Source organism: Nitrospirillum amazonense (assembly GCF_007828035.1).
Taxonomy (GTDB): Bacteria; Pseudomonadota; Alphaproteobacteria; order Azospirillales; family Azospirillaceae; genus Nitrospirillum; species Nitrospirillum amazonense.
In genome coordinates, this window is the sequence record NZ_VITV01000018.1 from 1 (window position 1) to 54,967 (window position 54,967).

General features: G+C 68.4%; 56 protein-coding genes and 3 tRNA genes (1 of these 59 cut by a window edge). 29 read left to right on the forward strand and 30 right to left on the reverse strand.

The window, feature by feature from the left end; genetic code table 11:
• From FBZ87_RS27555 to FBZ87_RS27565, 3 genes are all read right to left on the reverse strand, one after another.
• The coding region (locus tag FBZ87_RS27555) for a GTP-binding protein (protein ID WP_246134455.1) at positions 1-188 on the reverse strand (188 nt) is incomplete at its 3' end.
• 65 nt (positions 189-253) lie between these two features.
• Positions 254-327: transfer RNA gene (locus FBZ87_RS27560), tRNA-Gly, on the reverse strand.
• 97 nt (positions 328-424) lie between these two features.
• Positions 425-510 (reverse strand) — tRNA-Tyr (locus FBZ87_RS27565).
• 170 nt (positions 511-680) lie between these two features.
• Here FBZ87_RS27565 and rlmB point away from each other — a divergent pair.
• Together rlmB and FBZ87_RS27575 are read left to right on the forward strand one after the other, a co-directional pair.
• The gene (rlmB, locus tag FBZ87_RS27570; protein WP_145613789.1) at positions 681-1,610 is read left to right on the forward strand and encodes a 23S rRNA (guanosine(2251)-2'-O)-methyltransferase RlmB; all 930 of its coding nucleotides are present in this window, start codon (positions 681-683) and stop codon (positions 1,608-1,610) included.
• Between the two features lie 45 nt (positions 1,611-1,655).
• Positions 1,656-1,731 (forward strand) — tRNA-Thr (locus tag FBZ87_RS27575).
• A gap of 80 nt (positions 1,732-1,811) precedes the next feature.
• Here the strand turns inward: FBZ87_RS27575 and FBZ87_RS27580 are convergent.
• Both FBZ87_RS27580 and phoU read right to left on the reverse strand, forming a co-directional pair.
• Complete coding sequence (locus FBZ87_RS27580) at positions 1,812-2,573, reverse strand: hypothetical protein (protein ID WP_145613790.1); 762 nt, start codon at positions 2,571-2,573, stop codon at positions 1,812-1,814.
• 185 nt (positions 2,574-2,758) lie between these two features.
• Positions 2,759-3,472, reverse strand: coding sequence for a phosphate signaling complex protein PhoU (gene phoU / locus FBZ87_RS27585; protein WP_145613791.1), 714 nt, complete (start codon positions 3,470-3,472; stop codon positions 2,759-2,761).
• 281 nt (positions 3,473-3,753) lie between these two features.
• Between phoU and FBZ87_RS27590 the strand changes: the two genes are divergently transcribed.
• From FBZ87_RS27590 to FBZ87_RS27610, 5 genes are all read left to right on the forward strand, one after another.
• Positions 3,754-5,055, forward strand: coding sequence for a pentapeptide repeat-containing protein (locus tag FBZ87_RS27590; protein ID WP_145613792.1), 1,302 nt, complete (start codon positions 3,754-3,756; stop codon positions 5,053-5,055).
• 230 nt (positions 5,056-5,285) lie between these two features.
• Positions 5,286-6,164 (forward strand): N-carbamoylputrescine amidase, encoded by an 879-nt coding sequence (gene aguB, locus FBZ87_RS27595; RefSeq protein ID WP_145613793.1) that lies wholly within the window; start codon positions 5,286-5,288, stop codon positions 6,162-6,164.
• A gap of 168 nt (positions 6,165-6,332) precedes the next feature.
• Entirely contained in the window at positions 6,333-6,797 is a 465-nt protein-coding gene (locus FBZ87_RS27600; protein ID WP_040848567.1) for a helix-turn-helix domain-containing protein, read from the forward strand.
• A 98-nt stretch (positions 6,798-6,895) separates the two neighbouring features.
• Positions 6,896-8,056, forward strand: a complete 1,161-nt coding sequence (locus FBZ87_RS27605; RefSeq protein ID WP_145613794.1) for a succinylglutamate desuccinylase/aspartoacylase family protein — start codon at positions 6,896-6,898, stop codon at positions 8,054-8,056.
• A gap of 145 nt (positions 8,057-8,201) precedes the next feature.
• Positions 8,202-9,365, forward strand: coding sequence for a bactofilin family protein (locus FBZ87_RS27610; protein WP_186455030.1), 1,164 nt, complete (start codon positions 8,202-8,204; stop codon positions 9,363-9,365).
• Here FBZ87_RS27610 and FBZ87_RS27615 read toward each other — a convergent pair.
• Positions 9,359-9,832, reverse strand: a complete 474-nt coding sequence (locus FBZ87_RS27615) for an Rrf2 family transcriptional regulator (protein WP_145613796.1) — start codon at positions 9,830-9,832, stop codon at positions 9,359-9,361. The two genes, FBZ87_RS27610 and FBZ87_RS27615, sit on opposite strands and share 7 nt — an antisense overlap.
• Positions 9,833-9,971: 139 nt before the next feature.
• On the opposite strand from FBZ87_RS27615, the gene FBZ87_RS27620 reads away from it, so the two are divergent.
• Positions 9,972-10,859, forward strand: a complete 888-nt coding sequence (locus FBZ87_RS27620; RefSeq protein ID WP_145613797.1) for an NAD(P)/FAD-dependent oxidoreductase — start codon at positions 9,972-9,974, stop codon at positions 10,857-10,859.
• 70 nt (positions 10,860-10,929) lie between these two features.
• Here the strand turns inward: FBZ87_RS27620 and FBZ87_RS27625 are convergent, their stop codons facing one another.
• The gene (locus tag FBZ87_RS27625) at positions 10,930-11,889 is read right to left on the reverse strand and encodes a pseudouridine-5'-phosphate glycosidase (protein WP_145613798.1); all 960 of its coding nucleotides are present in this window, start codon (positions 11,887-11,889) and stop codon (positions 10,930-10,932) included.
• Positions 11,890-12,110: 221 nt separating this feature from the next.
• Positions 12,111-12,884 carry a 5'-methylthioadenosine/adenosylhomocysteine nucleosidase gene (locus FBZ87_RS27630; protein ID WP_186455031.1) on the reverse strand — a complete coding sequence of 258 codons (774 nt, stop codon included), beginning with the start codon at positions 12,882-12,884 and terminating at the stop codon, positions 12,111-12,113.
• 83 nt (positions 12,885-12,967) lie between these two features.
• On the opposite strand from FBZ87_RS27630, the gene FBZ87_RS27635 reads away from it, so the two are divergent.
• Positions 12,968-15,445, forward strand: a complete 2,478-nt coding sequence (locus FBZ87_RS27635) for a ligase-associated DNA damage response DEXH box helicase (RefSeq protein ID WP_145613800.1) — start codon at positions 12,968-12,970, stop codon at positions 15,443-15,445.
• A 65-nt stretch (positions 15,446-15,510) separates the two neighbouring features.
• On the opposite strand, the gene FBZ87_RS27640 is transcribed toward FBZ87_RS27635, so the two are convergent.
• On the reverse strand, positions 15,511-15,861 hold the full coding sequence (locus FBZ87_RS27640; RefSeq protein ID WP_425465746.1) for a carboxymuconolactone decarboxylase family protein: 351 nt from the start codon (positions 15,859-15,861) through the stop codon (positions 15,511-15,513).
• A 159-nt stretch (positions 15,862-16,020) separates the two neighbouring features.
• Here FBZ87_RS27640 and FBZ87_RS27645 point away from each other — a divergent pair, with 159 nt between their 5' ends.
• From FBZ87_RS27645 to FBZ87_RS27665, 5 genes are all read left to right on the forward strand, one after another.
• On the forward strand, positions 16,021-16,965 hold the full coding sequence (locus FBZ87_RS27645; protein WP_145613801.1) for an AraC family transcriptional regulator: 945 nt from the start codon (positions 16,021-16,023) through the stop codon (positions 16,963-16,965).
• Positions 16,966-16,986: 21 nt separating this feature from the next.
• The gene (gene pdeM, locus FBZ87_RS27650; RefSeq protein WP_145613802.1) at positions 16,987-17,721 is read left to right on the forward strand and encodes a ligase-associated DNA damage response endonuclease PdeM; all 735 of its coding nucleotides are present in this window, start codon (positions 16,987-16,989) and stop codon (positions 17,719-17,721) included.
• Positions 17,722-18,144: 423 nt separating this feature from the next.
• Positions 18,145-19,599 (forward strand): cryptochrome/photolyase family protein, encoded by a 1,455-nt coding sequence (locus FBZ87_RS27655; RefSeq protein WP_145613803.1) that lies wholly within the window; start codon positions 18,145-18,147, stop codon positions 19,597-19,599.
• Between the two features lie 79 nt (positions 19,600-19,678).
• Positions 19,679-21,016, forward strand: a complete 1,338-nt coding sequence (locus tag FBZ87_RS27660) for an NAD(P)/FAD-dependent oxidoreductase (RefSeq protein ID WP_145613804.1) — start codon at positions 19,679-19,681, stop codon at positions 21,014-21,016.
• Positions 21,017-21,129: 113 nt separating this feature from the next.
• On the forward strand, positions 21,130-21,618 hold the full coding sequence (locus tag FBZ87_RS27665) for a P-loop nucleotide/nucleoside kinase family protein (RefSeq protein WP_145613805.1): 489 nt from the start codon (positions 21,130-21,132) through the stop codon (positions 21,616-21,618).
• Positions 21,619-21,620: 2 nt separating this feature from the next.
• Here FBZ87_RS27665 and FBZ87_RS27670 read toward each other — a convergent pair whose 3' ends face one another.
• Both FBZ87_RS27670 and FBZ87_RS27675 read right to left on the reverse strand, forming a co-directional pair.
• Positions 21,621-22,388 (reverse strand): alpha/beta fold hydrolase, encoded by a 768-nt coding sequence (locus FBZ87_RS27670; protein ID WP_145613806.1) that lies wholly within the window; start codon positions 22,386-22,388, stop codon positions 21,621-21,623.
• Positions 22,389-22,459: 71 nt separating this feature from the next.
• The gene (locus FBZ87_RS27675; protein WP_145613807.1) at positions 22,460-22,972 is read right to left on the reverse strand and encodes a GNAT family N-acetyltransferase; all 513 of its coding nucleotides are present in this window, start codon (positions 22,970-22,972) and stop codon (positions 22,460-22,462) included.
• 319 nt (positions 22,973-23,291) lie between these two features.
• On the opposite strand from FBZ87_RS27675, the gene FBZ87_RS27680 reads away from it, so the two are divergent.
• The 3 genes from FBZ87_RS27680 (at position 23,292) to FBZ87_RS27690 (ending at position 24,796) form a co-directional block, all read left to right on the forward strand.
• Complete coding sequence (locus FBZ87_RS27680) at positions 23,292-24,098, forward strand: N-formylglutamate amidohydrolase (protein WP_246134635.1); 807 nt, start codon at positions 23,292-23,294, stop codon at positions 24,096-24,098.
• Between the two features lie 30 nt (positions 24,099-24,128).
• A complete protein-coding gene (locus FBZ87_RS27685) occupies positions 24,129-24,437 on the forward strand; it encodes a DUF1244 domain-containing protein (protein WP_145613809.1) in 309 nt (102 codons plus the stop codon).
• Between the two features lie 95 nt (positions 24,438-24,532).
• On the forward strand, positions 24,533-24,796 hold the full coding sequence (locus tag FBZ87_RS27690; RefSeq protein ID WP_145613810.1) for a DUF2312 domain-containing protein: 264 nt from the start codon (positions 24,533-24,535) through the stop codon (positions 24,794-24,796).
• 73 nt (positions 24,797-24,869) lie between these two features.
• Here the strand turns inward: FBZ87_RS27690 and FBZ87_RS27695 are convergent, their stop codons facing one another.
• Genes FBZ87_RS27695 through FBZ87_RS27705 form a run of 3 tightly spaced genes read right to left on the reverse strand, consistent with a single transcriptional unit; the run spans position 24,870 to position 26,345 of the window.
• Complete coding sequence (locus FBZ87_RS27695; protein ID WP_145613811.1) at positions 24,870-25,217, reverse strand: type II toxin-antitoxin system PemK/MazF family toxin; 348 nt, start codon at positions 25,215-25,217, stop codon at positions 24,870-24,872.
• Entirely contained in the window at positions 25,214-25,456 is a 243-nt protein-coding gene (locus FBZ87_RS27700) for an AbrB/MazE/SpoVT family DNA-binding domain-containing protein (protein ID WP_145613812.1), read from the reverse strand. Before FBZ87_RS27700 ends, FBZ87_RS27695 begins: the two co-directional genes overlap by 4 nt.
• A 55-nt stretch (positions 25,457-25,511) precedes the next feature.
• On the reverse strand, positions 25,512-26,345 hold the full coding sequence (locus FBZ87_RS27705) for a DODA-type extradiol aromatic ring-opening family dioxygenase (RefSeq protein WP_145613813.1): 834 nt from the start codon (positions 26,343-26,345) through the stop codon (positions 25,512-25,514).
• Positions 26,346-26,470: 125 nt separating this feature from the next.
• Between FBZ87_RS27705 and FBZ87_RS27710 the strand changes: the two genes are divergently transcribed.
• The 4 genes from FBZ87_RS27710 to FBZ87_RS27725 all read left to right on the forward strand — a co-directional run bounded on the left by FBZ87_RS27710 (position 26,471) and on the right by FBZ87_RS27725 (position 31,044).
• On the forward strand, positions 26,471-27,445 hold the full coding sequence (locus tag FBZ87_RS27710; RefSeq protein WP_186455032.1) for a LysR family transcriptional regulator: 975 nt from the start codon (positions 26,471-26,473) through the stop codon (positions 27,443-27,445).
• A gap of 77 nt (positions 27,446-27,522) precedes the next feature.
• The gene (locus tag FBZ87_RS27715) at positions 27,523-28,557 is read left to right on the forward strand and encodes an aromatic ring-hydroxylating oxygenase subunit alpha (RefSeq protein ID WP_211107255.1); all 1,035 of its coding nucleotides are present in this window, start codon (positions 27,523-27,525) and stop codon (positions 28,555-28,557) included.
• Between the two features lie 53 nt (positions 28,558-28,610).
• A complete protein-coding gene (locus tag FBZ87_RS27720; protein WP_145613815.1) occupies positions 28,611-30,416 on the forward strand; it encodes a M3 family oligoendopeptidase in 1,806 nt (601 codons plus the stop codon).
• A gap of 79 nt (positions 30,417-30,495) precedes the next feature.
• On the forward strand, positions 30,496-31,044 hold the full coding sequence (locus tag FBZ87_RS27725) for a hypothetical protein (protein ID WP_145613816.1): 549 nt from the start codon (positions 30,496-30,498) through the stop codon (positions 31,042-31,044).
• 11 nt (positions 31,045-31,055) lie between these two features.
• On the opposite strand, the gene FBZ87_RS27730 is transcribed toward FBZ87_RS27725, so the two are convergent.
• The 9 genes from FBZ87_RS27730 to FBZ87_RS27770 form a co-directional block, all read right to left on the reverse strand.
• Positions 31,056-31,469 carry a DUF7079 family protein gene (locus FBZ87_RS27730; protein WP_145613817.1) on the reverse strand — a complete coding sequence of 138 codons (414 nt, stop codon included), beginning with the start codon at positions 31,467-31,469 and terminating at the stop codon, positions 31,056-31,058.
• 124 nt (positions 31,470-31,593) lie between these two features.
• On the reverse strand, positions 31,594-32,085 hold the full coding sequence (locus FBZ87_RS27735) for a F0F1 ATP synthase subunit B family protein (RefSeq protein ID WP_145613818.1): 492 nt from the start codon (positions 32,083-32,085) through the stop codon (positions 31,594-31,596).
• Positions 32,085-32,738 carry a F0F1 ATP synthase subunit B family protein gene (locus tag FBZ87_RS27740; RefSeq protein ID WP_246134636.1) on the reverse strand — a complete coding sequence of 218 codons (654 nt, stop codon included), beginning with the start codon at positions 32,736-32,738 and terminating at the stop codon, positions 32,085-32,087. The genes FBZ87_RS27735 and FBZ87_RS27740 overlap by 1 nt, the downstream gene beginning before the upstream one ends.
• A gap of 270 nt (positions 32,739-33,008) precedes the next feature.
• The gene (locus FBZ87_RS27745) at positions 33,009-33,233 is read right to left on the reverse strand and encodes an ATP synthase subunit C family protein (protein ID WP_044562095.1); all 225 of its coding nucleotides are present in this window, start codon (positions 33,231-33,233) and stop codon (positions 33,009-33,011) included.
• A 69-nt stretch (positions 33,234-33,302) separates the two neighbouring features.
• Positions 33,303-34,052, reverse strand: a complete 750-nt coding sequence (locus tag FBZ87_RS27750; protein WP_246134637.1) for a F0F1 ATP synthase subunit A — start codon at positions 34,050-34,052, stop codon at positions 33,303-33,305.
• Positions 34,042-34,446 carry an AtpZ/AtpI family protein gene (locus FBZ87_RS27755; protein ID WP_145613820.1) on the reverse strand — a complete coding sequence of 135 codons (405 nt, stop codon included), beginning with the start codon at positions 34,444-34,446 and terminating at the stop codon, positions 34,042-34,044. Before FBZ87_RS27755 ends, FBZ87_RS27750 begins: the two co-directional genes overlap by 11 nt.
• 180 nt (positions 34,447-34,626) lie before the next feature.
• Entirely contained in the window at positions 34,627-35,139 is a 513-nt protein-coding gene (locus FBZ87_RS27760) for a copper chaperone PCu(A)C (protein ID WP_145613821.1), read from the reverse strand.
• A gap of 89 nt (positions 35,140-35,228) precedes the next feature.
• Positions 35,229-35,900, reverse strand: coding sequence for an SCO family protein (locus FBZ87_RS27765; RefSeq protein WP_246134638.1), 672 nt, complete (start codon positions 35,898-35,900; stop codon positions 35,229-35,231).
• A gap of 127 nt (positions 35,901-36,027) precedes the next feature.
• A complete protein-coding gene (locus FBZ87_RS27770; RefSeq protein WP_145613822.1) occupies positions 36,028-36,804 on the reverse strand; it encodes a PhoH family protein in 777 nt (258 codons plus the stop codon).
• Positions 36,805-37,783: 979 nt separating this feature from the next.
• Between FBZ87_RS27770 and minC the strand changes: the two genes are divergently transcribed.
• The 3 genes from minC to minE are packed head-to-tail and all read left to right on the forward strand — an operon-like array spanning position 37,784 to position 39,719.
• Positions 37,784-38,548, forward strand: a complete 765-nt coding sequence (gene minC / locus FBZ87_RS27775) for a septum site-determining protein MinC (RefSeq protein WP_145613823.1) — start codon at positions 37,784-37,786, stop codon at positions 38,546-38,548.
• Positions 38,549-38,595: 47 nt separating this feature from the next.
• Positions 38,596-39,411, forward strand: a complete 816-nt coding sequence (gene minD, locus FBZ87_RS27780) for a septum site-determining protein MinD (protein WP_088870968.1) — start codon at positions 38,596-38,598, stop codon at positions 39,409-39,411.
• Positions 39,408-39,719 (forward strand): cell division topological specificity factor MinE, encoded by a 312-nt coding sequence (minE, locus tag FBZ87_RS27785; protein ID WP_088870967.1) that lies wholly within the window; start codon positions 39,408-39,410, stop codon positions 39,717-39,719. The genes minD and minE overlap by 4 nt, the downstream gene beginning before the upstream one ends.
• A gap of 126 nt (positions 39,720-39,845) precedes the next feature.
• On the opposite strand, the gene FBZ87_RS27790 is transcribed toward minE, so the two are convergent.
• Positions 39,846-40,727 (reverse strand): hypothetical protein, encoded by an 882-nt coding sequence (locus FBZ87_RS27790; protein WP_145613824.1) that lies wholly within the window; start codon positions 40,725-40,727, stop codon positions 39,846-39,848.
• Positions 40,728-40,869: 142 nt separating this feature from the next.
• On the opposite strand from FBZ87_RS27790, the gene FBZ87_RS27795 reads away from it, so the two are divergent.
• Positions 40,870-41,796 carry a lysozyme inhibitor LprI family protein gene (locus FBZ87_RS27795; protein ID WP_186455033.1) on the forward strand — a complete coding sequence of 309 codons (927 nt, stop codon included), beginning with the start codon at positions 40,870-40,872 and terminating at the stop codon, positions 41,794-41,796.
• A gap of 3 nt (positions 41,797-41,799) precedes the next feature.
• Here FBZ87_RS27795 and panB read toward each other — a convergent pair whose 3' ends face one another.
• On the reverse strand, positions 41,800-42,630 hold the full coding sequence (gene panB / locus FBZ87_RS27800; RefSeq protein WP_145613826.1) for a 3-methyl-2-oxobutanoate hydroxymethyltransferase: 831 nt from the start codon (positions 42,628-42,630) through the stop codon (positions 41,800-41,802).
• A gap of 202 nt (positions 42,631-42,832) precedes the next feature.
• On the opposite strand from panB, the gene FBZ87_RS27805 reads away from it, so the two are divergent.
• A complete protein-coding gene (locus tag FBZ87_RS27805) occupies positions 42,833-44,146 on the forward strand; it encodes an Nramp family divalent metal transporter (protein ID WP_246134639.1) in 1,314 nt (437 codons plus the stop codon).
• A gap of 15 nt (positions 44,147-44,161) precedes the next feature.
• Here the strand turns inward: FBZ87_RS27805 and FBZ87_RS27810 are convergent, their stop codons facing one another.
• From FBZ87_RS27810 to FBZ87_RS27825, 4 genes are all read right to left on the reverse strand, one after another.
• Positions 44,162-46,462 (reverse strand): tetratricopeptide repeat protein, encoded by a 2,301-nt coding sequence (locus tag FBZ87_RS27810; RefSeq protein WP_145613828.1) that lies wholly within the window; start codon positions 46,460-46,462, stop codon positions 44,162-44,164.
• Between the two features lie 118 nt (positions 46,463-46,580).
• The gene (locus tag FBZ87_RS27815; protein WP_145613829.1) at positions 46,581-47,546 is read right to left on the reverse strand and encodes a ribonucleotide-diphosphate reductase subunit beta; all 966 of its coding nucleotides are present in this window, start codon (positions 47,544-47,546) and stop codon (positions 46,581-46,583) included.
• A gap of 39 nt (positions 47,547-47,585) precedes the next feature.
• Positions 47,586-48,239: an EF-hand domain-containing protein gene (locus tag FBZ87_RS27820; protein WP_088870962.1), complete on the reverse strand. Its 654-nt coding sequence runs from the start codon at positions 48,237-48,239 to the stop codon at positions 47,586-47,588.
• A gap of 75 nt (positions 48,240-48,314) precedes the next feature.
• Positions 48,315-50,156, reverse strand: a complete 1,842-nt coding sequence (locus tag FBZ87_RS27825) for a ribonucleoside-diphosphate reductase subunit alpha (RefSeq protein WP_145613830.1) — start codon at positions 50,154-50,156, stop codon at positions 48,315-48,317.
• Between the two features lie 262 nt (positions 50,157-50,418).
• Between FBZ87_RS27825 and FBZ87_RS27830 the strand changes: the two genes are divergently transcribed.
• The gene (locus FBZ87_RS27830) at positions 50,419-51,804 is read left to right on the forward strand and encodes a CRTAC1 family protein (protein ID WP_145613831.1); all 1,386 of its coding nucleotides are present in this window, start codon (positions 50,419-50,421) and stop codon (positions 51,802-51,804) included.
• Between the two features lie 21 nt (positions 51,805-51,825).
• Here FBZ87_RS27830 and FBZ87_RS27835 read toward each other — a convergent pair whose 3' ends face one another.
• Complete coding sequence (locus FBZ87_RS27835; protein WP_145613832.1) at positions 51,826-52,641, reverse strand: hypothetical protein; 816 nt, start codon at positions 52,639-52,641, stop codon at positions 51,826-51,828.
• Positions 52,642-52,773: 132 nt separating this feature from the next.
• Between FBZ87_RS27835 and dgcA the strand changes: the two genes are divergently transcribed.
• Entirely contained in the window at positions 52,774-53,775 is a 1,002-nt protein-coding gene (dgcA, locus tag FBZ87_RS27840; RefSeq protein WP_246134640.1) for an N-acetyl-D-Glu racemase DgcA, read from the forward strand.
• 220 nt (positions 53,776-53,995) lie between these two features.
• Positions 53,996-54,967: the 5' portion of an ATP-binding response regulator gene (locus FBZ87_RS27845; RefSeq protein WP_145613833.1), read on the forward strand. Its footprint extends 858 nt past the window's final position; 972 of the gene's 1,830 nt are visible here — the first part of the coding sequence; its start codon is at positions 53,996-53,998; its stop codon lies beyond the right edge, outside the window.

Here is a 54,967-nt window from a genome sequence, read left to right on the forward strand (position 1 = left end):
ATCGTGATGCCGCGCGCCTTCTCTTCCGGCGCCTTGTCGATCTGGTCGTACGCGGTGAACGTCGCGCCACCGGTCTCAGCCAGCACCTTCGTGATTGCAGCCGTCAGCGACGTCTTGCCATGGTCAACGTGACCGATCGTGCCGATGTTGCAGTGCGGCTTGGTGCGTTCGAATTTCGCCTTGGCCATGGTCTTATCCGCCTTTGCCTGACAGTCTGAAGTTAAGCTTTAGGATTTCGCGTGGAGCTTCGTACTGGAGCGGGTGAGGGGAATCGAACCCCCGTCGTAAGCTTGGAAGGCTTCTGCTCTACCATTGAGCTACACCCGCCTAAGTCTCTGCCGCTCCATACCCCGGAACTGCTTCGCGCACGCGGGGAGCCAGTAAACCCACCCCTCATCACTGGGGGGCGGTTTTACCGGCAAAGTGGTGGAAGGGGTAGGATTCGAACCTACGTACGCTAACGCGGGCAGATTTACAGTCTGCTGCCTTTAACCACTCGGCCACCCTTCCGTCGCCGCGTGTCCGACCGGGGTCGAAAACGGTGGACAGGTGGGTAGGCGTTTCGACCCCCTCCTGTCAACGGGGAAATGTTGGTCGAACGAAAAGACTTGGCGGCAACCGTGCCATGCCTTGCGGAAAGCAGTGGCAACCCTGCACCGCTTGGCGCTAAGGATGGCACCATGAAGCGATCTGGATTTTCCAATCAGGGTGGTTCCCGCGCCGGCGGCAACGGCCCCTCCTCCCCCAATTCCCCCCGCCCGCCCCGCGATGGCGGTCGTCCGGGTGCGTCCACGCCGCGCGTCCAGGGTGAGCGCCCGCGCGCGCAGGATGGGCGTCTGGACGGCGCCAAGAAGACCACAGCCCCCAAAGCCACGCCCAAGCCCGGCATGCTCTACGGCCAGCACCCCGTCGTGGCGGCCTGGACCAATCCCGAGCGGCGCTGCAAGGCCCTGCTGGCCACGCCGGCGGGGCTGGAGCTGATAGCCGAGGCCTTCGCCCAGGCCAAGGCCGCCGGCCTCGCACGGCCCGAGCCCACGGTGGTGGAGCGCGAGGCGCTGGACCGCCTGCTGCCGGCCGGCGCCGTGCACCAGGGCCTGGTGCTGGACGCCAGCCCCCTGCCCGAGCTTGACATCGCCGACGTCGCCCGCGCCTGCGGGGAGACGGATATGGTGGTGGTGCTGGACCAGGTGACCGATCCGCACAACGTGGGCGCCATCCTGCGCTCCGCCGCCGCCTTCGGCGCCAAGGCCGTCATCGTCCAGGACCGGCACGCGCCGGAAGTGACGGGCGTGCTGGCCAAGACGGCCTCGGGCGCCCTGGAAGTGGTCCCCCTGGTGCGGGTCACCAACCTGTCCCGGGCCCTGACCGAATTGCAGGACGGCGGATTCTTCTGCGTCGGCCTGGCCGAATCGGGGCCGAAGCCCCTGCACGCACTGGATTTTCCGGGCCGCGTGGCCGTCGTCATGGGTTCGGAGGGCGATGGACTGCGCCGCTTGACCATGGAACGCTGCGACGCGCTGGCCCATCTACCGACCCGGCCCCCCATCGGCAGCCTGAATGTGTCGAACGCGGCCGCCGTGGCGCTTTACGAGGTCGCACGGCGACGCTAAGGTCTGCCCGCGTTCGACACCCCGGGCTGCCCCGGGGTCCTGGGAGCCGGCTTAGCTCAGTTGGTAGAGCAACCGCCTTGTAAGCGGTAGGTCGCGAGTTCAAGTCTCGCAGCCGGCACCAGTTTCAGGCTTCCCACTCCCAGATGCCGGATGGCCGCCTGCGTGGTCTTGGCCGATCCCCGGTTTCCGGTCCGCTACGCTTCACCTGATCACATACGGCTTGTGCCCCAGATCCAGCCCGACATTGCCCTCGGGCACGTCGTTGAAGCTGCGGTAATGGGTGCCGGGGCCACCGACATATTCGGCCAGCGCGTCGTCGTTCACGTAGTAGACCGCCTGGGAGCGGTAGATGTAGTAGCCGTCCCGACTGATGGAGACGGTCAGCATCAGCTCGGTCGAGGTCTCCTCCACCGTGGCGCGGGCGGTGTCCAGCGCCACGCCGCCGGCTGCCGCCGTGATCCCCCAGGGCATGGCGTCCAGCATAAGCTTGCCCACGGCGACACCGGCACCGAGGGCCGTCAGTGGGCCGGGCACGGTGTGGTTGGCGTTGGTGAACTTGGGATGGGCGATGGCGTTGGCGTCGATGGCCACCGCCACCACGTCGGGCTTGGGCTCCATGGCCACGGCGTGGCCGTTCTGGACGAAGGCCGTGGTCAGCGCCTGCTGGAAGGCGTCGGCGAAGGTGGTGTCGCTGTGCCGCGTCAGGTAGATCTGCACCGGCGGTTTTTGCCCCGTCTGCTCCTGCAGATAGGCGGAAACTGCCGAGGCCACGTCCTTGGCCACGATCACCCAATGGGCCGCCGTCTCCATCTTGTACTGCGGCGGCGTCAGAAAGGCGGCCGCCATGGGCCGCTCCGAACAGCCGGACACCAAGCCGCCCGCCAGCAGCAGGCCACCGAGCGCCGCCACAGGCAGGGCGCGCAGGTGGGGGGAAAGGCGGGACCGAAGCGCGGCGCGGGGCATGGGGCTATTCATCTCTGGCGTCTCGATTCTTGGGGGAGGAGCCGCCACCGGGCGGTCCCCCACCAGTCACAAGAGCAAACCACGTGCCAGGTTTATGCTTGGTTGCCCGCGCCCCGCCCCGGCCGTCACACCCGCGGCGTGACGATGGCCCTAAGTCACGCCGGCGGCGTGACGGCAGTCTCGGGTCACGCCGGGGGCGTGACGATGGTCAGCGCGGTATCATCACCCTTGGCGCGTTCCGCGTCGGGGGCCTGGCCAAGGACCTGGAAGCATAGCGTTTCGGCGATGTTGGTCGCGTGGTCGCCGATACGCTCCAGGTTCTTCGCGGCGAACATCAGATGGGTGCAGGCGGTGATGCGCTGCGGCGCTTCCATCATATAGGTCAGCAGTTCGCGGAACAGGGCGGTATAGGCCAGATCCACCTCGTTGTCCGCCTCGCGCACGGCCAGCGCCGCCGCCGCGTCGGCATCGGCGTAGGCCGTCACCACCCGGGTCAGCATGTCGTTGGCCGCATCGCCGATGCGGCGCAGCGAGCGGGTCAGCTCCACCTCCGGCATCTGGTTCAGGGCGAGCGAGCGCTTGGCCACGTTGGCCGCGAAGTCACCGATGCGTTCCAGGTTGTTGGCAATCTTCAACGCCGCCACCACCTCGCGCAGGTCACGGCCCACCGGGGCCCGCAGCGCCAGCAGCTTCAGCGTCTGGTTCTCGATCTGCTGCTCCAGGGCATCGACCTGGGCGTCATCGGCCATGACGGCCGCGGCCAGATCGCCGTCACGTTCCAGAGTCGCCTTCAAGGCCCGGCTCAGCTGTGTGGAAGCCAACCGCCCCATGTCCGTGATGGTGCGGTGCAGCTGGGCCAGTTCCTCGTCATAGGACGCCACGATATGGCCGGTCGACATTGGTTCTTGTTCCCTGAAAACGATAAACAGCGAAAACGACAAATGGCGGCATCCCGGCAGGGCCGATCCGGATCTTATAGGCCCCTGGCCTCCGATTCTGCCTTGGCCCCGCCATCCCTTTACCCGCCACGCGGATGCAGATTTACGACCTAGCTTGTCCAATGTGCCGCCAGCGTCAATGTTTTCTTAGCAAAGGGGTAGGATGTTTAGTTGTAACCAGCCCGAAAGAAATACAGACTGCCCGCAAATTTGTGATCGCTGCTGAGGGGCCCAATCGGGGCATGACACCGCACGAACTGATCGCCGTATTGGAAAAGCACGATCGCTGGCTGAAGCGGAAGACCGGCGGCGCGCGCGCCATGCTGCCCCTGGTCGATCTGCAGGGCGCCAGCTTCGTCGGCATGAACCTGCAATCGGCCAAGCTGTCGGGCGCCAACCTCACCGGCTGCGACTTCACCACCGCCAACCTCAGCATGGCCGACCTGTTCGCCGCCAAGCTGACCCGCGCCATCCTGATCAACGCCAACCTCTACCGCGCCGACCTGCGCGGCGCCCACATGCGCGGCGCCCGCCTGAAGGGCGCCATCCTGCGCGAGGCCGACTTGCGCGGCGGCGCGCTGCTGGACCGCCGGGGGCCCGGCCAGGTCAGCATGCAGCAGTCCGACCTGCGTGGCGCGGACATGGACGACGCCCTGCTGTCCAGCGCCAACCTGGCGGGCGCCGACCTCAGCGAGACCAGCATGGTGGGTGCCGACTGCTCAGGCGCGCAGCTGTCGGGCTGTAACCTGGCCAAGTCGGTGCTGAAGTCGGCCAACTTCACCAACTGCGACATGCGCGGCGTGAACCTGTCGGGCAGCAACCTGACGGGCGCCGTGCTGCGGGACTGCCGCCTGACCGGCGCCACCCTGGCCGGCGCGATCCTGATGAACGCCGACCTGACGGGGGCCAACCTGGACGGCGTGGACCTGACCGGCGTGGACACCACCGGCGCCAACCTGGCGCGCGGGTCGGAAAACTTCTCGGAGAAGATCCAGAAGGCGCTGGGCCACCATCGCACCTGGATTCTCAGCAACGGCGCCAAAGGCATCCGGGCGGAACTGGCGGCCGAAGACCTGAGCCACATCGACCTGAAGGGCGTGAACCTCAGCGGCGCCGACCTGAAGGGCGCCAAGATGGTGGGCGCCAAGCTGCGCGATTCCATGTTCATCATGTCGGACCTCGCCGGGGCCGACTTGCGCGGCGCCGACCTGACGGGCGCCACCCTGGATGGTGTCAGCCTGCGTGGCACCGACCTGACGGGCGCCAAACTGGACGGGGCCGAGATCGGCTCCGTCGACATCAAAGGGCCGGACGGCCGCCCCATCGGCCGGCTGTGGCCCGCCAACCTGGCCGACGCGCTGTTGCTGAAGGCCAGCCTGCAGCGCGCCAATCTGCGCAGCGCCAACCTGTCGGGCGCCGACCTGCGCGGCGCGGATCTGTCCGGCGCCAACCTGATCGACGCCAACCTGCGCGGCGCGCAGCTGGAGGGCGCCATCCTGGACGGCGCCGCCATGCCCGCCCAGATCGACGACGACGACGAATAAGCGCCGCCATCGGAGCGTTGCCCTACCACTGTAGTACAGGTGGGATGACGCCGCGGTCATCGCCGCGACGGGCTGCCACCTGCCGGTCCTGCGACCCCAGCGCGAATCGGCCATGCCCTGGAACCGATGCCTACCCGTACCATTTAAGGCGCGACGGCGCGCTAGTGCCTGTCATGAAGACGGTTATGATGGGCCCGGTTTCAGGATCGGCGGCTGAGGGAGGGAGTGCGATGCGACAGGTGACGGTGGCGGCCACCCAAACGTGGTGCGACTGGAACAAGGGGGGCAACATCGACCGGGTGGAGGCGCTGGTGCGCCGCGCCGCAGCCGAAGGCGCCCAGATCATCCTGCCGCAGGAACTGTTCGAGACGCCCTACTTCTGCATCAACCAGAAGGCCGCGCACTTCGCCCACGCCGCCCCGGCGGAGGGCCATCCCGTGCTGAGCCGCTTCACCGCCCTGGCCCGCGAGCTGCAGGTGGTCCTGCCCACCAGCTTTTTCGAGCGGGCGGGCAACGCCTATTTCAACTCCCTGGCCATGATCGACGCCGACGGCAGCATCCTGGGCATCTACCGCAAGAGCCATATCCCCGACGGCCCCGGCTATCAGGAGAAGTTCTACTTCAGCCCCGGCGACACCGGCTTCCAGGTCTACAGGACCCGCTACGCCACCATCGGCACGGCCATCTGCTGGGACCAGTGGTTCCCGGAGGCCGCGCGCATCATGGCCCTTCAGGGGGCGGAGATCCTGTTCTACCCCACCGCCATCGGGTCGGAGCCGCAAGACCCCACCCTGGACAGCCGCGACCACTGGCAGCGGGTGATGCAGGGGCACGCCGGCGCCAACCTGGTGCCGCTGGTGGCCAGCAACCGCGTGGGCACCGAGCCGGACGACGACCGGTCCATCACCTTCTACGGCTCCTCCTTCATCGCCGGCCCCAAGGGCGAGAAGGTGGCGGAAGCGAATCGCGAGGAGGAGACGGTGCTGACCGCGACCTTCGACTTGGACGAAATCGCGAAGGTCCGTTCCTCCTGGGGGGTGTTCCGCGACCGCCGGCCGGAGCTGTATGCGCCGCTGTTGACCCTGGATGGACGCACACGCAGGGGTTGACGGCAAATCGTTGCCAATTCAGTAGGCAAATGGCGCGTTAACCAACAATAACCATTACAAATGTGTCATGCATTGGCCTTAACTGCCGCATCCTCAGATAAATCCTTTTGCCAAGGGCGATTCTGCGATAAATGAGGGACGGCAGTTGTTAAATCGAGGTCAATACAAATGGGTGCTCAAAAGAGCTCTGTGACCGGTACCCTTGCGTCCGCGTACTCACTTTCCAAGCGTGGCGAGGGTCCCAATCCTATCGATATCCATGTCGGCAATCGCTTGCGCTTGCGCCGTACTTTGCTGGGCCTGAGCCAGGAAATCCTGGGTGAGGCCGTGGGCATCACGTTCCAGCAGCTGCAAAAGTACGAGCGGGGCATGAACCGCATCAGCGCCAGCCGGCTGTTCAACCTTTCCCAGGTGCTGGGCGTGCCCGTCGGGTACTTCTTCGAAGACCTGCCGGCGACCGAGCAGGCCACGCGCATCGCGCTGGGCAGCGAGGAAGGCGAGACCATGGCCCGGCGTGAGACGCTGGAGCTGGTGCGCGCCTACTACCGCGTGCCGGACGGTGCCGTGCGCCGCCGCGCCTTCGATCTGCTGAAGGCCCTGGGCGGTGACGTTCGGGAAGCCGAAGACGCCTAAAGCCTGAAAGCGTCACGTTTTTTCAGGTATAGTGCCGACCGCCGGATGGTCCCCATCCGGCGGTTGCCTTTTTGGGCCCCTCACCCGCGGATGCCAGAATGCCGCTGACCACCGAAGAGATCATCCTGGACCATGGTTTCCCGGGCACCCACCGGGCCGTGACCGTCCATCGCTTCGGCCCGGCAGACACCGACGCGGCCCCCCGCCCCAAGGCGTACATTCAGGCGGCCCTGCACGCCGACGAGATCCCCGGGCTGCTGGTGGCGCAGCACCTGCTGGCTCGGCTGAAGGCCGCCGACGCGGAAGGCCGCGTGCGGGGCGACATCATCCTGGTGCCCTACGCCAACCCCATCGGCCTGTCGCAAGCCGTGCTGGGCACGGCCATCGGCCGCTTCGCGCTGAGCAGCGGCGTCAACTTCAACCGCGATTTCCCCGATCTGGCCGCCCCGGTTGCCGACCAGGTGCTGGGCCGTCTGGGGTCTGACGCCGCCGCCAACGTGGCCCTGGTCCGCCGTGCCGCCCTGGCCGCCATCGCCGCCTGGGAAACGGCGACCGAGGCCGACAGCCTGCGCAAGACCTTGATGGGCCTGGCCATCGACGCCGACCTGGTGCTGGACCTGCATTGCGACAGCGAAGCCCTGGTCCACGCCTACACCGGCACCGAATCCTGGCCCGACGCCGCCGACGTGATGGCGGAGTTGGGCTGCCGCGCCGTTTTTCTGGCGCTGGAGTCGGGCGGCAATCCGTTCGACGAGGCCTGTTCCGGCCTGTGGTGGCGCCTGCGCAACCGCCTGACCGCCGGCCTGTCCGGCACGGTGCCCCCCCTGCCCGCCGCCTGCCTGGCCGCCACCATCGAGCTGCGCGGCCGCCGTGACGTGGATGACGCCCTGGCCGCCGCCGACGCGGCCGCGCTGGTGCGCGTGCTGACCCGGCGCGGCCTGCTGGCGGGTGACATAGGGGCCCCGCCCGCCCCCGCCTGCCAGGCGACGCCGCTGGCCGGGGTGGACCGCGTGCGGGCCCCCGTGGCCGGGGTGGTGCTCTACACTGTGGCGCTGGGCGACACCGTCACCGTGGGCCAGACGGTGGCGGAGGTGGTGGACCCCGTCACCGGCGCCCGCCACGCCGCCCGCGCCCGCACCCCGGGAATCGTCTGGGCAAGGGCGGAACAGCGCTACACCGCCGCCGGCGCCATCATCACCAGCATCGCCGGCGACCGCCCCCTGGCGGAAGAGGGCAGCGGGCTGTTGACCGCGCGATGACCTCGTCTGCGGTCCCCTTCCTGATAATGGCCCCCTTCCCCTTCACGCGGGCGGCCCTTGCCCCTGAACGCGCTTCCAAGGGAAACTGTTGCCGGGAGAAGACCCGCCGCGGGCGCGGCGGCCGATGAGTCAACGCGGGGATATCATGGTGCGGGGATTTCGGGCGGCGCTGGCCGCTTTCATGTTGGCTGGGCTGACGGCGGTACTGCCGGCGCCGGCCGACGCCGCCTGGTACACAGGGCGCAATGTCACGGTCGACCAAGCGGCCGATGATACGGTCATCGCCTTGGGGCGCAACGTCCAGCTGGATAGCACGGTGGCCGGCAGCGCCATCCTGATCAGCTCCACCGCCACGGTCAGCGGCACGGTGGCCGACAGCCTGATCGTGATGTCGGGCAGCACCACCCTGACGGGCCAGGTGGGCGGCGACGTCGTGCTGGTGGCCGGCAACATCGACATGCAGAAGGGTTCCGTCGTGTCCGGCGACGCCACCCTGCTGGGGGGCGAGGTCACGCTGAACGGCACGGTGGCCGGCGATGTGGCCGTCAAGGGCGGTGAGCTGACCGTGGCCGGCACCATCATGGGCGACGTCGATGCCACCTCCGGCAAGCTGATCCTGCAGCCCGGCGCCCACATCATGGGCGACGTCACCTTCAGCGGCGGCCACGCGCTGGAGCTGCCGGCCGGCGCCCATATCGAAGGCAAGGTGCAGTACAAGGGCGACGGTATGGAACGCCACCGCCACCGGGACCGGGATGAAGACGCCGACGCGGATGGCGGCAACGACACCCGCGGCCACCACCACAGCGGCTGGCACATCTGGATGCCCTGGTTCGGCGGCATCGGCATGATCAGCTTCGCCGTCGGCATGCTGCTGGTGGGCGCCGTGCTTTACATCCTGTTCCCCGGCGCCGTCACCAACGTGGCCGCCGGGATCGCAGGCGATCCCGGCCCGGCGGCGGTGAAGGGCCTGGTGCTGCTGGTCCTGGTGCCGCTGTTCAGCCTGTTCTGCCTGATCACCATCATCGGCATCCCCGTGGCCCTGGTGCTGGGCTTCGCCTATGTCCTGGCCCTGATGGTGGCGATGCCGCTGGCCGGCTTCGCCTTGGCCGACATGGTGACCCAACGGCGCGGCCCGCCGGTCAGCCCGGGGGACCGCATCCGCCGCTATGCCCTGGTGGTGTTGATCCTGGCCGTGCTGCAGCTGATCCCCTTCGTGGGCGGGCTGGTGAAGTTCGGCCTGCTGATGATGGGCCTGGGTGGCCTGGTCAGCCACCTGCGCCGCCGTGGGCCGGTGGCGGCTTACTGAACCGCCACCGCATTAGGGCATTGATGCGGGCGGCCGTGGTCCATCCCAGCCCGCAGCGCCTGTCCCTCCGCCAGGATGTCGGACAGGCGCACCTGGCCCAGCGCTGCCTCCAGCGCCGCGCTGGCTTGGTCCATGGCACCGGTGATGGCCTGGTTGGCCAAATGCTCCACCGGGCACGCCGCGTGGTCGTCGCTGGGGCCGATGGTGAAGACCGACGCCGTCTCCAGCGCCTGGTGCACATCCAACAGGGTGAGCTCCTCCAAGCGCCGCGTCAGGCGCCAACCGCCGCGGGGCCCCTTTTCCGAGGTGACGTAGCCCCGGTCGCGCAGGCCCGCCATGGTCCGGCGCACCACCACGGGGTTGGTGTTCAGCATGCGCGCAATGGTTTCGGACGTGGCCACCCCATCGTGAAAGGCCATGTGGACCAGGACATGCGCCATGCGCGCCAATCGCGAATCCCTGCTCACAGCCCCTAACCTTTCCTGGTGACGGCCCAGCCTAGCGGCCCCTGCCATCATTCGCAACTGTCACAGTGGCGTGTTCCTTGACAGGCTGAATCGAATCGTAATAGTCGAAGTTACGTTTGATTCAGCTGGAGCCTCCCCCATGCGTTACGATGTCCTCATCATTGGCGGCAGCTTCGCCGGCCTGTCGGCGGCCTTGCAGCTGGGCCGCGCCCGCCGCCGCGTGCTGGTGATCGATGCCGGCCAGCGCCGCAACCGCTTCGCCACCGCGTCCCACGGTTTCCTGGGCCAGGACGGCGTGCCCCCCGGCCAGATCATCGCCACGGCGCGTGAACAGCTGGCGCGCTATGCCACGGTGGAGATCCGCGATGGCGCGGCCCTCGGCGTGACGGGGGACGAACAGGGTTTCGTGGTGGGGACCGACGGCGGCCCCGTCGCCGGCCGGCGCCTGATCCTGGCAGGTGGCGTCACCGACACCCTGCCCGAGGTGCCGGGCCTGGCGGAGCGTTGGGGCAAACACGTCTTCCACTGCCCCTACTGCCATGGCTATGAGCTGAACCAGGGCCCCATTGGCGTGCTGGCAACGGGGCCCATGTCCCTGCACCACGCCCAGATGCTGACTGACTGGGGCCCCACCACCCTGTTCCTGAATGGCGCCTTCGAGCCCGACGCCGACCAGTTGGCCGACCTCGCGCGTCGCGGCGTGACGGTGGAACGCACGCCCGTGGCCGGCTTCTTCGGTGAGGCCGCCGACATCCGGCTGGCCGACGGACGCACCGTCCCCTTGGCCGGCGTCTTCACCCTGGCCCAGACCCGCCTCACCGGCCCGCTAGCCGCCGAATTGGGCGTGGACGTCGAGGAGGGGCCGCTGGGCCAGTGCATCCAGGTGGACGCCATGCAACAGACCAGCGTCGCCGGCGTCTTCGCCTGCGGCGACGCGGCCCGCCTGGCGGGCTCGGTGGCCCTGGCAGTGGCCAGCGGCACCATGGCCGGCGTGGCCACCCATCGCTCGCTGATCTTCACAGCGTAACGTTTTGGACCGCCTCTCCGGACGGGGCGGGCGGCGAACCGAGGAGCGGCGGGCGGATGCGCCGCTATCCTCAGTACAGCGCCCGCTTGCCGGGCGGGCGGCGCGGCAACGTCGTTTCCCGGCGCAGGGTGGCGTAGGCGACGGCGATCTGCGCGGCCACGCCGGCGTTGTTCAGCAGCAGGGCGCGGTTGGCCACCAGGCTGGCGCCTTCGGTCAGCTGCTCCAGGCGGGACAGCAGGAAGGGCGTCAGCTCCTTGCCGCGCACGCCCTGCCCCCCGGCCTCCGCCACCGCCAAGCGGATGGCCTGCTCGATGGCCTCGGCATCCAGGGCCGCCTCTTCCGGGATGGGCACGGCGATGATGGCGCCGCCGCTGAGGCCCAGCTGCCATTTGGCGCGCAGGATGCGGGCAACATCGTCCGCCGAATCACAGCGGCTGTCGACCGGCAGGTTGCACTGGGCGGTGTAGAAGGCGGGGAAGTTGTCGGTGCCGTAGCCGACCACCGGCACGCCCCGCGTCTCCAGGTACTCCAGGGTTTTGGGCAGGTCCAGGATGGCCTTGGCGCCGGCGCAGACCACGGCCACGTCGGTGCGGGCCAGCTCCTCCAGATCGGCGGAGATGTCCAAGGTCGTCTCCGCCCCCCGGTGCACGCCGCCGATGCCGCCGGTGGCGAAGACGGAAATGCCGGCCAGGCGCGCGGCGATCATGGTCGCGGCCACGGTGGTGGCGCCGTCGCCGCCGGCCGCCAGCACCAGCGGCAGGTCGCGCCGGCTCACCTTGCGAATGTCGCCGGCGGCCAGGCGCTCAAAATCCTCCGCCTCCAGGCCGATGCGGATGCGGCCGTCCAGGATGGCGATGGTGGCGGGAACGGCGCCGTGGGCCCGCACCGTCGCCTCCATGGCCTTGGCGGCCTCGATATTGGCGGGGTAGGGCAGCCCGTGGCTGATCACCGTGGATTCCAGGGCCACGACGGCGCGCCCGGCCTTGATGGCGGCCGCGATCTCCCCCTTGATCACGCAATAGTCCAGCATGCCCGCCCCCTTTGTCGATGCCCTCAAGCGCCGGGCGCGGCCATCCGGCCGCTTGGCTTCCTCAGTTTCCAGTCCGCTACGCTCCCCGGAAACTTCCGGCGGATGCAGTCGCATCCTAGCAGCGGCAGGCGAAAAGTCTCATGCCGCCGCAGGTGCCTTGATGCCCTCAAGCGCCGGGCGCGGCCATCCGGCCGCTTGGCTTCCTCAGTAGCATGAGCGCGTTACAGTACCGCCGCCAGGCGTCGGATCAATTCGGCGGCACCGGCCGCCGCCGCCTGGCAGAAGGCGGGGAAATCCATGTGGCTGTCGGCCCCGGCCAGGTCGCTGAGGCTGCGCACCACCAGGTAGGGCACGCCCCAGCGTGTCGCCACCTGCGCCACCGACGCGCCCTCCATCTCCACCGCCTGGGCCGCGAAGGTGCGGAACAGCCGGTCGCGCGAGGTCTCGCAGTTCAGGAACTGGTCGCCCGTCAGCACGGTTCCGAAATGGATGCCGGGCACCCGCGCCTCCCCGCCCGTGGCCTCCGCCGACAGGGCGGGCAGCGTCAGGCCGTCCAGGGCCGCACGGGCCTTGGCCTCGAGACCCTTGTCCAGCTCATAGCCGTGCGCCTCGTCGAAGCCCGGCAGGGGCGGCACCCCCGGCTGGTAGACCTTCAGCTCGCCATGCGCCAGGGCGCCGTAGTCATGCTGCACCAGGCGGGTCGCCACCACCACGTCGCCGATGGCCAGGGCTGGGTCCACGCCGCCGGCCACGCCGGAGAACAGCAGGGCGCGGGCGCCGAACACCTGCAGCAGCAGGGTGGAGACGACGGCGGCGTTGACCTTGCCGATTCCCGCCTCCACCAGCACCACCTGGCGGCCGTCCATGCTGCCCCGCTGGAAGGTGAAGCCGGCGATGACGCGCGTCTCCTCGGCCTGGAAATGCGCGCCGAAATGGGCGATTTCCTCCGGGATGGCGCAAATCAGCCCCAGCGGGCCGTCCTTCTGCTCGGTCATGTCGGACTTGATCCCCTTATTCGCACAGGAGGCCGGCAGCATCCTCTTGGGCGCCGGGCCTGAACCTCATATATCCTGAGGACATGCCGCCTGTCGCGCTCTTCCCTGAACCAGAGTTGTTGCCTGCCAACATCGCGGGCTGGTTCGCCCATCGCGGCTGGACCCCGCACGCCCATCAGCTGGAGATGCTGCGTGCCGCCCAGCGGGGGGACCATACCCTGCTGATCGCCCCCACCGGCGGCGGCAAGACGCTGGCGGGATTCCTGCCCAGCCTGATCGACCTGTCGGAACGCCCGCGCGAGGGGCTGCACACACTCTACATCTCCCCCCTCAAGGCGCTGGCGGTGGATATCGCCCGCAACCTGGAACAGCCGGTGGCGGAGCTGCGCCTGCCCATCCGGGTGGAAACGCGTACCGGCGACACGCCGGAGGCCAAACGCCGCCGCCAGCGCGCCCACCCGCCGCAGATCCTGATGACCACGGTGGAAAGCCTGGCGCTGCTGCTGTCGTATCCGGAGGCGGCGACGCTGTTCGGCACCCTGCGCACCGTCATCGTGGATGAGCTGCACGCGCTGGCCGGCAGTAAGCGCGGCGACCTACTGTCGCTGCACCTGGCGCGGCTGGCCAGCCTGGCGCCGGGCGCCCGCCGCGTCGGCCTATCGGCCACGGTGGCCCACCCCCAGGCCCTGGCCGACTATCTGGCCCTGCCCAACCACCCGCTAGCCCCCTCAACGCCCGTGAAAATCGTGCGCGGCGCGCCGGGCGCCCCAGCGGAGGTGGGCATCCTGCTGACCATGGAGATCCCCTGGGGTGGGCATATGGCGCTGCAGACCATGCCGGACGTGTATGAGCAGGTGAAGGCCTGCGGCACCACCCTGATCTTCGTCAACACCCGCGCCCAGGCCGAGCTGGTGTTCCAGGAACTGTGGCGGGTGAACGCCGACGCCCTGCCCATCGCCCTGCACCACGGCAGCCTATCGACCGAGCAGCGCCGCAAGGTCGAGGCGGCCATGGCACGAGGCGCCCTGCGCGCCGTGGTCGCCACCAGTTCGCTGGACCTGGGCATCGACTGGGCCGCCGTGGACCTGGTGGTGCAGATCGGCGCGCCCAAGGGCGTCAGCCGACTGCTGCAGCGCATCGGCCGCGCCAACCACCGCATCGACCTGACCTCCCGCGCCCTGCTCGTTCCCGCCAACCGGTTCGAGGTGCTGGAGTGCAGAGCCGCCATCGACGCCGTTCACGCCGGCACCCTGGACGGCGACCCGCCACGCCCCGGCGGGCTGGAGGTGCTGGCCCAGCACGTGGTGGGCACCGCCTGCGCCGGGCCCTTCGACGCCGACCACCTGTTCGCCGAGGTCACCAGCTGCGCGCCTTATGCCCATCTGACTCGGGAGCGGTTCGAGCAGGTGATGGATTTCGTCGCCACCGGCGGCTATGCCCTGCGCGCCTATGAACGCTTCCAGCGCCTGCGCCGGCGCGAGGATGGGCTGTGGCAGCTGGCCAACTATCAGGTGGCGCGGCAATACCGCCTGAACGTCGGCACCATCGTGGAAGAGCCGACGGTCAAGGTGCGGATGTCCAATGGCGGGTCCATCGGCGATGTGGAGGAATATTTCATCCAGGGCCTGGTGCCGGGCGATACCTTCATCTTCGGCGGCCAGCTGCTGCGTTTCGTCGGCATGCGCGACAACGCCGCCATCGTGGTCAAGGGCGGCCAGGGCCAGCCCAAGGTGCCGGTCTATGCCGGCGGCCGCCTGCCGCTGACCACCCACCTGGCCGACAGGGTGCGCGCCATGCTGGCCGACCCCAGCCAATGGCGCGACCTGCCGGCGGAGGTGGCGGAGTGGCTGCGCATCCAGCGTTATGTCTCAGCATTGCCCGACCGCACCGGCCTGCTGGTGGAAACCTTCCCGCGCGGCGGCAAGGAGTTCCTGGTGGCCTACACCTTCGAGGGCCGCAACGCCCACCAGACCCTGGGCATGCTGCTGACGCGCCGCATGGAAAGGCTAGGCCTGCACCCGCTGGGCTTCGTCGCCACCGACTATGTGCTGGCCATCTGGTCGCTGAGCACCGCCACCGACATGGACGCTCTGTTCGCCGAGGACATGCTGGGCGACGACCTGGAGGAATGGATGGACGAGTCCAGCATGCTGCGCCGGACCTTCCAGACCGTGGCCACCATCGCCGGCACCCTGGAGCGCCGCCATCCCGGGGAGGAAAAGACCAAGCGCCAGATGACGGTCAGCGCCGACCTGATCTACGACGTGCTGCGCCGCCACGACCCCGGCCACCTGCTGCTGCAGGCCACCCGGGCCGAGGCCGCCGCCGGCCTGACCGACGTGCGCCGCCTGGCCGACATGCTGGCCCGCGTGAAGGGGCACATCCGTCACATGGCGCTGGACCGTATCTCGCCCCTGGCGGTGCCGGTGCTGCTGGAGATCGGCCGTGTCATGGTGGGCGGCCGGGCGGACGAGGTGCTGTTGCAGGAGGCGGCCGAAGATCTGGCGGCGGAAGCGCTGCCTAAATCCATGCGCCAGGGCCAGGGCCTGTTGCCGTTTTGAAGCTCCAGACGCCAAAACGGCGCGGGATCGCTCCCGCGCCGTCTGGAAAAGCGCCGCCGCCTGCGTCAGCCCGCGTTGGACGGATGGGTGTCGTAGGCGTCCATGACGCGGGTGGTGTAGACCAGTGCGGCACCAGCGCCGATGGCTACCGCCACACCCAGGGCCTCGGCGATTTCCTCCTTGGTGGCACCATTCTTGATGGCGGCGTCGGTATGGACGGTGATACAGCCGTCGCACTTGACGCTCACGGCCACGGCCAGCGCGATCAGCTCGCGGGTCTTGGCGTCCAGGTGGTTGGTGTGCTGGCCGGCGCCGCTGATGGTGACGTAGCCCTTCACCGTGTCGGGGCTGAGCTTGGCATAGGCACCGACGCCGGCGCCAATCTGCTGACGATACTGGTTCCAATCGAGCATCATGATCTGCTTCCTTTCATCCGCGGGGCGCTGTCGGGTGAGGCGCCGTCCGGTGTGCGTTTCGATGAGTGAAAGGTAGCCCCGAGCCGCACGCCGCTGAATGCCCGGGCGGATCAAGGTCATGACCGGCAGGATCAACGTTGGCTGGGTGAAGCAAAGTCGATGGACGACGATCGCAACGATGTGCTGAGCACGCTGGCCCCCCTGATCCAGGTGCGCCCGCAGGTAGAGCAGCACTGCCTGTTCGGCCCCGGCTGGTCGGCCCCGCACGGGCGGGAAGCCTTCGGTCTGGCGCCCTTCCACATCGTCACGGCGGGCAAGGCCCAGGTGCTGCTGCCCGACCTGGACCGGACCCTGGACATGAGCGATGGCGATGTCCTGTTGTTGCCCCACGGCGCGCGGCACACGGTGCGCACCGCCGGCGCGCCGGCCGACGCCACAACAAGACTGGAGCGTCACGACAACGGCGTGGTGGAGGTGCGGCGGACCAGCGACCTGTCCGGCGGGGCGTCTCCGGCCCCGGCCCTGGACCTGATCTGCGGGCGATTCGCCTTTGAACGGGTGGCCGACAACCCGCTGCTGGCCCTGTTGCCGGAAGCGGTGCACCTGCGCGGTGGCGGACCGCGCCTGGCCCGGCTGGTGGAAACCATCCGGGACGAGGTGGCCGCCCCACGCCCCGGCGCCCGTGCCATCGCCACCGACCTGGCCCGCGCGCTGTTCACCATGATCTTGCGCGGACATCTGGAGGATCACGGTGAGGGCATGGAGGTGGCGGGATTGCTGGCTCGACCGGCGACGGCCCGCGTGGTGGCCGCCCTGGTGGGGGATCCCGCTCGGCCTTGGACCCTGGATGACTTGGCGGACCAGGCCCATTTGTCCCGCGCCAGCCTGGTGCGCGCCTTCCGTGCCGCCGGTGCCCCCGCCCCCCTGGCCTTCCTGGCCCAGGTGCGCATGACGCTGGCCGTGCGCCACCTGGTGGCCGAGGGGCTGTCGCTGGCTGAAACGGCGGCCCGCGTGGGCTATGAATCGGAAAGCGCGTTCAGCCGCGCCTTCAAACGCCACTACAATGCCGCCCCCGGGGATTACCGGGACGCAGCGCGGGCCTGACCAGTTGGGGACCTTTTACGCATGAACGCCCGTTTCGGCACCGGCAGCACCGGCGACCAGACCAGCCTGACCTTGAATGGCGCCGTGGTGCTGGCCGACGCTAGCGGTGCCCTGTTCTGGCCGGACCGGGGCTTGCTGGTGGTGGCCGACCTGCACCTGGAAAAGGGCACGGCCTTCGCCGGCCGCGGCACCCTGTTGCCCCCCTATGACACCGCCGCAACGCTAGCCCGGCTGGAGGCGGTCTGCCGCCGCTTGGCGCCGCGGCGCGTGCTGTGCCTGGGTGACAGCTTTCACGACCGGCGCGCGGGCGCCCGCGTCTCGGCCGACGACGGGCGGCGCCTGGCGGCGCTGATCCAGGCCCATGAGTGGCTGTGGGTGGTGGGCAACCACGACCCGGCCCCGCCGCCGGACTGGGGCGGTCAAGTGGTGGACGACTGGGTGGAAGGGCCCCTGGTGTTCCGGCACGAGGCCCAGGATGTCACGGCGGCCGGTGAAATCTCAGGCCATTACCATCCCAAGGCCAGCGTCCCCACCCGGGCGCGGCGGGTGGGAGGACGTTGCTTCGTCACCGACGGCCACCGCCTGGTGCTGCCAGCCTTCGGCGCCTACACCGGCGGGCTGGACGTGCGCGAGGCGGCGTTGCGCCGCCTGTTTCCCGGTGCCTTCAGCATCGTGCTGCTGCACCGGGATCGCGGCTACGCCTTCCATTCGACCCATATCCTGGGAGCCGACCTGGCGGATACCGGCACATATTGACGGGGCCCCCAAAAAGGAAACGGGCGGCCCGGGGATGGGGGGACCCGGGCCGCCCTTAGGTCGTCCGCTGAACGCGCTTTGGGGGGTGCGCAGCCAGGCCGGGATGGGGGAACCGGTACACTGGATCATCGAGCGGACACTGTTTCAAATAGGATCCCTTCTGGGAAAAACAAGCACGCCAATACATCAGTATAGGGTGGGGAATAGATTTCGCCGGGGGTGATCCACCGGATGGACGGGTACGTATCTTACGTCATATGCGGTTCGTCCTGCGGCGTTCCGTCCAACATCCTGTCAAAACCCGCGCCAGCCCCACGGCTGTCCCCGAATGCCGCCTTTTTTCTTGCCCGCTATTGTAGCGCTCACACCACGCCGGGCCGCCGGCGCATGCCTGTCATCTGCAGAAATGCTAGGGTTCGCCTGATGTCCGCCGTCCCGAAGTCGCCCGTCATCGTCTGGTTCCGTCAGGATCTGCGCCTGGCCGACAACCCCGCGCTGGGCCATGCCGCCCAATCCGGCAGGCCGGTGCTACCGGCCTACATCCTGGACGACCACACCCCGGGACCGTGGGCGCCGGGGGGCGCCTCGCGCTGGTGGCTGCACCAAAGCCTGGCGGCCCTGTCCGGGGCGCTGGCCGGCCTGGGCTGCCCCCTCATCCTGCGACGGGGCCGGCCGGACGTGGCGCTGCGCGCCCTGGTACGCGAGACGGGGGCGGAGGCCGTGGTGTGGAACCGCTGCTATGAGCCGCACGCCATCGCCCGCGACAGCATGCTGAAGGCCGACCTGAAGGCCGAGGGCATCGCCGTCGACAGCTTCAATGCCGCTCTGCTGGCGGAACCGTGGACGGTGAAGACCGGCACGGGCGGCCCCTACAAGGTGTTCACCCCGTTCTGGAAGGCTGTGCGGGAGGGATTGGACCCGGGGCAGCCCGAGCCCGCGCCCCGGCATCTGACCACCCTGCCCACGCCACCGGACAGCGACCGGCTGGCAGACTGGGGCCTACTTCCGACCAAGCCGGACTGGGCGGGGGGCCTGCGCGACAGCTGGACACCCGGCGAGGCGGGCGCGCAACAGCGTCTGGCGGATTTCCTGGCCCGCGCCGTGGCACGCTACCCGGAGGGACGCGACTACCCGGCGCAGCCGCTGACGTCCCGCCTGTCCCCCCATCTGCACCACGGGGAGATTTCCCCCCGCCAGATCTGGGCAGCGGCCCAGGCCCAGGCCAAGACCCAGGGTAATGACGGCGTGGACTCGTTCTTGCGCGAACTGGGGTGGCGCGAGTTCTGCCACCATCTGCTCTACCACTTCCCCTTCCTGCCTGAGCGTCCCTTGAATCCGAAGTTCGAGGCCTTCACCTGGGATGACAACGCCGGCCATCTGGCGGCGTGGCAACGCGGCCTCACGGGCTACCCCATCGTCGACGCCGGGATGCGCGAACTGTGGGCCACCGGCTGGATGCACAACCGGGTGCGCATGGTGGTCGGGTCCTTTCTGGTGAAGCACCTGCTGCTGCCCTGGACGGCCGGCCAGGCCTGGTTCTGGGACACGCTGGTGGACGCGGACCTGGCCAACAACGCCGCCGGCTGGCAATGGATCGCCGGCTGCGGCGCCGACGCCGCCCCCTATTTCCGCGTGTTCAACACGGTGCTGCAGGGGGAGAAGTTCGACGCCACGGGAGACTATGTGCGCCGCTGGGTGCCCGAGCTGGCGGGCCTGCCCGACCGCGTGCTGCACCAGCCCTGGACCGCCGATCCCATCACCCTGCGGGCGGCGGGCGTGCGCCTCGGCCACGACTATCCCTACCCCGTGGTGGAGCACAAGGCGGCGCGGCAGCGGGCGCTGGACGCCTTCGCGGCGATCAGGGACGACAACGATTGACCTCTGGGGTTAAATGCCGATGCGAGATCAGATGGATGACCAGGGACCCGCGAACGACGCGGGCAGCGGGAGCGCGGGTATGAAGATCGCCGTCATCGGCGCCGGCATCACGGGCATGAGCTGCGCCTGGCTGTTGGCGCGGCAGGGCCATGACGTGACCCTGTTCGAGCAGAACAGCTATCTGGGCGGCCACTCCAACACGGTGGACGTGCCCGGCCGCGGCGCCCATCCCATGCCTGTGGACACCGGCTTCATCGTCTACAATGCCGCGACATATCCAAACCTCGTGGCCTTGTTCGAGCATCTGGACGTGCCCACCCAGGCGTCCGATATGTCCTTCGCCGTCACCCTGGACCGGGGCAAGCTGGAATATTCCGGCACGAACCTGGCCGGCATGTTCGCGCAAAAGCGCAACCTGCTGTCGCCCACCTATCACCTGATGCTGCGCGACATCCTGCGCTTCTACAAGACGGCCCCGGCGCTGCTGGACCAGCCCTCGGCCGCCGCCATGACGCTGGGCGAATACCTGGTGGCACAACGCTATGGCCATCGCTTCATCTACGACCACCTGCTGCCCATGGGTGCCGCCATCTGGTCCTCCACCATCGGGGAGATGCTGTCCTTCCCGGTGCAAAGCTTCGTGCGCTTCTTCTGCAACCACGGCCTGCTGAAGCTGAAAGAACGGCCGCAGTGGCGCACGGTCACGGGCGGCAGCCGCGCCTATGTCACCCGCCTGACCCGGTCGCTGGAAGGCCGGCTGCACACCGGCCGGGCCATCGTCGCCCTGCGGCGTTCCGGCACCGCCGTGCACATCCAGGATTCCCAGGGGTGGAGCGGCAGCTATGACCACGTCGTGCTGGCAACCCACGCCGACCAGGCCCTGGCCATGCTGCTGGATCCGTCGGAGGAGGAGCGGCGCATCCTGGGCGCCTTCCGCTACCAGATGAACCGGGCAGTGCTGCACCGCGACCCGCTGCTGATGCCACGGCGCGCCAAGGCCTGGTCCAGCTGGAACTACAGCGCCCATTCCACCCGGGACCGCGACGCCAAGGTGTCCGTCACCTATTGGATGAATTTGCTGCAGGGGCTGGACAAGCGCGTGCCCCTGTTCGTCACCCTGAACCCCATCACCGAACCGCGTCCGTCGCTGAAGGTGCGGGAGTTCATCTACGACCACCCGCTGTTCGACCTGGCCGCCGTGACGGCGCAGCAGGAACTGGGCCTGATCCAGGGGATCCGCCGCACCTGGTTCTGCGGCGCCTATTGCGGCTATGGCTTTCATGAGGACGGCCTGTCCGCCGGCCTCGCCGTGGCGGAGTCGCTGGGCGCCCAGCGGCCGTGGCAAGTGACCGACGCCTCTCCCGCCGGGCGCAACGCCCGCCCGCCGGGCAGTGCCCGCCTGGCGGCGGCGGGATAAGGCGGATGGTCCTGGTCCGCACGCGCATGAAGCGAATTACCACCCCGGCCTGATCCTCAGGCCGGGCCGTTGGCGTTCGCCCCATCCTTCGCGGTTCCCAAGGACATCATCCCATGACATCCCCCACCCCCATGCTGCACCTGGTGTGCGGCAAGATCGCCGCCGGCAAGTCCACGCTCACCGCGGCCCTGGCGGCGGCGCCCGGCACCATCCTGCTGAGCGAGGACCACTGGCTGGCACGCTTGTATCCAGAGGAACTGGCCAGCGTCGCCGACTACATCCGGCTCAGCGCCCGCTTGCGTCAGGTCGTGGGCCCGCACACCGTGGCCTTGCTGCGGGCCGGGCTGTCGGTGGTGCTGGACTTCCCCGCCAACACGCCCGGCTTGCGCCTATGGATGCGCGGCCTGTTCGATGAGGCGGGCGCCGCCCACACCTTGCATTACCTGGAGGTGCCCGATGAGGTCTGCCGCCAGCGCCTGCGCGCCCGCAACGCCGCTGGCGGCCACGACTTCGCCGCCACCGACGCGGAGTTCGACGCCATCACCCGCTACTTCGTCCCACCAGATGAGGCGGAAGGGTTCATGATTGTACGCTACCCGTAAACTCAGCCCGCCAGGAAATCTGCGATGGCCCGGCCCAGGTCGGGCTTGGTCACGGCGCTCATATGGTCGCCGGGGATTTCGACGTAGCGGGCGTTGGGCAGGGCCGCGACCAAGTCGGACGCGGAGCCGTTGTCCTGGTCCTGGGCGCCGGCGGTGACGAGGATGGGCAGGTCCAGGCCGGCCAGCACGCCCGGCGGGGTGTCGACGAAGGTCTCTAGGATGTTCAGCAGGGCGACGGGGTCGCCACCGACCGTCTTCAGGAAGGCCTCCGCCATCCATTCCGGCGTGCCGCGCTCGAAGGTGCCCAGGTTGGTCAGGATGCGGCGGAAATGCTCCCCCCGGCCGGCGGTGTGGGTCAGGCCGGCCAGGCCCATGCCGGCGCAGATGGCCCGGGCCGGGGTGGCGCCGCGCGCCAGCATGCGCATGGTGGTGCGCCCGCCCAGGGAATAGCCGCCCAGGTCATAGTCGGTCAGGCCCAGATGCTCCACCAGCGCCAGACCGTCGTCGGCCAGCACGTCAGGCGGGTAGGCCGAGATCTCATGCGGCTTGGCGCTGTCACCGTGGGCCCGCAGGTCCGGCATGATGACACGGTAGCCGCGCTCCGCGATGCGGGCGGCGTGACCGTATTTCAGCCAGTTGACCGTGGCGGTGGAGAAATAGCCATGGATCAGCACCAGCGGCCGGCCTTGACCCAGTTCGCGGTAGGCCAGGCGCTGGCCATCGCGGCCGAAGAAATGCTGAACAGTGATGTCGGAGGGGGCCACGGGCATGCATCCGGCGTTGGAGGAACCTTGCCCCCAAGCTATCGCCAGGTCACGGGATTGGAAAAGTCTTCCGCCGCCTAACGGCCGAGCGCCTTGCGCATGCCCCACGCGGCCAGCTGGGTGCCGCAGCCCATGGTCATCAGCCGGGGGCCTTGGCGCTGATAGCCCATGGCTTCATAAAACCCCACTGCGTTCATGGATGAGGTGAGGCAGAGGGCGCCGGCGCCCCGGTCGCGCGCCAGGGTTTCGATCTCTTCCAGCAGGCGGCGGCCGGTGCCCTTGGCGGCCACGGGATCGACATAGACGGCCCGCACCTCGGCGCTGTAGAGCGCGGAGAAGCCGACCACGCGGCCCGCCTGCTCCGCCACCAGCACGTGCTCCCCCCACTCCGTCATGGCGGCGCGGTAGTCTGCGGCATCACGGCCGCCCAGAAGGGCGATGAGTTGTTCTGGCGAGTAATGTCCGGCGCAGAAAGCATGGACGGAGCGGATATGGACCTGCCGAATGGCCTCGGCGTCGTCGGCCTCCCCAGCCCGGATCACCGGCGTCGGGGCATCAAGGGGGGGTGTGCGTATGCTCGACCGGTACATGCCGCCCAATTCTATCCTCGCCCAAGGGCTTCGGCAGCGCCCGTCCAGCACCTGGAACAGTCGCGGTCATTTCAAAGGAAACGTGCGCCACCCGGGTCCCCAACGCGGGAAAGCTGCACGTCGATGAAGTATGCACGGGGAAGACGCCGAAAGCGATGTCTCGCATGCACCCATTGCTATTTTCCCGGTAATTCGGGCGGCTTGCAAGCCGGCCATTCATCGTTTCGACATCAGCGGTGCAGGAATGCCCGGCGGGGCCTTCCATCCCCGACTGGGCCAGCTATCCTGCCAAGGCATATTCCCTGCGATAGGCCGCCCCTTGGACACGCTTGCCTCTCCCACCGCCTTGCTCGCCCCTGACGAGCCATCCGCCGTCACGGTGGTGAATCCCCAAGGGCCCGCCCCCGTGGTGCTGCTGTGCGAACATGCCGCACGCCGCGTGCCCGCCCGCCTGGGCACCCTGGGCGTTCCAGCCGCCGACATGGAGCGGCACATCGCCTGGGACATCGGGGCGGAGGCGGTGACTCGCGCGCTGGCCCGGCGGCTGGACGCGCCGGCGGTCATCGCTGGATATTCCCGCCTGGTGGTGGATTTGAACCGCCCGCTGGACAGCGCCACGCTGATGCCGGCGGTCAGCGACGGCACCCCCATCCTGGCCAACCAGGCCCTGACCGATGCCGACCGCCAGGCGCGGCTGGACGCCCTGTTCCACCCCTACCACGCCGCCGTCGCGACGTGCGTCGATGCCAAGCGCGCGGCGGGCCAGGTCCCGGCCATCATCTCCGTCCACAGCTTCACGCCGGTCATGAACGGCTTCCAGCGCCCCTGGCACCTGGGCGTGCTGTGGGACCAGGACGGCCGCCTGCCCCTGCCCTTGTTGGACCTGCTGCGGGCCCTGCCAGGCGTGGTGGTGGGCGACAATGTTCCCTACTCAGGGCGCGACGGCCACGGCTATACCCTGAAGACCCATTCCACCCGTCCGGGCCTGCCCGGCGTGCTGATCGAAATCCGGCAGGATCTGATCGGCGACGCAGAGGGGGTAGAGCACTGGTCCGCCCTGCTGGCGCAAGCCCTTGGACAGCTGATCGGCCGCCCCGATATACACCACGTGCTGGCCGGCACTTGAACCGGCCGTCCCCCTTCACAAGGATATTCCATGGTTCCCGAGATCGACGACGCCACCCGGGTGGAGCTTGAGGCCGCCGCCTTCCGCCGGCTGGTGGCGCATTTGCGTGAGCGCACCGACGTCCAGAACATCGACCTGATGAACCTGGCCGGATTCTGCCGCAACTGCCTGTCCAAATGGTACCGCGCCGCCGCCGAGGAAAAGGGCGTGGCCCTGGACTATGAGGCCGCGCGCGAGATCGTCTACGGCATGCCTTACGAGGACTTCAAACGCCTGCACCAGCGCGAGGCCTCGGCGGAGCAGAAGGCGGCGTTCGAGCAGAGCAAGCCGAAGGACTGAGCGGCCCCTGCCGGCCCTTGCCCACGCGCACCGGCGCGGGTAAGGTCGCGCCCTCACCATTCAGACCACCCACTTAGAACGAAGAGGCATTCCCCATGTCGGACGCCCCTGTTGCGACGGATGTTGGCGGCATCGCCGGCGACCGCCTGCGCTCCATCATCGAGCGTATCGAACGCCTGGAAGAAGACAAGAAGGGCATCGCGGACGACATCAAGGACATCTACGCCGAAGCCAAGGGCACGGGGTTCGATACCAAGATCCTCCGCCAGATCATCCGCCTGCGGAAGATGGAGAAGAACGACCGGCAGGAGCAGGACGCCCTGCTGGAGCTCTACAAGGCCGCGCTGGGCATGGAGTGAGCTGCGGGGCTCGCGAGAGCCTTGCCGCCGTCAGGATCAAGGCCGGGCCGCCACGGGCGCCCGGCCTTTTTCTTCAGCCCTCGAGCCCGATCAGAGCCCCCAACTTCGCCCTCAAGTCCACCAGCACATCCAACGGAACCGCAGCCCCGATGGGCCGGATGAGCCGGGCCAAAGTATCTATACTGCGTACGTGGCTGGTCAGTATTTCGCCCGTGATCGGCAGCCCCTCCGGCAGCACCACGCTGGTTCCGAAGGGGCGAACCTTGCTGGTGATGGGACAGACGATGGCGAAGCGGCTGGCGTCCCAGAACACCGCCGGCGATATCACCACGGCCGGTCGGCGGCCGCCCTGTTCCCGCCCCAACCTGGGATCAAAATCCGTCCAGATGAGATCTCCGGCCTCAGGCCGGTATTCAGTCACTCGATCACCTCGCGGCCGACATCGTCGCCCCAGTCGAAGGCGGTCCCCATAGCGTCGGGAGTCATGCCCACCAGTAGATCAGCCAGCTGGTAACGCGGACGGGTCGGCGAGATGACGATTCGGCCATGCTCGGCCACCACCTCCACGCGGTCGCCTTCGGTCAGACCCACTTCAGCAGCGATATCCTTGGGAACCCGCAGGCCCAGGCTGTTGCCCCACCGTGAAATCTGAACCTGCATGACAGCCTCCTGGCTTCTTCCAGGCCAAAGGATATCCGCCGGATATACAAACTTGTCAATCGAACCGGTAGGCGTCCATGGCCAGGGCGCCCAGCTGCACGCTGGCGTGCAGGCGGCGGCCGGGCTGGCCGGGGCTGGAGGCGCCCACGGCGGCGAACAGGGGCAGCAGGTGCTCGTCGCGCGGGTGGTTCTGGCGGGCGAAGGGCGCGCGGGCGCGGTAGTCGTCCAGGGCCGCGACGTCGGCGCCGCTGACCTTGTCATGGATCCAGGATTGGAAGGCGGCGGCCCAGGGCGCCACCTCATCCGTGCCCTCCCACGCCAGGTCACGCAGATTGTGGGTCAGCGAGCCCGAGGCGATGATCAGCACCCCCTGGTCGCGTAGCGGCCGCAGCGCCTCGCCCAAGCGGCGGTGGTGGGCGGGTCCCAGATGCGGCTGAATGGACAGCTGGGCGACCGGAATGTCGGCCTCCGGGAACATCAGGATCAAGGGGACCCAGGCGCCGTGGTCCAGGCCGCGCGCTTCCCCGCCCGTGACCGTGATACCGGCGGTGGCGAGGGCCGCCAGGGCCGCCCGCGCCACCTCGGGCGCGCCGGGGGCGGGGTAGCGCATCTCGAACAGGGCGCGGGGAAAGCCGCCGAAATCGTGGATGGTCTCCGGCTGGTCAGCCAGGGAAGCCGTCGGTGCCACCGTCTCCCAATGCGCCGAAAGCACCAGGATGGCGCGGGGGACACCCGCCGCCCGGATGTCGCGCCCCAGGGTCTGCAGGAAGCGCCGCGCGTCACTGTCCTGCAACGCCAGCATGGGGGAGCCGTGGGAGATGAAATAGACCGGCTGGCGCTTCACCGCGGCGGCGGCGGGAACGGACGGGAGGGCGGCGGTGGACGACATGGGTGAAGCCTTGGATTCGGAAGGGTGACCCTTCCAACATGGCCCCATCGACACCATTTGCCAAATCACTGGTTATCAACATCACCATTCACCATAGTGATGGTCAGTTGCGAAGGGGGCCATCCATGGACATCAGCCAGATCGACCTGAACCTGCTGCACGTCTTCGACGCGCTGTACCGGGAACGGCAGGTGACGCGGGCCGGCCGGGCGCTGGGCCTGTCGCAGTCCGCCGTCAGCAACGCGCTGGCCCGCCTGCGCCAGCACATGGGCGACGACCTGTTCGTGCGCACCCCCACCGGCATGGTGCCCACCGCCGTGGCCGACACCATGGCCCGCCCGCTGCAAGGCGCCCTGGACCAGGTACGGGCCGCCCTGGCCGCCCGCCAGCCCTTCCTGCCGTGCGAGGCGCGGGACGCGATCACCGTGGGCCTGTCCGACCACGCCGAGTTCGTGCTGGGCCCGCCCCTGGTCTCAGCCCTGCGGGCAGAGGCGCCGGGCCTGTCCCTGGTGCTGCGCCACGCGGACAAGGACAACGCCCTGCCCGGGCTGGAATCGGGCCTGCTGGACCTGGCGCTGGGCATGTTGCCCAACCCGCCCGCCCACATGACGCGGCAGATGCTGGTGCGCGACGGCCTGGCGGTGCTGATGCGTCCGGGTCACCCAGCCCTGGATTCCCCCTGGACCCTGGAGACCTACCTCGCCTATCCCCACCTGCTGGTCTCGGCCACCGCGTCCAAGGTGGGGGCGGTGGACCGCATGCTGGAAACGGTGGGCCGGCAGCGCACCCTGGCGGTGGTGGCGTCCCACCTGCTGGCGGCCGCCCCCATGCTGCGCGACAGCGACCTGGTCTGCACCATGCCGGCACGCGTGGCCCACCCGCTGGCCGACTCCTTCGGCCTGGCGGTGCTGCCCCCGCCTGCGGACATGCCGGTGGGTGACAAGCCAGCGGGCGGCATGCGCCTGTCCATGGTCTGGCACCGCCGCCTGGACAGCCATCCGGCCCACGCCTGGCTGCGCCGCCGGGTGGCGGAGGTCGCCCGGTCCCTGCCTCCCGTCCCCGGGGTCGCGGGCGGCGGGGGCGACACCGCCGCCGCTTGACCTGCCTCATTGGCCGCCAATCGGCGGCGATGTAAAGTGCGGCCCCTGATTCTTCCCCCTGACCTGGTGACGACGCCTTGGCCGAGCCGAACTTTTTCCTGAACGACATCTGGTACTACGCCATGCCCGGCCGCACCCTGGCCGTGGGTGCCATGCGGGCGCAGACCCTGCTGGGCCAGCCGGTACTGTTCGGCCGCACCAAGGAGGGCGCCGTCTTCGCCCTGCGCGACATCTGCCCCCACCGCGGCATTCCGCTGTCCTGCGGCCGGTTCGACGGCAAGGAGGTGGAGTGCTGCTACCACGGCTGGCGCTTCGACCGGGAAGGCAAGTGCACCGACATCCCCTCACTGGTGGAGGGGCAGGAGTTCGACCTGAACCGCATCCGCGTGCGCAACTATCCGGTGCGGGAGATCAGCGGCAACGTCTGGATCTGGATGGGCGCCGGTGAGCCCGACCAGGAACCGCCCCAGCCGCCGGGCCTGCCCGCCGACAAGCAGCCGGACATGGTCATGTCCATGGACTTCCCCTGCCACCTGGACCACGCGGTGGTGGGCCTGATGGACCCGGCCCACGGCCCCTTCGTCCACCAGTCCTGGTTCTGGCGCTCCACCAAGTCCATCCACGCCAAGGAGAAGGCCTTCGGCCCCGGCCCCTACGGCTTCGTCATGAAGAAGCACCGGCCGTCCAGCAACTCGCGCGCCTACACCATCCTGGGCGGCGTGCCGGAGACGGAGATTTCCTTCCGCCTGCCCGGCATCCGGACGGAGACCATCTCCACCGGCAAGCACACCGTCTGGAACCTGACGGCGGTGACGCCGGTGGATGAGGGCAACACCCGCATCACCAACCTGTTCTACTGGACCCTGCCCTGGGCCAACCTGCTGAAGCCGGTGCTGCGCCCCATCGCGGAGCGTTTCCTGGGCCAGGACCGCGACGTGGTGGTGATGCAGCAGCAGGGCCTGCGCCACGACCCGACCCTGATGCTGATCAAGGACGCCGACACCCAGGCGCGTTGGTATTATCAGCTGAAGAACGAGTTCCGCCGCGCCCGGGAGGAGAAGCGCCCCTTCGAAAATCCCGTGCGCGACACCGTCCTGCGCTGGCGCAGCTGAGGGGTCGATCCGCTATAGTCATGTCCGACCCGCTCGCTGATGAGAGACCGGACATGACCGCAACCGCTGAAACCACCATCGACCTCGGGCCCCTGCCCAACTGGGACCTGTCCGACCTGTACAGCGGGCCGGACAGCCCCCGGCTGCGGGCGGATCTGGAGCGGGTGGAGCGCGAAGCCCAGGCCTTCCATGGCCGCTATTCGGGCAAGCTGCCCGGCCTGTCGGGCAAGGAGCTGGGCCAGGCCGTCGCCACGTACGAGGCGCTGGATGAGACGCTGACGCGCATCATGAGCTACGCCGGCCTGCTCTACGCCGGCGACCAGAGCGATGGCGCCATCGCCCGCTTCTACCAATCCATGCAGGAGAAGGTGACCGCCGTCTCGGTCCACCTGCTGTTCTTCACGCTGGAGCTGAACCAGCTGTCCGACAAGGACATCGACGCCAAGCTGAAGGCGCCGGAGTTGCGGCGCTACGCCGCCTGGCTGCGCGACGTGCGCATCTTCCGCGCCCACCAGCTGTCGGATGAGCTGGAGCGCTTCCTGCATGAGAAGGCGGTGGTGGGCCGCAATGCCTGGACCCGCCTGTTCGATGAGACCATGGCGTCGTTACGCTTCCGTATCGATGGCCAGGATCTGACCTCGGCAGAGGCCCTGAACCTCCTGTCGGCGCCGGAAGCCGCCACGCGCGAGGCGGCGGCCATCGAAATCGGCGCCGTGCTGGGCCGCAACATCAAGCTGTTCGCGCTGATTACCAACACGCTCGCCAAGGATAAGGAGATCGAGGACAAGTGGCGCCGCTATGACCAGCCCTGGTCGTCGCGCAACCTGTCCAACCGCGTCGAGGACGCGGTGGTGGAGGCGCTGGTGGGTGCGGTCAAGGACAGCTACCCCGCCCTGTCGCACCGCTATTACAAACTGAAGGCCAAGTGGTTCGGCGGCGACACCCTGGACTACTGGGATCGCAACGCCCCCCTGCCCGACGTCGCGGAGCGCACCATCCCCTGGGAGGAGGCGCGGGAAATCGTGCTGTCCTCCTACGCGCGCTTCAGCCCCGACCTGGCTGGCGTGGGCCGCCGCTTCTTCGATAACGCCTGGATCGACGCCCCGGTGCGGCCGGGGAAGAACCCCGGCGCCTTCGCCCACCCCACGGTGCCCAGCGCCCATCCCTATCTGCTGGTCAACTACATGGGCAAGACGCGGGACGTCATGACGCTGGCCCATGAGCTGGGCCACGGCGTGCACCAGGTGCTGGCCGGCGGCCAGGGCCATCTGCAATCCGACACACCCCTGACCCTGGCGGAGACGGCCAGCGTGTTCGGGGAGATGCTGACCTTCCGGGGCCTGCTGGCCGCCGAGACCGACCCCGCCCGCCGCCGCGCCCTGCTGGCCGGCAAGGTGGAGGACATGCTGAACACCGTGGTGCGCCAGACGGCGTTCTATGATTTCGAGCGCCGCGTCCACAGCGAGCGGCGCCAGGGCGAACTGTCGGAAGAGCGGCTGGGCGAAATCTGGCAGGCGGTGCAGACGGAAAGCCTGGGGCCGGCACTGCGATTCGACGCGGGCTATGCCACCTATTGGTCGTACATCCCGCACTTCATCCACTCGCCCTTCTACGTCTACGCCTACGCTTTCGGCGACTGCCTGGTGAACAGCCTCTACGCCGCGTTCGAGGAAGCGTCGGCCCACAACGGGTCCGAGGCCTTCGCGCGCCGCTATCTGGAGATGCTGGCGGCCGGCGGCACCAAGCGGCATAAGGAACTGCTGGCGCCCTTCAGCCTGGACGCCACCGACCCCGCCTTCTGGCACAAGGGCCTGGGCATGCTGAAGGGCTTCATCGATGAGCTGGAGGCGCTGGGCTGAGCGCCCGCCGGTTCGTCACCTTTCCGATTCGGGTCTTCCCGATCTTGGGGCATTCCTCCTGGTACGAAGAACAACACCCATGAACCATCGCATTTCCCGCCTGGGCCTTGGCCTGCTGGCAGCCCTGGCTTGCAGCGCCGCCGCGGGCACGGCGCTGGCGGCCGCCCCCAAGCATGAAACGGGTAAGCACGAGGCGGCCAAGAAGCCGCCGGCCAAGGCCAAGGACCTGAACGGCTGGGGCCAGGTCACCTGGGGCATGACCCACAAGCAGATCCTAGCCGCCTATCCCAAGGCGCGGGAGTTCGAAATGGGGAACGGCGCACATGTCCGCTACCTGTTCGGCCTGGAAAGCGTGCGCCTGGGCGGCTGCGCCTATGCCGTCGACTTCGAGATGAAGAAGAACGCCCTACGCCGCGTCACCCTCTACGGCCAGGAAGCGTCCAAAGAATGCGGTGACGGCGTCGACGCGCAGTTGGTGAAGCAGCTGGGCGCCCCCGCCGGCCGGCAAAAGGACGCCGAATCGGCCAGCGCCGAATGGAAGGCCGGCCACACCAAGGTCACCCTGCGCCGGGGCATCGGCAAGGCCGTCCGCAAGGTGGCGCCGGTGGTGGAATACCAGCCGAAGTAAGGGCCGATTTTTTAGGCCGGCTCGCTGGCCTGCGCACGCAGGGCAATGATCCCCTGCCGTGTGGCCATCCATTCGGGCTCCTCCTTGAAAGCGGCCTTACTTCGATGAACCCTCGCCATCAGTGATGCCGGCCAGTTTTCTCCACCCCGCTTATGGTTGCGGATGGCCTGCTCAAGCCAGTCGGCATTGAAGCCCTCCCAGACACCAGCCACGTCAAACAAGTTTGGGAGACATACGGGACGGACTTCATCCCGGTGAATGGTGTCGAGTTCGTCGATACTGTAAGGCGACGCCGACAGCACCCTGATTCGCCAATCGCGGTCCTCCGACACCTCAGTGTCCAGGTACATCCACGACAAAGCATTCCAAACTGGGCGGCGCGCTTGCAACTGCGCTTCTGAAAACCAATTGTCGCCGCCGCTCATTTGGACCGCCAAGTTGCCGCCATCATAGACCCAACAGCGTATCGCGCCCCAATCTCCGAAGCAAAAAGGGCGGCCCCCATTGGGACCGCCCTTTTTCATTTCGGCTGTGCCTTCTGATCAGAGATCAATGCAACTTGCCAGGCAGTTCCTCGATGGCCGAGGCCACCATGGCGTCGCTGCGCGACTGGTCAATGGTCTGGGCCAGCAGCGATTCGGTGGCGGCCAGGGCCACGTCGACGGCCAGGCTGCGCACCTGCTGCAGGGCGGCGGCCTCGGCCTGGGCGATCTTCTCCAGGGCCTGGGCCTCGCGGCGCTTCAGGGTCGCCTCCAGGTCCGCTTCCGCGTGCTGGCGGATGCGGTCGGCCTCTTCGCGGGCGGCGGCGATGATGGCGTCAGCCTCCTTCATCGCGTCGCGCTGCTTCTTCTGATAGGCGGTCAGGGCCGCCTCGGCGTCCTGGCGCAGCTTCTGCGCGGTCTCGATCTCCAGGCGGATCTTCTCGGCGCGAGCGTCCAGGCTCTTGCCCAGGGCGCCGAAGCCGCCCTTCCAGATCACCAGGGCGAAAAAGACGACGAAGGCGACGCCAACCCAGAAAGTGGGATTCTGCAGATCGAACATCACGCACGCTCCTTCAGGGCGGCATCGACGGCGCCATCGACGCCGGCCTGATCGGGCTCGACACCCGCCAGCTTGGCGACGGCAGCGGCAGCAGCCTCGGCGGCCACGGCGCGGACGTTGGCGAGAGCTGTCTGCTTCTGGCCCTCGATGCGGGCCTCGGCTTCCTTCTGCTTGGCGGCCAGACCGGCGACGACATCGGCCGTGCGCTTGGCGGCCGCGGCGTCGGCCGTGGCGGCGGTGTCGTTCAACAGCTTGTGGGCGCCGGCGCGGGCCTCGGCCACCGCCTTCTCATAGGCGGCGACGATGGCGTCGGTCTCAGCCTTCAGCTGCGTGGCCTTGTCCAGGTCGCCGGAAATCTTGGCCTCGCGAGCCTCCAGAACGGCGCCGACGCGCGGCAGGCCGACCTTGGACACCAGCACGTAGAGCGTGCCGAAGGTGATGGCCAGCCAGAAAATCTGTGACGCGAACGTCTTGGTGTTCAGCTGGGGCAGACCCTTTTCGTCATGCACGCCAGCCTCGTGCTCCACGCTGTCCGTCGCGTGGGCGGTTTCTTCACCCGACTGCGCGAACGACGGCGTGCCGCCCAGGGCCACCGTCAGGACGGCGGCGGCGGCAAGGCCCTTCAGCCACACCATGAGCCTTGGATTCACCATGAAGATCACCTTGATTGCGAGATCGCCCGGGTTTTGGGCTGGCGCCAAGCCCAACCACGGAACCTTGACCGTGGGGGATGCCCAGCACCGGGCCATCGCCGGAAATCGGATCGGAACCTGCGATGAAGCGCTGCCAGAATGAGGGCCGGACATGGGATTGGGGGCGGTGGCCGGCAAACGCCAACCCCGCCCCGTCCCTGTCAATACCGTGAAGCAATCCCCAGAGGGGCCGCCTCGCGGGGCCGTTCCATCAACGCCCGGATAACAGGCTTAGGTGAACAGGATCAGGAAGGCGATCAGCAGCGCGAACAGCGCCACGGCTTCGGTCAGCGCGAAGCCCAGAATGCCGATCGGGAACACGGAGGCGCGGGCGGCCGGGTTGCGGCCCACGGAGGCGATCAGGTTGGCGAAGATGTTGCCGATGCCGATGCCGACACCAGCCAGGGCGAACATGGCCAGACCGGCGCCGATGAACTTAGCGGCTTGCGGATCCATTATAGACTTCCTCTGTGTGATGGAACGGTTGAAGGGTGAAGACAGGCCCTACGGTCGGACGATCGCGGCTTAGTGCAGCTCGATGGCGTCGCGGATGTAGAGGCAGGTCAGGATGGTGAAGACGTAAGCCTGCAGGAAGGCGACCATGATCTCGAAGCCGATCAGGGCCACGTTGATCGCCACCGGCACGGCACCGGCCAGCCAGCCAACGGCGCCCAGGGCACCGATCATGGTGATCGTGAACCCGGCGAAGACCTTCAGCATGGTGTGGCCCGCCATCATGTTGGCGAACAGTCGGATGGACAGGCTGACCGGCCGCATCAGATACGAAATGATCTCGATGGGGATCAGGATGGGCGCCAAGGCGATGGGCGCGCCCGAGGGGAAGAAGAAGCTGAAGAAGTGGAAACCGTGGCGGATCAGCGCCACCAGGGTCACGAACACAAACACCAGGGCCGCCAGCGTGAAGGTCACGATGATGTGGCTGGTGAAGGTGAAGGTGCCGGGAACCATGCCGATCATGTTGCCGAACAGCACGAAGGCGAAGATCGAGAACACCAGCGGGAAGTACGGGCGCGCCTGGGCGCCGGCGTTGTCCCGCACCATGCCCGATACGAATTCGTAAAGCAGCTCCGCCACCGACTGCAGCCGGCCGGGGACCAGGGCGCGCGACGCGGTGCCGGCGACCAGCAGGCCGGTGACGAGCACGGCCGCGACCACCATGTAGAGGGAGGAATTGGTGAAGGAGACGTCGTGCCCGGCGAGATGCAGAGGAACGATCTGCTCGATGCGAAACTGATGCAGCGGATCAGTGGCCACGATTCCCCTCACCTTCATCCTTGGCGGGGGTGGAGTTGGTTCCGCCCCCTGAGTTGGCGCCCGTGTCCGGTCGCCGATATCCCACCGCGTATCCCATGCCGTTGACGGCCCGGTATACATTCAACATCGCGGCAGCCGACCCCAGGACGAACATCACGATCAGTCCCCAGGGCGACGTGCCCAGCCAGCGGTCGATGACCAAACCGCCACCGACACCGACCACCATCGCCGCGACCAACTCGGCACCGATGCGAAACGCGACGCCCAGCCAACCGTTTCCCGCCTCGTCCTTCCGCTGTGTGGGAGAGGAGGAGGAAGACTCGGCGCTCCGTCGCGCATCCCGCAAGCGGGCCTCAAGCTCATCCAAGGAAGGCGGGGGTGTCTGGTCCGTCAAGGTCTAAACCCCTGGAGGTATGCCCCTTCCGCCGCATTGGAGTCGTCGCCATGCGAAAGCGGCGGCACCATACGGGGCGGTACACCCCCTGTCAAGTCGCAAAAGCACAGTGCCAAGTGTATGATTCTAAAGGACTATTTTATCGCCCCGCGCGGCACGCGCAGGTGCGGTGCCACGAGCTCAACCGCCGCCGCGCGCGCCACCCTGCGTAGCACCGCCGCCCATGCCAGGCTCGGCCCCCGGCGCCAGCACCGTTGCCTCGACGGTAAGGGGGGCCGCGGCCTTGAAGCGCAGGGTCAAATGGACGCGTTGCCCCACCACCAGCGGCTGGGTCAGGCCCATGAGCATGATGTGCGGCCCCTCGGGCTTCAGCGTCACCGTGCCGCCGGCCGGCAGCGCCACGCCATCGGCCAGCGGCCGCATGCGGGCGATTCCGTCCACCACCTCCGCCATGTGGATCTGGGCCACCTTGCCCACGTCAGCCTCCACCCCCACCAGCCGGTCGGCCGGCCCCTTGTTGTGCAGGGTGAGGAAGGCGACACCGGCCCGGGCGCCCCGGATGGTGGGCCGCGACCAGGCGGCGGTGGCCTCGATGGCCGGCGCCGGCGCCTCCTGGGCCACGGCCGGCGCGACGGCCATCACCGGCGCGGCGGCGATCATCAGCGACGCGAGAAGGGAGCGGATGCGGACCATGGTTTGCCCTTGTTTAGGATGCGACGGGCCCCCTCTGCCCCATCAGGGCGGGATGTCGCAATTGGACAGAAGCGCCTAGCTGATGGCCCCTACTTCCCGGCCGCCCCCTTGGCCATGGCCTCGCGGATGCCCTTCACCATGTCCTCCGCCGTGGTGCCCCGGGCGAAGATGGTGGCCAGGCGATTGTCCGGGTCCATGAGGTAGACGTAGGTGGAATGGTCCATCAGGTAGTTTTCCGGGTCGTCGCCGGCCACCTTGGCGGCGTAGACCCGCCAGGCGCGCGTGGCGGCGGACACCTGGGCGGCCGTGCCGGTCAGGCCCACCAGGCGGGGATGGAACTGGGCGACATAGTCCGACAGCTGCTGCGGCGTGTCGCGGCCGGGATCGACGCTGATGAAGATGGGCTGCACCTTGTCGCCCTCCGCCCCCAGCTGGTCCATGGCCTGGGCCATGACCTGCAGCTCGGTGGGGCAGATGTCCGGGCAGAAGGTGTAGCCGAAGAACATCAGCCGCCAGGACCCGGCGTAGCTTTTCTCCGTCACCGTCTTGCCGGACTGGTCCACCAGGGTGAAGGGGCCGCCCACGGCCACGCCCGGCACGATCTGGCCGCCGCCGCCCGAGGCCGGGGCGGCACCCGTGCTGCTGGCGCTGGACGCGGGGCGGGAGGACGGCGGCGCCCCCAGCCACCAGGCCACCAGGGCCGCGAAGGCGAGCGCCGGCACCAGGGTGACCAGCAGGCGGATCAGACGTTTCTTGGCCATGGGATATGCGGCGCCCGTGCGACGGGGGATGGGTACCGCTTTAAACTAGCGCGCCACGGGCCCGAAAACAAAGGCGGGCGGCGCCCGTCGGCACCGCCCGCCCCTGGTTCTAAAGTCTAGTCCGCCCTTACAGGACTGTCAGCATGCTGGCCACCAGGGGGTGGCGCACGATGTCGCGGTCGTTCAGGCGGACGACGGCAATGCCCTCCACCGCCTCCAGCCGGCGGGCGATGTCGGCCAGGCCGGACAAGCCGTTCAGCAGGTCGGACTGGTCCGGGTCGCCGGTCAGCACCATGGTGGAGTGCCAGCCCAGGCGGGTCAGCAGCATCTTGATCTGGCCGTAGGTGCAGTTCTGCGCCTCGTCGATCACGACGAAGGCGTTGTTCAGGGTGCGGCCGCGCATGAAGCCCACCGGCGCGATCTCGATGGTGCCTTCCGCCATCAGGGTGCGCAGGCGCTTGCCGCCCAGGCGGTCGTTCAGCGCGTCATAGAGCGGGCGCAGAAAGGGGGCCATCTTCTCCCCCATGTCGCCCGGCAGGTACCCGATGCTCTCGCCCGCCTCGATGGCCGGACGGGACAGGATGATGCGGTCGACCCGCCCGGCCTCCAGCGCTTCCACCGCGCTGGAGATGGCCAGGTAGGTCTTGCCCGTGCCCGCCGGACCCAGCGCCAGCGCCAGGTTATGGGTGGCGATGGCCTCCATCAGCACTTTCTGATTGGGGCTTTGCGGCTTGACCTTGCGCACATAGCTCTGATCCCGCCGCTCCTCGATGGGGTCCCAGCCGCCGCTGGCGGGGCCGCCAGCCCCTTGAGCGGACCGAGCGGGCATCGCATCGGGGAAAAGCGGGCGCACCTTGTCGGAGCTGGAGCCGCCGGAAGTCACCTTCACTGGACGCTTGGCCATGTCTGTCTCCTCAGTCACACCGAATTGAGCCGCGGGAACGCCCGCGGCCAGGTTACTAGGCAGGCAGGAACCGCGTGCCGGGCGACCCCGGGGGTTGGGACCCCGGGCGCCGGAGACCGGGCACGAAAAAACCGCATCCCCAGGTCAGCGGGGCATGCGGTTTGGAGAGGGCCATCATGGGGCGCCGGATGGGGGATCCGCATCCCCCTGCGGGGCCGGATGCCGCGGACCGTGCGATGCGGCGGGACGATGGCGGCCGATTGCGGGCGGCCTCAAGGGTCAACGGCGGCGGGGGCATCGGGGGAAGTCCGTTCCCCCGGCAGGCACACGACAGCACAGGCAGCGGCGCACAGTTTGGCAATACCCCGACCCGTCATTCTTGAGTGACGACCCTGGCATGCACTTTACCGCACCTGCGAGCATCTGTCAGCAGGACTTGGGGCATACATCAAATATTCATACCAGATGTGGTGGCCATATAACCCCGAGTCGCCGCGCCCCGCCAACCGCGACGACACTCCCGAGTCGGGCCGCCCTTGCCCTTTGGGGATAGGGTGGCGCAGGCCGGGTGCGGCCGGCCGGCTTTGGCACCGCGGCGAAAACGCCCCCGTGATTCAAGAGGCTGCCCCATGGCCGCCCCCCGCCACCCAGGTTCGTACCGGAGGTGCAGGCACCCCGAAGGTGCACTAAGACTCAATAAATATTGTGTGGGCTGGCGCTTTCCGCTCAAAATGTGGATCTGAGGATTCCCTTGACGCCTGCGCCCATCTGGTCTTGAAACGCGCGTTCGATGGGTCCGGCCTGGGGCGCCATCCTGCCGTTCGGGTCAAGGATGTGCCGTCGCATTTCGAGGACCCTCTGCCCCCCGCGGGCGATCGGACGCAGGCCCCTGCCCCCGGCTGGGGCGCCAGGGGACGTTCCGGCCACGCGCGGACGGGTGATGGTCAGGCAGATTAGGGACTAAGGGGTCAGGGGCGAGATGAGCAACCAGGTGGCATTCCGGGACGCGCCGTTCCAATTGCGCGGCAGCAACTTCACCATGATGGTGCTGAAGGTCTCGGACCCGCATGCCCAGAATTTTTTCTTCGCCCTGTCGGACAAAGTGCGCCAAGCGCCCAATTTTTTCCGCAATGCGCCGGTAGTGCTGGACCTGGACGATCTTCCCCCGGGGCAAGGCTTTGATTTCGAGAATTTCTGCGATCTGCTCCGCACACTGGGCCTGATCGCCGTGGGCCTGCAGGGCGGCACCCGTGAACAGCAGGAGGCGGCGCTGGCCGTGGGCTTGGCCGTGTTCCCGCAGGGCCGTGCCGCGGCGGACGCCCAGCCGGCGGCGCCCCGCCCTGTGGCGGTGGCCGACGCACCGGTCGCCGCAGCACCCGTTCCGGCGCCCGCGCACGACCTGCCCTACCAGAAGGCAACCCTGCTGGTGCGGGAGAACGTGCGGTCCGGCCGGCAGCTGTATGCCCAAGGCGGCGATCTGGTGGTCATCGGGTCGGTGTCGCCGGGCGCCGAGCTAGTGGCCGACGGCAACATCCATGTCTATGGCGCCTTGCGTGGCCGCGCGCTGGCGGGCATGGCGGGGGACCACAACGCCCGCATCTTTTGCCAAAGCCTGGAGGCGGAGATGGTCTCCATCGCCGGGCTGTACCGGGTGAGCGAGGATCTGGAGAAATCCGTCCTGCGCCGCCAGGTCCAGATCTACCTGGACCAAGGTTTCCTGCACATCGATCCGGTCACCGTCTGACGCACGGCCGGTTTTCCCAGTAACCTTCTTTTCCAAGGGAGACGTTCTTGGCCAAGATCATCGTCATGACATCGGGCAAGGGCGGCGTCGGCAAGACCACCTCATCCGCCGCCTTCGGCACCGGCCTGGCCTTGCGGGGGTTCAAGACCTGCATCATCGATTTCGACGTGGGCCTGCGCAACCTGGACCTGATCATGGGGTGCGAGCGCCGCGTGGTGTTCGACTTCATCAACGTCATCAATGGCGAGGCGCGCCTCAGCCAGGCGCTGATCAAGGACAAGCGGGTGGAGAACCTGTACATCCTCCCCACCTCGCAGACCCGCGACAAGGACGCCCTGACCGAGCAGGGCGTCGAGAAGATCCTGAACGAACTCAAGAAAGAGTTCGACTACATCATCTGCGACAGCCCGGCCGGCATCGAGCGCGGCGCCCTGATGGCGCTGTACTTCGCCGACCACGCCATCATCGTCACCAACCCCGAGGTCTCCTCGGTGCGTGACAGCGACCGCATCCTGGGCGTGATCCAGGCCAAGTCGCGCCGCGCCGAGAAGGGCGAGGCCCCGGTGCAGGAGCACCTGCTGGTCACCCGCTACGACCCCGAGCGGGTGGAGAAGGGTGAGATGCTGAAGGTCGAGGACGTGCTGGAGATCCTGGCCATCCCGCTGTTGGGCATCATCCCGGAAAGCCCCGCCGTGCTGCGCGCCAGCAACGTCGGCATGCCCGTGGTGCTGGACGACAAGTCCAACGCCGGCCAGGCCTATTCCGACGCCGTGGGCCGCTTCCTGGGCGAGAAGATCGAGCACCGCTTCGTCAAAGTGGAGAAGAAGGGCTTCTTCGACCGGCTGCTGCGGAGGACCGCATGAGCATCTTCGATTTCTTCCGCACGCCCAAAAAGGCATCTGCGGCCGACCAGGCCAAGGAACGCCTGCAGATCGTCCTGGCCCATGAACGGGCGGGGCGCGACAGCCCCGACTTCCTGCCCCAGCTGCAGAAAGAGCTGCTGGACGTCATCAAGAAGTACGTCTCCATCGACGACGACAAGGTGGCGGTGAAGCTGGACCGGGCCAGCGGCTATTCCACGCTGGAGGTCAACGTGGAACTGCCCGCCCCGGCCAAGGGGGCGGCCCGCGCCGCCTCTGGCGGCAAGGTCGCGGCGGCTGGGAACGCGTAAGGTTTGAAAGGTTCCCCGTTCCGCCGGTGCTCACTCCGGAGCCAGCGGTCGCTGGCCTGAAAAGAGCCGGGTGGAGATGATGTGAACTCGGCAGAGGCCGGTCCCGAGGGACCGGCCTTTGTCGTTTCAGGCGGCATCCGCCCGGCTTTCCTGCTGATGGGGCATCTGCTGGCGCAGCTTGGCGGCCAGCGCCGTGGCCTGGGCGTCGTCGAAGCCGTCCAGCGCCTCCAGCACCACCTCGCGCAGATCGGCGTGGCGGGCGGCGCGGCGCAGGGCCACCAGGCTGTCCGCATCCACGCCGACATGGTCCATGACCGAGGCCAGGGCCGCCACCGTCTCCCGCGTCGGCGCCGCCGTCACCAGTTGCGCCAAGTCGGCGCGCACGGTGGGGCGGCCCAGCCGGCCCAGGGCGCAAACGGCGCCGGTCGCCACCGACCGGTCGGGATCGGCCCGCAACCTTTCCAGCGCGTCGATGACGGGGAATTCCGCCTGGCGCACACACCGGCAGGCCGCCGCCCGGGCGGCGGCGTCCGCCGTGCCCAGCAGGCGCAACAGCACCTTGCGGTCCAGCGCCACCTCCAGCCGCACGGCGGCGGTGAGGGCCGCCACCTCCACGGGGCCGGCCAGCCCCACGCCACCCAGCAGGCCGGCGACGATGGCCGTCGCCTGCGGCCCGCCGATAGCGGTCAGCGCCTCCAGCACCGCCACCGGTTCCCGGCCGCTGAGACCATAGCCGGCCAGCCGCCGCAGGCGCAGGCCCAGCAGAGGCACGGCAGCGGTCAGGCGGCGGCGCCCAGCCTCTGCGATCAGGAGCAGGGCCTTGCTGAGCGGTGCGTCCGGCAGCCGGGCCAGCAGCGCGGCGTCATCCAGGTCGGCTGGCGCCGGTTCGGCGGGTGGGCGGGGACGTAAGGGCGTGGGCGCGTTCACCGCGACCGGGGGCGGCGCACCAAACAAATCCATCTGGTTCACGGCCCCATCCGCCGTCTTGGGCTTGCGCGCCTTCGCCATGATCTTTCCCACCCAGATCGAACAATACGGGAACATACTAGGCACGCCTGTTCCCATTCGTCAATCTCCGGCGGCTGTCCCATCGCCTTTCGGTAGCCGGCTTTTGCAGACTTATCCCCTTCCGGCGGTCGTGATAAGAGGGATGACCTGCAATGTATGGGAGCGCATCGTGGCCGGCCTGTCCTGGATCAACATGTTCGCGGGGGTCCACCGCCCCATCGTCAGGGGCGCCGCGCTTCTGACCCTGTCCCTGGGCATAGTGCTGCATCCGGGCGCCACCCGCGCCGCCAATTGCGACCAGCCGGCTTCGGAGGAGGAGCAGGTGCAGTGCCTGGGCGCCGACCTGCGCCGTACCGACGCCGAGATCAACCGCGTCTATGGCGAAGTGCGCAGCAAGCTGGACGATGCCGGCAAGCTGGCCCTGCGCAATGAGCAGCGCGCCTGGCTGAAGCGGCGGGATGAGACCTGCGGCCTGGACAACAAGGAAAGCGACCGCGAGAAGTGGCTCCAGGCAATCCTGGCCAACCGTGCCAAGACCGTCTGCGTCGTCCGCTTCACCAATGAACGCTCGGACCAACTAGCGGCGGAGCAGGCCGGCAAGGCCCCGGCACCGGAAGCCAAGGCAGCCGCCTCGTCCGGCGACCTCTACGAGATCTGGGGCAAGCCGCCCGTCAGTGCCGGCAAGTGGTACATCGAGGCCACCATCGATATGGGCGCCGTGGCCAAGCGGGCGGAAACCGCCCTGTTCTTCGGCGCGGAAAGCCAGGAAGGCAGTTACGGTCCGCTGATCCAGCTGCGCCATAACCGGTCCGGTGAGCCCAAACACGTGCTAGGGCTGGCCGTGGATTTGGATGGCGGCTGGCTGTACGCGCGCGTGGACGGCGCCTGGGGGAAAAGCGCGCCCGGTCAGACGGGCGGCCTGCAGATCCCGTCCCGCTTGCCGACCGTCCTGGGTCTGACCTCCAGCGTGTCCATGACCGACATGATCAAGGACGGGCTGATCAGCCTGAACTTCGGCGAGCGGCCCTTCGTCTACGCCGTGCCTGATGGTTACAAGCCGCTGAAATAAGGGTCACACCTTCGGCCGCTTTTCCGCGAACGTGTGCTCGGGCCCGGGGAATCGCCGGGCCCGGACATCCTCGGCATAGGCCTGGGCGGCGGCGCCCACCTGGGTGGCCAAGTCAGCGTAGCGCTTCACGAACCTGGGCGTGAAATCGGCGAACAGGCCCAGCATGTCGTCCGACACCAGCACCTGGCCGTCGCAGGCGGCACTGGCCCCGATGCCGATGGTGACCACGGGCACCAGTTCCGTCACCTGGCGGGCCAATGGCTCCACCACCCCTTCGATCACCAGCGAGAAGGCACCGGCCTCGGCCACGGCCCGGGCGTCCCCCAGGATCTTGGCCTGTTCCGCGTCATTCCGCCCCCGGGCACGGTAGCCGCCTAGAACGTTCACCGCCTGGGGCGTCAGCCCGACGTGGCCCATGACGGGTATGCCCCGGCGCACCAGGAAGTCGATGGTGGTCGCCATTTCCTCCCCGCCTTCCAGCTTCACGGCGGTGGCGCCGGTCTCGGCCAGGATGCGGGCGGCGACGCGGAAGGCCTGCTCCGGGCTCGCCTGATAGCTGCCGAAGGGCAGGTCCACCACCACCGCGGCCCGATGAGATCCACGCACCACGGCCGCGCCATGGGCCACCATCATGTCGACCGTGACGCCCAGCGTGCTGGGCAGGCCGTACAACACCATGCCCAGGCTGTCCCCCACCAGCAGCACGTCGCAGTGCGGATCCAGCAGGCCGGCCATGGGCGCGGTATAGGCCGTCAGGCACACTACGGGAGTAGCCCCTTTGCGGGCGGATATGTCAGGCACGCTCAGGCGTTTGACGGCAGTGGTGGCGCTCATCCCGATACCGACCCTTATGGGAAAGGACGTTTTGCGCCGCATCCCTACACCAAAGCGGCGCGCCGCGCCAATGAATGGCGGCGCGTCGCAGCCAGTGCATCACTCCCGCCCTCGTTCCGGCACCAGAACTTCGCTATGTTAATCTTTTGGCCCGCCGACGATGGCGGGCCCGGATCAGAGCCAGGACCAGAAAAGGCGGCGCATGCAGTCGGCGGTGGACGCGAGCAAGGACAAATGGCCCGGCCCCTCGGCGGAGCCCACGGCCGGCGTACCCGTCTCCGGGGGTTTCTGGCGCAAGCTGCTGGCCTTTTCCGGCCCCGGCTATCTGGTGGCCGTGGGCTACATGGACCCCGGCAACTGGGCGACCGACATCGCCGGCGGGTCCCGCTTCGGCTATGCGCTGCTGTCCGTGGTGCTGCTGTCCAGCCTGATGGCCATGCTGCTGCAGGCCCTGTCGGTGCGCCTGGGCATCGCCAGCGGCCGTGACCTGGCGCAGCTGTGCCGGGAGCGGTACGGCCCCCGCACCGCCGTCCTGCTGTGGATATTGTGCGAAATCGCCATCATCGCCTGCGACATCGCGGAGGTCATCGGCTCCGCCATCGCACTGAAGCTGCTGTTCGGCCTGCCCCTGATCGTGGGCGCCCTCATCACCGCCCTCGACAGCCTGCTGATCCTGGCCCTGCAAAATCGGGGCGTGCGCCGGCTGGAGGCCTTCATCCTGGGCCTGATAACCCTGATCGGCCTCTGCTTCCTGGCGGAGGTGGCGCTGAGCCGGCCGGGCGTGGGCGCCGTGCTGGCGGGCTTCGTGCCCACGGCCGACCTGCTGGGCGACCCGGCCAAGCTGTATGTGGCGGTGGGCATCCTGGGCGCCACCGTCATGCCCCACAACCTCTATCTCCATTCGGCCGTGGTGCGCACCCGCGCCTTTCCCCGGGATGAGGAGGGCCGGCGCGAGGCCATCCGCTTCGCCACGCTGGACAGCACGGTGGCCCTGTTCATCGCCTTTTTCATCAACGCTGGCATCCTGATCCTGGCGGCGGCGGCCTTCCACGGCCAGGCGCTGGTGGAGGATATCGAGGAGGCCTACCGCCTGCTGGCCCCCATGCTGGGCGCGCCGCTGGCCAGCCTGCTGTTCGCGGTGGCGCTGCTGGCCGCGGGCCAGAACTCCACCGTCACCGCCACCCTGGCCGGCCAGGTGGTGATGGAGGGCTTCGTCTCCCTGCGCCTGAAACCGGTATGGCGCCGGCTGATCACCCGCCTGCTGGCGCTGGTGCCCACCCTGCTGGTGCTGGCCGTCGCTGGCGATGCGGCGGCCACCACGCTGCTGATCTTCACCCAGGTGGTGCTGAGCCTGCAGTTGCCCTTCGCCGTCATCCCCCTGGTTCGATTCTGCGGCGACCGGGGCGTCATGGGACGCCTGGCGGCGCCGCGCTGGCTGCTGGCCCCCGCCTGGGCAGTGGCGGGCATCATCGTCATCCTGAACGGCGTGCTGATCGTCCAGACGGTCACAGGGTAAGAGCGGCGGCAGGGACTAAAGCCCGAACAGGCGGCGGAACGCCACCTCCTGCGCCGCCGGCACGCTGTGCCGGGCCGCCAGCTCGGCCAAGGCCGTCGCCATGGCCGCCATCGGGCCCGACCAGTCGTTCATGCGCGTCTGACGGAACAGCCGGGCGGTCGGGTACCAGGGACTGTCCGTCCGGTCGCGCATCCACCGCCAATCCGGCCGATTGGAAATGAGCAGCCAGACCGGCTTGCCCAAGGCGCCGGCCAAATGGGCGACCGACGTATCGACGGCAATCACCAGATCCAGGTTGGCGATGGCCGCCGCCGTCTCACCGTAGTCGCTCAGGTGTGTGGACAGGTCCGTTATCCGCCCGGCCGCCATTTGCCCCACGTCGGCTGCGCGCGGCCCCACCTGCAGGCTGTACCAGCGCACGCCGGGCACCGTCCATAGGGGGTTCAACGCCGCCAGCTGGTGGATGGACCGATGGCGGTCGCCCCGGTGGCCCGGATTGCCGGCCCAGACCAGCCCCACCCGCAGGCCGGGCGCGCGGGTGTCTGCATCCTCGGCCGCGAACCGGGCGCGCCAGCGGGCCAGGGCCGCGGCCGGCGGTGTCATATAGGGAACCGCCGCCGGCACCGTCGCCAGCGTCGTGCCCAGCAGGTAGGGCAGGCTGAGCAAAGGGGCGTGCACGTCACAGGTCGTCGGCACTTCGTCGCCCACCAGCAGCGCATCGACGCCCGGCACGCTGGACACCAAATCCGCCAAGGTGCGCGGCGTGCGCAGCACGATGCGGGCCGGGGGCCCCGAGCGTCCCGGTCCGCCCCACCAGCGCCGGTCGGCATAGCGGCTGAACTGGATCAGGTCCCCCATGCCCTGTTCGGTATGCAGCGTCAGGGTGCGGCCGGTCAGGTCCTGGCCCGGGCGCCAGGCCCGTTCGGGCATCACGTCCCACAGCCGGGTCTCGTGCCCGTCCCGCAGACGCCACTCATATTCCGCCCAGCCTTCCTCCAGCTGCCCCATCTGCAGGCAGGCCATGCCCAGGTTGACGTGGGCGGTGACGAAATTCGGCTTGAGGGCGACCGCCCGGCGCAGCGAGGCCTGCGCCTCCGCCACCCGCCCGGCGTCCAGCAACACGATGCCCAAGGTGTTGTGCATGTCCGCGTTACCGGGCGCCACCGCCAGGCCGCGGGCCGCGGCGGCGAGCGCCTCTCCGCCACGGTCCAATCCGTGGAGGGCGGCGGCCATCACACCCAGCGCCAGCTCACTGTCCGGCTGCAGCACCAGCGCCCGCCGGGCCATGTCCAGCGCCTCCTCCAGGCGGTTCTGGCCCTGCAAGGCGACCGCCAGGCAAACGCGAGCGTCGATCGACTGCGGGTCGCGGGCCAGGGCGTTGCGCCCCAGCGCCTCCACATCCTCCCAGCGCTGCCGCTCCACCAGGCAGCCCGACAGCGCGTGGATGGCATCGGACAGCCCAGGGTCCAGCGCCACGGCCCGCCGGAGGGAGTCAATGGCGGCGTCCAGTTCCTTCATGTCGCGCAGGGCCACACCCAGGCAGGTGTGGGCCAGGGCCAAGTCCGGCCGCAGGGCGAGGGCCCGGCGCGCCATGTCCGCCGCTTCCGCCAGCGCACCATCAGCCTGCAGCGCAATGCCGAGGTTGCACCAGTGCCCGGCGTCCTCGGGCGCCATCTCCACCGCGCGCCGATAGGCGCTAATGGCATCCCCCAGGCGCCCAAGGCCACGCAGAGCGTTCCCCAGGTTGCCTTGGGCGTCGGCATAACCGGGCCAGAGGGTCAGAGCCTGGGCATACGCGTCCAGCGCGGCCTGGGCGCGGCCCGCTGCAAGGTGGGCGTTGCCGAGGGCGTTCAGCTCGATCGCCTGGTCCCGCCGCCCGTCCGCTTCAGGCGGACGCGGCTCTTCTTCGGCCGGCTGCCGGGCCGGCTGCAGTTCCGCGGCCCGGCGGTGGACCGCCGTGGCCTCGTCCTGGCGACCCGCATCGGCCAGGGCGTTCCCCAGATTGACGAGCAGTTGGGCATTGTCCGGCTGGGCCGCCACGGCGGCGCAGTAGACCTCGATGGCCTCGGCCAGCTGGCCCTGGCGGTGCAAGGCCACGCCCAGATTGGCCAGCGCCGGCAAGGAGTCCGCCCGCACGGCCAGAGCCCGCCGGCAGGCGTCCACCGCCGCGTCGGCATAGCCCAGCTGCAGCAGTGCCACGCCCAGGTGGGTCCAGGCCGCAGGGTCATCCGGCGCCGCCGTCACGATCGCGTTGTAGTGGGTCGCCGCCTCGGCCCACCGGCCATCCAGCATCAATTTGTGGCCGTCGTCACTCACGCCCGCCCCGCTTCTCGTAAGCCGTCCTCGCTGGCGGCATCCTAAAACGAAAATAGGCGCCGATGTCACCACCGGCGCCCGCTTTCCTATCGAATGGACCGCGCTCCCTCCGGGCCGGTCAGTCGAACGCCTCGTCCCAGCTGCCGCCGGTGGCGGCCTTGCTGTATTCCGTGGCGCGGTTCTCGAAGAAGTTGGCGTGTTCCACGCCGTTCAGCATGACGTCCATCCACGGCAGCGGGTTCTTTTCCACGCGATAGATGGGCTGCAGTTCCAGCTGCACCAGGCGGCGGTCGGCGATCCAGCGGATGTATTGCTTCACGTCCTCGGCCGTCAGGCCCTGCACGCCGCCCATCTCGAACGCCAGGTCGATGAAGGCATCCTCATGCGCCACGATGGTGGAGCAGGCGACATAGAGTTCCTTCTGGAAGGCTTCCGTCCAGATCTCCGGGTTCTCGGCCACGAAGGTGCGGAACAGGCGGATGGCGGACTGCGTGTGCAGCGTCTCGTCGCGCACCGACCAGGTCACGATCTGCCCCATGCCCTTCATCTTGTTGAAGCGCGGGAAGTTCATGAGGATGGCGAAGGAGGCGAACAGCTGCAGGCCTTCGGTGAAAGCGCCGAACACCGCCAGGGTCTTGGCGATGTTGGCGGGGTTGTCCACCGTGAATTCCTGCATGTAGTCGTACTTGTCCTTCATCTCCTTGTAATGGAGGAAGGCGGAGTACTCGACCTCGGGCATGCCGATGGTGTCCAGCAGGTGGCTGTAAGCCGCGATGTGGATGGTCTCGATGTTGGAGAAGGCCGAGAGCATCATCTGCACCTCGGTCGGCTGGAACACCGCCGCGTACTTCTTCATGTAGCAGTTGTTCACCTCGACGTCGGCCTGGGTGAAGAACCGGAAAATCTGGGTCAGCAGGTTGCGCTCGCCGTCTGACAGCTTCTGGCGCCAGTCCTTCACGTCGTCGGCCAGCGGCACCTCCTCCGGCATCCAGTGCAGGCGCTGCTGCGTCAGCCAGGCCTCATAGGCCCACGGATAGCGGAAGGGCTTGTAGACGGGGTTCGGGGTCAAAAGCTGGCTGGGCACGGGCGAAATCCGTTCGTCTATACGTCGTTGGTGAAATAATCAGAACCAGCCTGACGACTTGGTCAGCGCCTCGAAGGGCGCCATCATCGCCGCCAGGAATTCATCGGCGGTCACTTTGCCATCGTGGTCGGCGTCCCACTTGTCGAACTTGCGCAGCGACTGGGCGCGCAACTCCTCGCGGGTCACCCGGAAATCGCTGTCGGTGTCGGCCGACATCACCGGATCCAGGCCCACCTGCAGGCGCACGCGGGAGCCCTGATAGCTCGCACCATCGGGAAGCGCCTCCACCGAATCCGGCTGCACCGCGCGGTCCTGGGCACCCAACAAGGGCGTCACCGGATGCGGCTGCGCCCGGAAGGGCTGGGTCAGGCGGTACTTCTCCAGCTCGGCCGAGGTGATGCTGCCATCGTGGTCCAGGTCGAACAGGTCGAAACTCCGGTCCGCGTCGGCGATCACCTCATCCCGGGTCAGCACGCCGTCGTGGTTGGCGTCCGTCTGGTGGAACCAGAGCATCAGCACCGCCTTGTACTGCAGCTGGCTGCCCGAGGGCGGCCCCAGGATCTGCCCCGACGGGCTGACCGGCACCAGCTGCAGGTAGGGATTCACCGGCAGGTCATGCCCCCCGCATCCCGCCAGGCCGAACCCCAGGGCGCCCGCCAAGGCCACCCTGGCCAGTGCCTTCACAACCCGCATGCGACTTCCCCGCCAGCGTCAATGGACCGATCGAGGAAGACCGGCCCCTGGAGCCATCGATCCTGGATCAACGGCTCACTGGCAAGCCAGGCATTCCTCATAGTTGCTGGTTTCCACGGCCGCCGGGGCGCTGGCTTTCGCTTCCGTCTTCTTGGCCACGACGGCGCCGATGTCGGCCTCCGCCCGCTGGATGGACATGGAGCGGAGATAGTAGAGGCTCTTCACGCCCTTCTTCCAGGCCTGAAAATGAATCTGGTGCAGGTCGCGCTTATGCACGTCGGCCGGCAGGAAGATGTTCAGGCTCTGCGACTGGCAGATGAAGGGCGTGCGGTCGGCCGCGTGTTCGATCAGCCAGCGCTGGTCCAGCTCGAACGCCGTCTTGAAGACATCACGCTCCAGATCCGACAGGAAGTCCAGGTGCTGGACAGAGCCGCCGTTCAGGGTGATGGACGACCAGGTGTCCTCGTCATTGCGGCCATAGGTCGCCAGCACCTGCTCCAGATGCTTGTTGCGCACCGAGAACGATCCCGAGAGCGTCTTGTGATTGAAGGCGTTGGCCGCCGCCGGCTCGATGCCGGGCGAGGCGCCGCCGCAGATGATGGAGATGCTGGCGGTGGGCGCGATGGCGATCTTGTTGGAGAAGCGCTCTTCCGAGCCGTAGTCGGCGGCATCCGGGCAGGCGCCACGCTCCCGGCCCAGCTTCAGCGAGGCCTCATCGGCCTGGCGCTTGATGTGGGCGAACATGCGCTTGTTCCACACCTTGGCCATCACGCCCTCGATGGGCAGGCCCTGGCTCTGCAGGAAGCTGTGGTAGCCCATGACGCCCAGGCCCACCGAACGCTCGCGCATGGCGGAATAGCGGGCGCGCTCCATATCGTCCGGTGCCTTCGCGATGAAGTCGCTCATGACGTTGTCGAGGAAGCGCAGCGTGTCCTCGATGAAGGTGGGGTGGTCCTGCCACTCCAGGAAATATTCCAGGTTCAGGGACGACAGGCAGCAGACGGCCGTGCGCTCCTTGCCCAGATGGTCCAGACCGGTGGGCAGCGTGATCTCGCTGCACAGGTTGGACATCTTCACCGACAGGCCGGCCAACTTGTGGTGTTCCGGCATGGCGCGGTTCACATGGTCGATGAACAGCAGGTAGGGCTCGCCCGTCTCGATGCGGGCGGTCAGGATGCGGATCCACAAGGACCGCGCAGAAATGCGGCGGATGACCGAGCCGTCCTTGGGGCTGGTCAGCGCCCATTCCTCGTCGGCCTCGACCGCGCGCATGAAGGCATCGGGGATGACCACGCCGTGGTGCAGGTTCAGCGCCTTGCGGTTCGGGTCGCCGCCGGTGGGGCGGCGCATCTCGATGAATTCCTCGATCTCCGGGTGGGAGACCGGCAGGTAGGTCGCGGCGGAGCCACGGCGCAAGGATCCCTGGCTGATGGCCAGGGTCAGGCTGTCCATAACGCGGATGAAGGGCACCACGCCGGAGGTCTTGCCGTTGCCGCCGACCTTCTCGCCGATGGAGCGCAGGTTGCCCCAGTAGCTGCCGATGCCGCCGCCGCGCGAGGCCAGCCACACGTTCTCGTTCCAGAGGTCGACAATACCCTTCAGGCTGTCGTTGCACTCGTTGAGGAAGCAGCTGATGGGCAGACCGCGCGAGGTGCCACCGTTGGACAGCACGGGCGTGGCCGGCATGAACCACAGCTTGGAGATATAGTCATACAGGCGCTGGGCATGGGCCGCGTCGTCGGCGTAATAGCTGGCCACGCGCGCGAACAGATCCTGGAAACTTTCACCGGGCAGTAGGTAGCGGTCGGTCAAGGTGGCCTTGCCGAACGCCGTCAGCAGATCGTCACGGGAATGATCCACAACGACCGCCGGACGGTTAGCAACTTGAATCCTGCCGAAAACGTCTCCGTCCCGCATGACTTATCCCCAGGCTGTGTATGAATTGCGCTGTGGATAACCGAGGACCGGATACCACATCTAGCGGCAACGAGCGCTGATCCTACCAAATCGTGACAGTACGCCAACGGGTTTTTTGTATCTCCGAAGGGCATTTTTCCATTGCGTCGGAAAAGCCCAGGGATACTGCGGCCAGCATGGGGTATCCTGCCCGCCAGCCATGGTTAATGAGGGTGCGGACCTGCCCGAAAGGGGGCCGCCCGATGCCCTGGAGGGTCGCCTGATGTTCATCGCGTGCTCCAACCTCATCGTTCCCAACCCCCCTATATCTTGTGCCGGCATCGCGGTGGGGGACATAGATGGTGATGGGCGCTTCGATTTCGTCGTCACCTGCGCCGATGCGCCCAACCGCGTGTTGAGCTGGGATGGCGGCGCCTTGGTCGAGCATCCGGCGGGCCCCCTGGCCGACGCCAGCGCCTGCGCCCGGGCGGCCCTGTTCGCCGACATGGATGGCGACGGCAGGGAAGAGCTCTACATATTGAACGAACCCGTCGCGGCCGGCGCGCTGCCCACGCCGGACCGGCTGTTCGCCTGCTTCGGCAACCGCTGGGTCGACTTGGCCGCCCTGCCGGAGAACTTCGCCGCCGCCAACCGTGCGGCCGGCACGTCGCTGGCCTGCCTGGACCGCCACGGCACCGGCCGCTACAGCATCGTGGTCGGGGGAGAGGGCGTGCCCCTGCAGCTGTTCGAGCTGGACCGCCGCGGCCGCCTGCACGAGGTGGCGGAGGAGGCGGGGCTGGACATCGAGGCCGACGCCCGGCTGCTGCTGGGATCCTGCCTCACCGGTTCACTGCCCGATCTGTTCGTCGGCTGCGCCAACGGCCCCAACCTGTTATTCCGCAACCTGGGCGGCGGCCTGTATGAGGAGATCGCGGAAGAGGTGGGGCTGGATGACCCCTTCGCCAACGCCAGCGCCGCCACCATCCTGGACGCCGACGGCGACGGGCTGGTCGACCTGCTGCTGGGCAACATCCAGGGGCCGCAGCGCCTGTTCCAGCACCGTGCCGGCGGCGGCTTCGTCGATGTGGCGCCGGCGGAGATGGCGCAGCCAGGTCCGGTGCGCGCCGTCATCGCCGCCGATTTCGACAACGACGGCTATGAGGAGCTGTTCTTCCACATGCATGGGCAGCCCAACCGCCTGTTCGCCTGGCGGGAGGATCGCTGGGTGTCCATCGACGTGGGCGACGCCGCCGAACCGGAGGGCCTGGGCACCGCGGCCGTGGTGGCCGATATCGACGGTGACGGCCAGCTGGAACTGCTGCTGGGCCATGGCGACGGTGAGGCCCAGCCCCTGTCCCTGTTCCTGGCCTCCCCCACCGGCAACAACTGGCTGCGCGTCCTGCCCCTGACGGCCGGCGGCGCGCCGGCGCGGGGCGCCACCGTCTGCCTGACCGCCGGCGGCCGGCGGCAGCTGCGCAGCATCACCAGCGGGTCCGGGGGACCCTATCAGCGCGAGCCCGTGGCCCATTTCGGCCTGGGTGAGCTGACGCAGGTCGATCTGCTGGAAATCACGTGGCCCGATGGCGCGACCCTGCGGGTGGAACAGCCCGACCTCTGTCGCCTGATGGTGGTCCACCATCCCAGCCTGGGGCAGCAGGCGACGTGCTGACTCCTGCGGGTGAAACCACCGTCAAGACGGCGCCGCGACCGGCGCCTGGCGACGGATTCTACCCAGGGTCAGGCCATAGAAGCGGGCCAGCATGACGGCATAGGCCCCCCAGCCCACGCCATAGAGGCCGACGCTGACGACATAGCTGGCGGCGATCTCCACCGGATCGGTCAGGCGGCTGAACAGGGGGGTGACGAAGGCGGGCAGCACCGTCAGCAGACTGAGCGCCGTCAGCCGCACGGACAGGCCGCGGGTGGCGATCCAACCCAGGCGGAAGGAGGCGGCGCCCCCTACCGCCAGCGGCACCACCCCCACCATGAGGCGGCCGAAGATGCCCATCATGATCAGCACCAGCGGCAAGGCCACCAGCACGAACAGGCCGCCCGCCACCGATTCCGGCATCTCCATACCCAGCGCCACCAGGGCGCCATCCAGCAGGCGCAGGGAGGGCAGCAGGAAGACCAGCACCGGCAGGGCGCTGACCATGGCTGCCAGCATCCACCCCAGATAAGCCAGTTCCCGCCGGCCCAGGCTGGGGCTGAGGAAGCCGACACCGTCATCGGCCTGCAACACCCAGCGCGCCCACCAGACCTGCATGCGGATGAAGAACCAGGCGTTGAAGGCCATGGGAATGAGATGGAAGGGCAGCACCTCCGCCTCCCACGCGTCCTCCAGCGCCGGATCCACCGGGCGGGGGTGGGTCAGCGCCAGGATGACATAGAGGACCATCATCACCAGGGCCGGCATGCCGGCGAAGCGCACGGTGCGGCCGGGATCGGACAGCACCTCGCGGAACGCGGCCGCCGCCTCATGCCACACCATCGGCTTGCGCCGCACGTCCTCCATAACCACCCAACCCTCGACTACCGTCCCGCCGCCCCGGAGAATGCCGGATCGCGCCGGCCGTGGCGAAGCGTTATGTTGCCGCGCCCCGCCGGTGGCGGCGCCTTTTCCTCAAGGTCTATCCCAATGCCCTCTTCCCCAATGCCCTCGTTGCTGACCGTCCACGCCGAGACCTTCCCCATCCGTGGCACCTTCCGCATCTCGCGCGGCGCCAAGACCGAGGCCCATGTGGTGGTGGCGGAAGTGACGGACGGGGCGGCCACCGGCCGGGGTGAATGCGTGCCCTATGCCCGCTACGGCGAAACGGTGGCCGGCGTGGTGACGGACCTGGAAGCGCTGACGCCCGCCGTGGCCGCCGGCCTGACCCGGACGGAGCTGCAGCGCCTGCTGCCCCCGGGGGCCGCCCGCAACGCCCTGGACTGCGCCCTCTGGGACCTGGAAGCCAAGCGCACAGGCGTCCCCGCCTGGCGCCTGGCCGGCCTGGCGGCAGCCCCCGGGCCGCTCGCCACCGCCTTCACCCTGTCGGTGGACACGCCGGAAGCCATGGCCGCCGCCGCCCGCGCTGCCGCCCATTACCCCTTGCTGAAGCTGAAGCTGACCGGCGAGGGCGACCTGGACCGGGTGGCCGCTGTTCGGGAGAACGCGCCCCATGCCCGCCTGATCGTGGACGCCAACGAGGGCTGGAGCTTGGAACAGCTGGACCACTACGCCCCGGCGCTGGCGGCCCTGGGGGTGGAGCTGCTGGAACAGCCCCTGCCAGCCGGCCGCGATGCCGACCTTGCAGGGTACCAATGCCCCATCCCCCTGGGCGCCGATGAATCGGTGCACGGGCTGGATAGCCTGGAGGCCCTGGTCGGCCGCTACCAAGTGGCCAACATCAAGCTGGACAAGACCGGCGGCCTGACCGAGGCGCTGGCCCTGAAGGCGGCCTGCGAAGCGGCCGGTCTACGCGTCATGGTGGGCTGCATGGTGGCGACCTCGCTGTCCATGGCCCCCGCCCACCTGCTGGCCCAGGGGGCGGCCTTCGTCGACCTGGACGGGCCCCTGCTTCTGGCCCGCGACCGAATGCCCGGCCTTCGCTACGAGGGTGCCACCGCCGACCCGCCGTCCCCTGCCTTATGGGGATAGGGAAAACGAGGCGCACCAATGGCTTATGCGAGGACACCCTCCCCTTTGGCGCCGCCCCCGCCCCTCTGCCGAACGGCCTCCCCCTGGGGGCCTACGCCCAAGGGCGCACTTCGCTTTTGGCCTAAAAGAGGATTAACTCGGGGCCTGCCAAGTAAAACGTCTGGTTGGGGCTATGTTAAATCGAATTCTGGGCCGGGAACAGGGAGAGCAGCGGGAAGAATTGGCTCGTCTGCGCGCGGAAAACGCCGCCCTGAAGGCGGAAAACGCCTTGCTGAACCGCCTGTCTGCCCCCGCCCCCCTGTTGGCGTTCGTGCAGGACAACGATCTTCGCTACGTCTGGGCCAAGGGGCCCGTGGCGGCCTTCGGCCCCGGCGTGCTGGGCCTGACCGACCTGGACATTCGCAACGGCCGCGGCAAGAGCGCGGAGGGTTTCACCACCCTGCACGCCATCAAGGGCCGAATCCTGGAAACCGGCCGGGGTGAGCGGCACATGTTCCGCCTGGAAATCCCGGGGGAAACGGAAAGCCGGCTGTACGACCTGGTGCTGGAACCCCACCGCGAGCCAGACGGCAGCATCACCGGCATCATCGGCCTGGGCCTGGACATCACGGTGGAAACGGCGCGGCGTGGCGCCGTGGCCTTGGCCGAGGCGCAGGCGGTGAAGGCGGAAGCGGAACGGGCAAACCGCGCCAAGTCGCGCTTCCTGGCCGCCGCCAGCCACGATCTGCGCCAGCCCTTCCAGGCCATGCGCCTGTTCCTGCATCTGCTGGAAACCCGCCTGACCGACGATCCCCAGCGCGACCTGGCGACCAAGCTGACGGAGTCGCTGGACGCCACCGAGGATCTGCTGAACGCCCTGGTGCAGATCTCCGCGCTGGAGGCCGCGACCGTCACGCCCACACCCACGCGCTTCGCCCTGTCAACGGTGATGGAACGGCTGGCGGGTGAGTTCCGGCCGCTGGCCGCCGCCAACGGCGTCAACCTGCGCTACATCCCCACCACCGCCCAGGTCAACAGCGACCCCGTCCTGCTGGACCGCATGGTGCGCAACCTGATCGTCAACGCCGTGCGCCACACTCGCAAGGGCGGGATCCTCATCGGCTGCCGGCGCCGGGGTCCGACGGTGCAGCTGCAGGTGTGGGACACCGGCTGTGGCATCCCGGCCGACCAGCTGCCCTTCATCTTTGACGAG

Coding starts and splice junctions, on each gene's coding strand:
- FBZ87_RS27665 (WP_145613805.1), top strand. CDS start 21,130: ATGACATCCCCCACCCCCATGCTGCACCTGGTGTGCGGCAAGATCGCC.
- phoU (WP_145613791.1), bottom strand. CDS start 3,472: ATGTCGACCGGCCATATCGTGGCGTCCTATGACGAGGAACTGGCCCAG.
- dgcA (WP_246134640.1), top strand. CDS start 52,774: ATGCCCTCTTCCCCAATGCCCTCGTTGCTGACCGTCCACGCCGAGACC.
- FBZ87_RS27640 (WP_425465746.1), bottom strand. CDS start 15,861: ATGATGCTCGATTGGAACCAGTATCGTCAGCAGATTGGCGCCGGCGTC.
- FBZ87_RS27705 (WP_145613813.1), bottom strand. CDS start 26,345: ATGTCGTCCACCGCCGCCCTCCCGTCCGTTCCCGCCGCCGCCGCGGTG.
- FBZ87_RS27825 (WP_145613830.1), bottom strand. CDS start 50,156: ATGCGGGACGGAGACGTTTTCGGCAGGATTCAAGTTGCTAACCGTCCG.
- FBZ87_RS27725 (WP_145613816.1), top strand. CDS start 30,496: ATGAACCATCGCATTTCCCGCCTGGGCCTTGGCCTGCTGGCAGCCCTG.
- pdeM (WP_145613802.1), top strand. CDS start 16,987: ATGAACGCCCGTTTCGGCACCGGCAGCACCGGCGACCAGACCAGCCTG.
- FBZ87_RS27590 (WP_145613792.1), top strand. CDS start 3,754: ATGACACCGCACGAACTGATCGCCGTATTGGAAAAGCACGATCGCTGG.
- FBZ87_RS27700 (WP_145613812.1), bottom strand. CDS start 25,456: ATGCAGGTTCAGATTTCACGGTGGGGCAACAGCCTGGGCCTGCGGGTT.
- FBZ87_RS27600 (WP_040848567.1), top strand. CDS start 6,333: ATGGGTGCTCAAAAGAGCTCTGTGACCGGTACCCTTGCGTCCGCGTAC.
- FBZ87_RS27580 (WP_145613790.1), bottom strand. CDS start 2,573: ATGCCCCGCGCCGCGCTTCGGTCCCGCCTTTCCCCCCACCTGCGCGCC.
- FBZ87_RS27660 (WP_145613804.1), top strand. CDS start 19,679: ATGAAGATCGCCGTCATCGGCGCCGGCATCACGGGCATGAGCTGCGCC.
- rlmB (WP_145613789.1), top strand. CDS start 681: ATGAAGCGATCTGGATTTTCCAATCAGGGTGGTTCCCGCGCCGGCGGC.
- FBZ87_RS27690 (WP_145613810.1), top strand. CDS start 24,533: ATGTCGGACGCCCCTGTTGCGACGGATGTTGGCGGCATCGCCGGCGAC.
- FBZ87_RS27620 (WP_145613797.1), top strand. CDS start 9,972: ATGCGTTACGATGTCCTCATCATTGGCGGCAGCTTCGCCGGCCTGTCG.
- minC (WP_145613823.1), top strand. CDS start 37,784: ATGAGCAACCAGGTGGCATTCCGGGACGCGCCGTTCCAATTGCGCGGC.
- FBZ87_RS27730 (WP_145613817.1), bottom strand. CDS start 31,469: ATGAGCGGCGGCGACAATTGGTTTTCAGAAGCGCAGTTGCAAGCGCGC.
- FBZ87_RS27670 (WP_145613806.1), bottom strand. CDS start 22,388: ATGCCCGTGGCCCCCTCCGACATCACTGTTCAGCATTTCTTCGGCCGC.
- FBZ87_RS27625 (WP_145613798.1), bottom strand. CDS start 11,889: ATGCTGGACTATTGCGTGATCAAGGGGGAGATCGCGGCCGCCATCAAG.
- FBZ87_RS27645 (WP_145613801.1), top strand. CDS start 16,021: ATGGACGACGATCGCAACGATGTGCTGAGCACGCTGGCCCCCCTGATC.
- FBZ87_RS27770 (WP_145613822.1), bottom strand. CDS start 36,804: ATGGCCAAGCGTCCAGTGAAGGTGACTTCCGGCGGCTCCAGCTCCGAC.
- FBZ87_RS27630 (WP_186455031.1), bottom strand. CDS start 12,884: ATGACCGAGCAGAAGGACGGCCCGCTGGGGCTGATTTGCGCCATCCCG.
- FBZ87_RS27820 (WP_088870962.1), bottom strand. CDS start 48,239: ATGCGGGTTGTGAAGGCACTGGCCAGGGTGGCCTTGGCGGGCGCCCTG.
- FBZ87_RS27795 (WP_186455033.1), top strand. CDS start 40,870: ATGACCTGCAATGTATGGGAGCGCATCGTGGCCGGCCTGTCCTGGATC.
- FBZ87_RS27830 (WP_145613831.1), top strand. CDS start 50,419: ATGTTCATCGCGTGCTCCAACCTCATCGTTCCCAACCCCCCTATATCT.
- FBZ87_RS27740 (WP_246134636.1), bottom strand. CDS start 32,738: ATGGTGAATCCAAGGCTCATGGTGTGGCTGAAGGGCCTTGCCGCCGCC.
- aguB (WP_145613793.1), top strand. CDS start 5,286: ATGCGACAGGTGACGGTGGCGGCCACCCAAACGTGGTGCGACTGGAAC.
- minE (WP_088870967.1), top strand. CDS start 39,408: ATGAGCATCTTCGATTTCTTCCGCACGCCCAAAAAGGCATCTGCGGCC.
- FBZ87_RS27685 (WP_145613809.1), top strand. CDS start 24,129: ATGGTTCCCGAGATCGACGACGCCACCCGGGTGGAGCTTGAGGCCGCC.
- FBZ87_RS27610 (WP_186455030.1), top strand. CDS start 8,202: ATGGTGCGGGGATTTCGGGCGGCGCTGGCCGCTTTCATGTTGGCTGGG.
- FBZ87_RS27745 (WP_044562095.1), bottom strand. CDS start 33,233: ATGGATCCGCAAGCCGCTAAGTTCATCGGCGCCGGTCTGGCCATGTTC.
- FBZ87_RS27635 (WP_145613800.1), top strand. CDS start 12,968: ATGCCGCCTGTCGCGCTCTTCCCTGAACCAGAGTTGTTGCCTGCCAAC.
- FBZ87_RS27710 (WP_186455032.1), top strand. CDS start 26,471: ATGGACATCAGCCAGATCGACCTGAACCTGCTGCACGTCTTCGACGCG.
- FBZ87_RS27720 (WP_145613815.1), top strand. CDS start 28,611: ATGACCGCAACCGCTGAAACCACCATCGACCTCGGGCCCCTGCCCAAC.
- FBZ87_RS27735 (WP_145613818.1), bottom strand. CDS start 32,085: ATGTTCGATCTGCAGAATCCCACTTTCTGGGTTGGCGTCGCCTTCGTC.
- FBZ87_RS27765 (WP_246134638.1), bottom strand. CDS start 35,900: ATGGCCAAGAAACGTCTGATCCGCCTGCTGGTCACCCTGGTGCCGGCG.
- FBZ87_RS27790 (WP_145613824.1), bottom strand. CDS start 40,727: ATGGCGAAGGCGCGCAAGCCCAAGACGGCGGATGGGGCCGTGAACCAG.
- FBZ87_RS27655 (WP_145613803.1), top strand. CDS start 18,145: ATGTCCGCCGTCCCGAAGTCGCCCGTCATCGTCTGGTTCCGTCAGGAT.
- FBZ87_RS27805 (WP_246134639.1), top strand. CDS start 42,833: ATGCAGTCGGCGGTGGACGCGAGCAAGGACAAATGGCCCGGCCCCTCG.
- FBZ87_RS27605 (WP_145613794.1), top strand. CDS start 6,896: ATGCCGCTGACCACCGAAGAGATCATCCTGGACCATGGTTTCCCGGGC.
- FBZ87_RS27760 (WP_145613821.1), bottom strand. CDS start 35,139: ATGGTCCGCATCCGCTCCCTTCTCGCGTCGCTGATGATCGCCGCCGCG.
- panB (WP_145613826.1), bottom strand. CDS start 42,630: ATGAGCGCCACCACTGCCGTCAAACGCCTGAGCGTGCCTGACATATCC.
- FBZ87_RS27675 (WP_145613807.1), bottom strand. CDS start 22,972: ATGTACCGGTCGAGCATACGCACACCCCCCCTTGATGCCCCGACGCCG.